55 protein-coding genes and 1 pseudogene (2 of these 56 cut by a window edge) are annotated in these 55,582 nt (G+C 63.4%); 21 read left to right on the top strand and 35 right to left on the bottom strand.

What is annotated here, in order from left to right:
* Both ppk1 and hemB read right to left on the bottom strand, forming a co-directional pair.
* Window positions 1–1,049, bottom strand: partial view of a polyphosphate kinase 1 gene (gene ppk1 / locus BM382_RS18080; RefSeq protein WP_072443497.1) — the 5' end (the start) only. Its footprint begins 1,171 nt before the window's first position; only the first 1,049 of its 2,220 coding nucleotides appear in the window; it begins with the start codon at window positions 1,047–1,049; its stop codon lies beyond the left edge, outside the window.
* An 18-nt stretch (window positions 1,050–1,067) separates the two neighbouring features.
* Window positions 1,068–2,081 (bottom strand): porphobilinogen synthase, encoded by a 1,014-nt coding sequence (hemB, locus tag BM382_RS18075; protein ID WP_011064159.1) that lies wholly within the window; start codon window positions 2,079–2,081, stop codon window positions 1,068–1,070.
* A 207-nt stretch (window positions 2,082–2,288) separates the two neighbouring features.
* On the opposite strand from hemB, the gene BM382_RS18070 reads away from it, so the two are divergent.
* On the top strand, window positions 2,289–2,903 hold the full coding sequence (locus BM382_RS18070; RefSeq protein WP_011064160.1) for a DedA family protein: 615 nt from the start codon (window positions 2,289–2,291) through the stop codon (window positions 2,901–2,903).
* On the opposite strand, the gene BM382_RS18065 is transcribed toward BM382_RS18070, so the two are convergent.
* Entirely contained in the window at window positions 2,884–4,119 is a 1,236-nt protein-coding gene (locus BM382_RS18065; protein WP_019095411.1) for a sterol desaturase family protein, read from the bottom strand. The genes BM382_RS18070 and BM382_RS18065 overlap by 20 nt on opposite strands.
* Before the next feature lie 113 nt (window positions 4,120–4,232).
* Between BM382_RS18065 and elbB the strand changes: the two genes are divergently transcribed.
* Window positions 4,233–4,901 (top strand): isoprenoid biosynthesis glyoxalase ElbB, encoded by a 669-nt coding sequence (gene elbB / locus BM382_RS18060; RefSeq protein WP_011064161.1) that lies wholly within the window; start codon window positions 4,233–4,235, stop codon window positions 4,899–4,901.
* A gap of 18 nt (window positions 4,902–4,919) precedes the next feature.
* On the opposite strand, the gene BM382_RS18055 is transcribed toward elbB, so the two are convergent.
* Both BM382_RS18055 and BM382_RS18050 read right to left on the bottom strand, forming a co-directional pair.
* On the bottom strand, window positions 4,920–5,375 hold the full coding sequence (locus BM382_RS18055) for a YaiI/YqxD family protein (RefSeq protein ID WP_015637443.1): 456 nt from the start codon (window positions 5,373–5,375) through the stop codon (window positions 4,920–4,922).
* Between the two features lie 79 nt (window positions 5,376–5,454).
* Complete coding sequence (locus tag BM382_RS18050) at window positions 5,455–7,353, bottom strand: cytochrome c/FTR1 family iron permease (protein ID WP_011064163.1); 1,899 nt, start codon at window positions 7,351–7,353, stop codon at window positions 5,455–5,457.
* A gap of 137 nt (window positions 7,354–7,490) precedes the next feature.
* Between BM382_RS18050 and BM382_RS32020 the strand changes: the two are divergent.
* A pseudogene (locus tag BM382_RS32020) lies at window positions 7,491–7,622 on the top strand (penicillin-binding protein activator LpoB); the annotation flags it as partial.
* Between the two features lie 57 nt (window positions 7,623–7,679).
* On the opposite strand, the gene BM382_RS18045 reads toward BM382_RS32020, so the two are convergent.
* The 3 genes from BM382_RS18045 to BM382_RS18035 form a co-directional block, all read right to left on the bottom strand.
* Window positions 7,680–8,312: a LysE family transporter gene (locus tag BM382_RS18045; RefSeq protein WP_011064164.1), complete on the bottom strand. Its 633-nt coding sequence runs from the start codon at window positions 8,310–8,312 to the stop codon at window positions 7,680–7,682.
* A gap of 108 nt (window positions 8,313–8,420) precedes the next feature.
* On the bottom strand, window positions 8,421–9,002 hold the full coding sequence (locus tag BM382_RS18040) for a mechanosensitive ion channel family protein (protein WP_011064165.1): 582 nt from the start codon (window positions 9,000–9,002) through the stop codon (window positions 8,421–8,423).
* The gene (locus BM382_RS18035) at window positions 9,002–10,912 is read right to left on the bottom strand and encodes an ATP-binding cassette domain-containing protein (RefSeq protein ID WP_011064166.1); all 1,911 of its coding nucleotides are present in this window, start codon (window positions 10,910–10,912) and stop codon (window positions 9,002–9,004) included. Before BM382_RS18035 ends, BM382_RS18040 begins: the two co-directional genes overlap by 1 nt.
* 50 nt (window positions 10,913–10,962) lie before the next feature.
* Between BM382_RS18035 and BM382_RS18030 the strand changes: the two genes are divergently transcribed.
* The gene (locus BM382_RS18030; RefSeq protein WP_011064167.1) at window positions 10,963–11,427 is read left to right on the top strand and encodes a TIGR02444 family protein; all 465 of its coding nucleotides are present in this window, start codon (window positions 10,963–10,965) and stop codon (window positions 11,425–11,427) included.
* Here the strand turns inward: BM382_RS18030 and BM382_RS18025 are convergent.
* Window positions 11,424–12,572 carry an AlgP family protein gene (locus BM382_RS18025; RefSeq protein ID WP_072443495.1) on the bottom strand — a complete coding sequence of 383 codons (1,149 nt, stop codon included), beginning with the start codon at window positions 12,570–12,572 and terminating at the stop codon, window positions 11,424–11,426. The genes BM382_RS18030 and BM382_RS18025 overlap by 4 nt on opposite strands.
* Before the next feature lie 193 nt (window positions 12,573–12,765).
* On the opposite strand from BM382_RS18025, the gene BM382_RS18020 reads away from it, so the two are divergent.
* A complete protein-coding gene (locus BM382_RS18020; protein ID WP_015637447.1) occupies window positions 12,766–13,431 on the top strand; it encodes an FKBP-type peptidyl-prolyl cis-trans isomerase in 666 nt (221 codons plus the stop codon).
* Between the two features lie 60 nt (window positions 13,432–13,491).
* On the opposite strand, the gene BM382_RS18015 is transcribed toward BM382_RS18020, so the two are convergent.
* The 7 genes from BM382_RS18015 to BM382_RS17985 all read right to left on the bottom strand — a co-directional run bounded on the left by BM382_RS18015 (window position 13,492) and on the right by BM382_RS17985 (window position 19,803).
* Entirely contained in the window at window positions 13,492–13,950 is a 459-nt protein-coding gene (locus BM382_RS18015) for an Rsd/AlgQ family anti-sigma factor (RefSeq protein WP_011064170.1), read from the bottom strand.
* A 207-nt stretch (window positions 13,951–14,157) separates the two neighbouring features.
* Complete coding sequence (locus BM382_RS18010) at window positions 14,158–14,679, bottom strand: disulfide bond formation protein B (RefSeq protein WP_053160388.1); 522 nt, start codon at window positions 14,677–14,679, stop codon at window positions 14,158–14,160.
* A gap of 153 nt (window positions 14,680–14,832) precedes the next feature.
* Window positions 14,833–16,071, bottom strand: a complete 1,239-nt coding sequence (locus tag BM382_RS18005; protein WP_011064172.1) for a heme biosynthesis protein HemY — start codon at window positions 16,069–16,071, stop codon at window positions 14,833–14,835.
* Window positions 16,068–17,207: a uroporphyrinogen-III C-methyltransferase gene (locus BM382_RS18000; RefSeq protein WP_011064173.1), complete on the bottom strand. Its 1,140-nt coding sequence runs from the start codon at window positions 17,205–17,207 to the stop codon at window positions 16,068–16,070. The genes BM382_RS18005 and BM382_RS18000 overlap by 4 nt, the downstream gene beginning before the upstream one ends.
* 17 nt (window positions 17,208–17,224) lie before the next feature.
* Window positions 17,225–17,992 carry a uroporphyrinogen-III synthase gene (locus BM382_RS17995; protein WP_011064174.1) on the bottom strand — a complete coding sequence of 256 codons (768 nt, stop codon included), beginning with the start codon at window positions 17,990–17,992 and terminating at the stop codon, window positions 17,225–17,227.
* Window positions 17,989–18,930: a hydroxymethylbilane synthase gene (gene hemC, locus BM382_RS17990; protein ID WP_011064175.1), complete on the bottom strand. Its 942-nt coding sequence runs from the start codon at window positions 18,928–18,930 to the stop codon at window positions 17,989–17,991. The genes BM382_RS17995 and hemC overlap by 4 nt, the downstream gene beginning before the upstream one ends.
* 126 nt (window positions 18,931–19,056) lie before the next feature.
* Entirely contained in the window at window positions 19,057–19,803 is a 747-nt protein-coding gene (locus tag BM382_RS17985) for a LytR/AlgR family response regulator transcription factor (protein WP_011064176.1), read from the bottom strand.
* A 626-nt stretch (window positions 19,804–20,429) separates the two neighbouring features.
* Here BM382_RS17985 and argH point away from each other — a divergent pair.
* Window positions 20,430–21,824 carry an argininosuccinate lyase gene (gene argH / locus BM382_RS17980; RefSeq protein ID WP_072443493.1) on the top strand — a complete coding sequence of 465 codons (1,395 nt, stop codon included), beginning with the start codon at window positions 20,430–20,432 and terminating at the stop codon, window positions 21,822–21,824.
* A gap of 51 nt (window positions 21,825–21,875) precedes the next feature.
* On the opposite strand, the gene BM382_RS17975 is transcribed toward argH, so the two are convergent.
* Window positions 21,876–22,523, bottom strand: coding sequence for a glutathione S-transferase (locus BM382_RS17975; RefSeq protein ID WP_019095420.1), 648 nt, complete (start codon window positions 22,521–22,523; stop codon window positions 21,876–21,878).
* Between the two features lie 124 nt (window positions 22,524–22,647).
* Between BM382_RS17975 and BM382_RS17970 the strand changes: the two genes are divergently transcribed.
* The 3 genes from BM382_RS17970 to BM382_RS17960 all read left to right on the top strand — a co-directional run bounded on the left by BM382_RS17970 (window position 22,648) and on the right by BM382_RS17960 (window position 26,388).
* Window positions 22,648–22,932 (top strand): hypothetical protein, encoded by a 285-nt coding sequence (locus tag BM382_RS17970; protein WP_011064179.1) that lies wholly within the window; start codon window positions 22,648–22,650, stop codon window positions 22,930–22,932.
* Window positions 22,933–23,126: 194 nt separating this feature from the next.
* Window positions 23,127–23,372, top strand: a complete 246-nt coding sequence (locus tag BM382_RS17965; RefSeq protein WP_011064180.1) for a TIGR02647 family protein — start codon at window positions 23,127–23,129, stop codon at window positions 23,370–23,372.
* A 169-nt stretch (window positions 23,373–23,541) separates the two neighbouring features.
* Window positions 23,542–26,388, top strand: coding sequence for a class I adenylate cyclase (locus BM382_RS17960; RefSeq protein ID WP_072443491.1), 2,847 nt, complete (start codon window positions 23,542–23,544; stop codon window positions 26,386–26,388).
* Between the two features lie 7 nt (window positions 26,389–26,395).
* Here BM382_RS17960 and rnk read toward each other — a convergent pair whose 3' ends face one another.
* The 3 genes from rnk to cyaY form a co-directional block, all read right to left on the bottom strand.
* On the bottom strand, window positions 26,396–26,809 hold the full coding sequence (gene rnk / locus BM382_RS17955; RefSeq protein WP_011064182.1) for a nucleoside diphosphate kinase regulator: 414 nt from the start codon (window positions 26,807–26,809) through the stop codon (window positions 26,396–26,398).
* 142 nt (window positions 26,810–26,951) lie between these two features.
* A complete protein-coding gene (locus BM382_RS17950; RefSeq protein ID WP_015637452.1) occupies window positions 26,952–27,185 on the bottom strand; it encodes a DUF1289 domain-containing protein in 234 nt (77 codons plus the stop codon).
* Window positions 27,186–27,189: 4 nt separating this feature from the next.
* Window positions 27,190–27,522: an iron donor protein CyaY gene (gene cyaY / locus BM382_RS17945; protein WP_011064183.1), complete on the bottom strand. Its 333-nt coding sequence runs from the start codon at window positions 27,520–27,522 to the stop codon at window positions 27,190–27,192.
* A gap of 239 nt (window positions 27,523–27,761) precedes the next feature.
* On the opposite strand from cyaY, the gene BM382_RS17940 reads away from it, so the two are divergent.
* The 6 genes from BM382_RS17940 to BM382_RS17915 are packed head-to-tail and all read left to right on the top strand — an operon-like array spanning window position 27,762 to window position 32,354.
* Complete coding sequence (locus BM382_RS17940; protein ID WP_011064184.1) at window positions 27,762–27,920, top strand: LPS translocon maturation chaperone LptM; 159 nt, start codon at window positions 27,762–27,764, stop codon at window positions 27,918–27,920.
* Window positions 27,921–27,929: 9 nt separating this feature from the next.
* Window positions 27,930–29,177 (top strand): diaminopimelate decarboxylase, encoded by a 1,248-nt coding sequence (gene lysA / locus BM382_RS17935; protein WP_072443489.1) that lies wholly within the window; start codon window positions 27,930–27,932, stop codon window positions 29,175–29,177.
* A 4-nt stretch (window positions 29,178–29,181) separates the two neighbouring features.
* Window positions 29,182–30,012 carry a diaminopimelate epimerase gene (dapF, locus tag BM382_RS17930; protein ID WP_011064186.1) on the top strand — a complete coding sequence of 277 codons (831 nt, stop codon included), beginning with the start codon at window positions 29,182–29,184 and terminating at the stop codon, window positions 30,010–30,012.
* 13 nt (window positions 30,013–30,025) lie between these two features.
* Window positions 30,026–30,751 (top strand): DUF484 family protein, encoded by a 726-nt coding sequence (locus tag BM382_RS17925; protein ID WP_072443487.1) that lies wholly within the window; start codon window positions 30,026–30,028, stop codon window positions 30,749–30,751.
* A gap of 2 nt (window positions 30,752–30,753) precedes the next feature.
* Window positions 30,754–31,650 (top strand): tyrosine recombinase XerC, encoded by an 897-nt coding sequence (gene xerC, locus BM382_RS17920; RefSeq protein WP_011064188.1) that lies wholly within the window; start codon window positions 30,754–30,756, stop codon window positions 31,648–31,650.
* Entirely contained in the window at window positions 31,650–32,354 is a 705-nt protein-coding gene (locus tag BM382_RS17915) for an HAD family hydrolase (RefSeq protein ID WP_072443485.1), read from the top strand. The genes xerC and BM382_RS17915 overlap by 1 nt, the downstream gene beginning before the upstream one ends.
* Before the next feature lie 126 nt (window positions 32,355–32,480).
* Here BM382_RS17915 and sutA read toward each other — a convergent pair whose 3' ends face one another.
* From sutA to glnK, 4 genes are all read right to left on the bottom strand, one after another.
* Window positions 32,481–32,804, bottom strand: coding sequence for a transcriptional regulator SutA (gene sutA / locus BM382_RS17910; RefSeq protein ID WP_007926654.1), 324 nt, complete (start codon window positions 32,802–32,804; stop codon window positions 32,481–32,483).
* 102 nt (window positions 32,805–32,906) lie between these two features.
* Complete coding sequence (locus BM382_RS17905; RefSeq protein WP_011064190.1) at window positions 32,907–33,332, bottom strand: secondary thiamine-phosphate synthase enzyme YjbQ; 426 nt, start codon at window positions 33,330–33,332, stop codon at window positions 32,907–32,909.
* A gap of 210 nt (window positions 33,333–33,542) precedes the next feature.
* Window positions 33,543–34,880, bottom strand: coding sequence for an ammonium transporter (locus tag BM382_RS17900; protein WP_011064191.1), 1,338 nt, complete (start codon window positions 34,878–34,880; stop codon window positions 33,543–33,545).
* Between the two features lie 33 nt (window positions 34,881–34,913).
* A complete protein-coding gene (gene glnK, locus BM382_RS17895) occupies window positions 34,914–35,252 on the bottom strand; it encodes a P-II family nitrogen regulator (RefSeq protein ID WP_002555808.1) in 339 nt (112 codons plus the stop codon).
* A 416-nt stretch (window positions 35,253–35,668) separates the two neighbouring features.
* Here glnK and BM382_RS17890 point away from each other — a divergent pair, with 416 nt between their 5' ends.
* Complete coding sequence (locus tag BM382_RS17890; RefSeq protein WP_011064192.1) at window positions 35,669–35,929, top strand: accessory factor UbiK family protein; 261 nt, start codon at window positions 35,669–35,671, stop codon at window positions 35,927–35,929.
* Between the two features lie 186 nt (window positions 35,930–36,115).
* Entirely contained in the window at window positions 36,116–37,609 is a 1,494-nt protein-coding gene (locus BM382_RS17885) for a YifB family Mg chelatase-like AAA ATPase (RefSeq protein ID WP_011064193.1), read from the top strand.
* A 4-nt stretch (window positions 37,610–37,613) separates the two neighbouring features.
* Here BM382_RS17885 and BM382_RS17880 read toward each other — a convergent pair whose 3' ends face one another.
* On the bottom strand, window positions 37,614–38,828 hold the full coding sequence (locus tag BM382_RS17880) for an aldose 1-epimerase family protein (RefSeq protein WP_072443483.1): 1,215 nt from the start codon (window positions 38,826–38,828) through the stop codon (window positions 37,614–37,616).
* A 112-nt stretch (window positions 38,829–38,940) separates the two neighbouring features.
* Entirely contained in the window at window positions 38,941–39,519 is a 579-nt protein-coding gene (locus BM382_RS17875; RefSeq protein WP_011064195.1) for a TetR/AcrR family transcriptional regulator, read from the bottom strand.
* Between the two features lie 113 nt (window positions 39,520–39,632).
* On the opposite strand from BM382_RS17875, the gene BM382_RS17870 reads away from it, so the two are divergent.
* Window positions 39,633–40,559, top strand: coding sequence for an ABC transporter six-transmembrane domain-containing protein (locus tag BM382_RS17870; protein ID WP_170866332.1), 927 nt, complete (start codon window positions 39,633–39,635; stop codon window positions 40,557–40,559).
* Between the two features lie 3 nt (window positions 40,560–40,562).
* On the opposite strand, the gene BM382_RS17865 is transcribed toward BM382_RS17870, so the two are convergent.
* From BM382_RS17865 to BM382_RS17855, 3 genes are all read right to left on the bottom strand, one after another.
* Window positions 40,563–41,531, bottom strand: a complete 969-nt coding sequence (locus BM382_RS17865) for a Ca2+-dependent phosphoinositide-specific phospholipase C (RefSeq protein ID WP_019093094.1) — start codon at window positions 41,529–41,531, stop codon at window positions 40,563–40,565.
* Between the two features lie 119 nt (window positions 41,532–41,650).
* Window positions 41,651–43,627, bottom strand: coding sequence for a methyl-accepting chemotaxis protein (locus BM382_RS17860; RefSeq protein WP_072443471.1), 1,977 nt, complete (start codon window positions 43,625–43,627; stop codon window positions 41,651–41,653).
* A 192-nt stretch (window positions 43,628–43,819) separates the two neighbouring features.
* Window positions 43,820–44,740: a LysR substrate-binding domain-containing protein gene (locus tag BM382_RS17855; RefSeq protein ID WP_011064199.1), complete on the bottom strand. Its 921-nt coding sequence runs from the start codon at window positions 44,738–44,740 to the stop codon at window positions 43,820–43,822.
* A 150-nt stretch (window positions 44,741–44,890) separates the two neighbouring features.
* Here BM382_RS17855 and BM382_RS17850 point away from each other — a divergent pair, with 150 nt between their 5' ends.
* Window positions 44,891–46,297 carry a NorM family multidrug efflux MATE transporter gene (locus BM382_RS17850; protein ID WP_053154533.1) on the top strand — a complete coding sequence of 469 codons (1,407 nt, stop codon included), beginning with the start codon at window positions 44,891–44,893 and terminating at the stop codon, window positions 46,295–46,297.
* An 18-nt stretch (window positions 46,298–46,315) separates the two neighbouring features.
* On the opposite strand, the gene BM382_RS17845 is transcribed toward BM382_RS17850, so the two are convergent.
* Complete coding sequence (locus tag BM382_RS17845) at window positions 46,316–47,989, bottom strand: putative bifunctional diguanylate cyclase/phosphodiesterase (protein WP_011064201.1); 1,674 nt, start codon at window positions 47,987–47,989, stop codon at window positions 46,316–46,318.
* Window positions 47,990–48,257: 268 nt separating this feature from the next.
* Here BM382_RS17845 and rep point away from each other — a divergent pair, with 268 nt between their 5' ends.
* Window positions 48,258–50,267, top strand: coding sequence for a DNA helicase Rep (rep, locus tag BM382_RS17840; protein ID WP_011064202.1), 2,010 nt, complete (start codon window positions 48,258–48,260; stop codon window positions 50,265–50,267).
* Between the two features lie 56 nt (window positions 50,268–50,323).
* The gene (locus BM382_RS17835; protein WP_011064203.1) at window positions 50,324–50,896 is read left to right on the top strand and encodes a xanthine phosphoribosyltransferase; all 573 of its coding nucleotides are present in this window, start codon (window positions 50,324–50,326) and stop codon (window positions 50,894–50,896) included.
* 105 nt (window positions 50,897–51,001) lie between these two features.
* Here BM382_RS17835 and BM382_RS17830 read toward each other — a convergent pair whose 3' ends face one another.
* The 5 genes from BM382_RS17830 to BM382_RS17810 all read right to left on the bottom strand — a co-directional run.
* Window positions 51,002–52,933, bottom strand: coding sequence for an acetyl-CoA hydrolase/transferase C-terminal domain-containing protein (locus BM382_RS17830; protein ID WP_072443469.1), 1,932 nt, complete (start codon window positions 52,931–52,933; stop codon window positions 51,002–51,004).
* Between the two features lie 136 nt (window positions 52,934–53,069).
* Window positions 53,070–53,486, bottom strand: coding sequence for a c-type cytochrome (locus BM382_RS17825; RefSeq protein ID WP_011064205.1), 417 nt, complete (start codon window positions 53,484–53,486; stop codon window positions 53,070–53,072).
* A gap of 182 nt (window positions 53,487–53,668) precedes the next feature.
* Complete coding sequence (locus BM382_RS17820) at window positions 53,669–54,217, bottom strand: cupin domain-containing protein (RefSeq protein ID WP_015637462.1); 549 nt, start codon at window positions 54,215–54,217, stop codon at window positions 53,669–53,671.
* 131 nt (window positions 54,218–54,348) lie between these two features.
* Entirely contained in the window at window positions 54,349–55,422 is a 1,074-nt protein-coding gene (gene alr / locus BM382_RS17815; RefSeq protein WP_019093097.1) for an alanine racemase, read from the bottom strand.
* A gap of 91 nt (window positions 55,423–55,513) precedes the next feature.
* Window positions 55,514–55,582: the 3' end of a RidA family protein gene (locus BM382_RS17810; RefSeq protein ID WP_011064208.1), read on the bottom strand. 285 nt of this gene lie beyond the right edge of the window; the window shows 69 of its 354 coding nt (coding positions 286–354); its start codon lies beyond the right edge, outside the window; the stop codon is at window positions 55,514–55,516.

The following is a 55,582-nucleotide window of genomic DNA, read 5'->3' as shown; positions in this document are numbered from 1 at the left end:
AGCCGCGTCAGGTTCACCGGGCCGTTGACCTGGTACAGCTCGGTCTCGTGCAGGTTGAACTGCTTGAGCAGGTAGTCCGACAGGTGCTTGGGGCAGGTGTCGGCCACTTCCAGGCGCACCGCGTCACCGTAGCGACGGGAGAACAGCTCGCCGCGCAGCGCACGGGCCAGGTCTTCGACGTCCTCGGTGTCCACTGCCAGGTCGGCGTTTCGGGTCAGGCGGAACTGATAGCAGCCTTTTACCTTCATGCCCTGGAACAGGTCATCGGCGTGGGCGTGGATCATCGACGAGAGGAACACATAGTTGTCGCCAGGGCCGCCGACTTCTTCGGGCACCTTGATGATCCGCGGCAGCAGGCGCGGCGCGGGGATGATCGCCAGACCCGAATCGCGCCCGAAGGCGTCGATGCCCTCCAGCTCGACGATGAAGTTCAGGCTCTTGTTCACCAGCAATGGGAAAGGGTGCGTCGGGTCCAGGCCGATGGGGGTGATGATCGGCGCGATCTCGTCGCGGAAATAGCGGCGAACCCAGGTCTTGAGCTTGGTGGTCCAGTAGCGGCGACGGATGAAGCGGATCTGATGTTTTTCCAGTTCCGGCAACAGGATGTCGTTGAGGATCGCGTACTGGCGGTCGACATGCCCGTGCACCAGTTCGCTGATGCGCGCCAGCGCCTGGTGCGGCTGCAGACCGTCGGCACCGGCCTGTTCGCGAGCGAAGGTGATCTGCTTCTTCAGGCCCGCCACGCGGATCTCGAAGAACTCGTCCAGGTTGCTGGAGAAGATCAGCAGGAACTTCAGGCGCTCCAGCAACGGATAGGACTCATCCAGTGCCTGCTCCAGCACGCGGATGTTGAATTGCAGCTGCGACAGCTCGCGGTGGATGTACAGGCTGCTGTCATCCAGGTTGGGAATGACGATGGCCGGTGCCGGTTGCGTCTCGGCCACCGCGACCGGGGCCACTGGCTCCAGTTCCGGCGGGGTCTCCACCACTTGCTCGACCACCGGCTGAGCTTCTTTTACGGCAACTTCTGAGAGTCCTTCAGTATTCATCGCGTGTTCCTGGGAGGGCTATTTTTGCTCTCGTAACAATTGAGCAGCACGAACGGCAAAGTAAGTCAGGATGCCATCGGCACCTGCACGTTTAAAAGCGGTCAGGGATTCAAGAATAACCCCCTCACCCAACCAACCATTCTGGATTGCTGCCATGTGCATGGCGTATTCGCCGCTGACCTGATAGACAAAGGTCGGCACCTTGAATTCATCTTTGACCCGCCAGAGGATGTCCAGGTACGGCATGCCCGGCTTGACCATGACCATGTCCGCGCCTTCGGCGAGGTCCGCCGCCACTTCATGCAGGGCTTCCTGGCCGTTGGCCGGGTCCATCTGGTACGAGGCCTTGTCGGCCTTGCCCAGGTTCAACGCCGAGCCCACCGCATCGCGGAAGGGGCCGTAGTAGGCGCTGGCGTACTTGGCCGAGTAAGCCATGATGCGCACGTTGGCATGCCCAGCCAGTTCCAGGGCCTCGCGGATCGCCTGGACCCGCCCGTCCATCATGTCCGACGGTGCCACCACCTGGGCGCCGGCCTCGGCATGGGACAGGGCCTGGCGCACCAGGGCGTCGACGGTGATGTCGTTCTGCACATAACCCTGTTCGTCGAGGATGCCGTCCTGGCCATGGGTAGTGAACGGATCAAGGGCAACGTCGGTGATCACCCCCAGAGCCGGAAAGCGTTCGCGCAGGGCGCGGGTGGCACGCTGGGCGATGCCGTCGGGGTTCCAGGCCTCGGCCGCATCCAGGGACTTGAGCGCCCCGGGCGTCACCGGAAACAGTGCCAGTGCCGGAATTCCCAGTTCGACCCAGTTCGCCGCCTCTTCCAGCAGCAGGTCGATGGTCAGGCGCTCGACCCCGGGCATCGAAGCCACCGCCTCGCGGCGATTCTCACCCTCGAGCACGAACACCGGCAGGATCAGGTCATCCACGCTCAGGCGGTTTTCCCGCACCAGACGGCGGGAAAAGTCATCGCGACGGTTGCGCCGCAGACGAGTGGCTGGAAACAGGCGGTTGGCGGGGGTAAAGCTCACGGCGGACTCCAGGGCTCGCGCTGGCGGACGAGCGGGACAGTTATAAGCGGGCATTATGACGAACAGATGACAGTTGTGCTCAAGCTGTTGACCGGCAGCAACACTCATTGTCATTGGCCGGATTGTTCACGTCGAGACACATTTCGATACTTTCCCGAACGTCGTCGAAGGGGTAGGCTGCGCGTTCATTTCGCCAGCATCCAGACAATGCTCCAACAATTTCTTCAGGATTTCGGCTACTTCGCCCTCTTTCTCGGCACGTTTTTCGAAGGCGAAACCATTCTGGTTCTTGCCGGATTTCTCGCGTTCCGCGGATACATGGATATCAACCTGGTGATGGTGGTTGCCTTCTTCGGCAGCTACGCCGGTGACCAGCTGTGGTACTTCCTGGGGCGCAAGCATGGCCGCAAGCTGCTGGCGCGCAAACCGCGCTGGCAAATGATGGGTGACCGGGCGCTGGAGCATATCCGCAAGCACCCGGATATCTGGGTACTGAGCTTTCGCTTCGTCTACGGGCTGCGCACCGTGATGCCGGTGGCCATCGGCCTGTCCGGCTATCCGCCGGGCCGCTACCTGCTGCTCAACGGTATCGGCGCAGCGATCTGGGCCATAGCCCTGGCCCAGGCGGCCTACCATTTCGGCGCAGTCATGGAAGGCATGCTCGGCAGCATCAAGAAGTACGAGCTGTGGGTGCTGGGCGCCCTGCTGGTCCTGGGCTTCGGCCTGTGGCTGCGCCGGCGCTTCAAGAACGCACGCCTGGCCAAGCAGATCTACGAAGCCGAACAGGCCTCCGCCCGGGAACCTAAGACGCCAGCCGAGTAACACGCGAGCCGCAGCCATACAGCCCGCAGACACTCAGCAGGCTGTAGCTGCCCAGCGCCACCCAGGCCAGGGGGCTGGCCGGCCACAGACCGACCAGCGGCGCCAGCCATACCAGGGGCAGATTCAGCAGCAGCCGCGCCCCTTCCAGTTTCAGGCTCCAGGGCCGATCCTCCAGAGCCGCGCCCAGTACGAACAGACCCAAGGCCATCGCGCCCCAGCCCAGCAAAAGTGCCTGGACCGACAGGCTGCTCTGGGCATTCATCAGGTAACTGCCCAGGGCTACATACACCGCGAACTGCAGCACCACGTACACCTGACGCCGCACATCCAGGGCCACCTCGAATTTGCGAAACTGGCTCAGCTCCGTCTTGGCCAGGGGATAACGGGCCTGCACATCCGCCGGGCGCCAGCCGGTGCGCATGAACCAGATCCGCAGCTTGTCCCGCACATGCTCGGTGCGCCGGGCATCATTCCAGAGCTGGGCATAGAACTGCAGATTGGCCCACAGCGGGTTCCAACTGGCCAGCGGGGTCGTCACGCCGAACACCACGGGCTCGTTGTCGTCCTCTTCCTGGTAGGTGCCGAACAGCCGGTCCCAGAGAATGAACACCCCGCCGTAGTTGCGATCCATATAAAGAGCGTTCTGCGCGTGATGGGCCCGGTGATTGGAGGGGGTCACGAAGAACCATTCATACCAGCCCAGCTTGCCGATGTGCCGGGTATGCACCCAGAACTGATACAGCAGATTGAGGGCTGCCACCGTGACGAACACCACCAGCGGCACCCCGAGTACCGCCAGGGGCAGGTAGAAGATCCAGCTCAACAGGAAGCCGGTGCTGGTCTGGCGCAGAGCCGTGGAGAGGTTGTAGTCCTCGCTCTGGTGGTGCACCGAGTGAGCGGCCCAGAGGATATTGCGTTCATGACCGCAGCGATGCAGCCAGTAGTAGCAGAAGTCGTACAGGACAAAGGCCCCGATCCATACCCAGAGGCTGTGCGCCGGCAGCTCGAACAGCCCCCAGTGCTGGAGGGCGAAGGTATAAGTGACCAGGCCCAGCCCCTTGGTCAGCAGGCCCGTGGTGGTGGACAACACGCCGGTGCTGATGCTATTGACCGCATCGGCAACCCGGTAGTTATTCACTCCCCGCCAGCGATCGGCCAACAATTCAGCAACAATCAACACAAAGAAAAACGGCACCGCATAGAGGATGAGGTTCATGGCGCGACCCGATCGATATCGATAACCAAGATTAGGTCCGACGACTCCATCCCCCTATGGCCAGGTGTGACAAACAGGCGGACATTTAGCGCCATGAATCTGGAGAAAAACCCATGAGCAAAAAAGTTGCAGTGATCCTTTCCGGTTGCGGCGTGTTCGACGGCGCCGAAATCCACGAAAGCGTGATCACCCTGCTGCGCCTCGACCAACGCGGCGCCCAGGTGCAGTGCTTCGCCCCGAACATCCCCCAGATGCATGTGCTCAACCACCTGACCGGCGAAACCATGGCCGAGAGCCGCAACGTGCTGGTGGAATCGGCGCGCATCGCCCGGGGTGAGGTCAAGGACCTGCGCGAAGCCCGCGTCGAAGACTTCGATGCGCTGATCATTCCCGGTGGCTTCGGGGCGGCCAAGAACCTCTCCAGCTTCGCCACCGAAGGCGCTGCCTGCACAGTCCAGGCCGACGTCCTGGCCCTGGCCGAAGCCTTTGCCGAAGCCGGCAAGCCGGTGGGCCTGATGTGCATCGCCCCGGCCATGGCCGCGAAGATCTACGGCCCCGGCGTGACCTGCACCATCGGCAACGATGCCGACACCGCAGCCGCCCTGGGCAAGATGGGCGCCACCCACGCCGAATGCGCAGTGGGCGAGATCATCGAAGACAAGGCGCGCAAACTGGTGAGCACCCCCGCCTACATGCTGGCGAAATCCATCAGCGAAGCGGCCTCGGGCATCAACAAACTGGTGGACCGGGTGCTGGAGCTGACCCACGAAGGCGACAAGTGAGCCTCTAGCGAGCGCCCCTCAGGCCTGGCGCGCCAAGCGCGTCAGGATGCGGTCCAGGGCGTTGGCGAAGGCCTGTTTTTCCCGGTCGCCATAGGGCGCTTGCCCACCACTGACCTGCCCCTGTTCACGCAGGTCGGTAAACAGGTTGCGCACCGCCAGGCGCTCGCCCATGTTCTGTGCGTCGAACTCCTTGCCCCGCGGGTCCAGGGCCGCCACGCCCTTTTTCACCAGGCGGTCGGCCAGCGGCACGTCACTGCAGATCACCAGTTCACCGGGCACTGCGTGCTCCACCAGGTAATCGTCGGCGGCATCCGGGCCGCTGGGCACCACGATCAGCCTGACGCAGGCGAAGGCCGGCTTGATCTGCGCCTGTCCGGCCACCAGCACCACTTCGAACTGGCGCTTCAGGGCGAAGCGCACTACTTGATCCTTGGCCGCCTTGGGGCAGGCATCGGCATCGATCCAGACACGCATTGAATGTTCTCCCTCCAGAATGCAGAACGGGCAAGCCGCCCCTTCAGGAGCGGGCTTGCCCGCAATCAACTACGCCGGCTCAGGAAGCCTGCACGCGGCGCTTCTCACTCATGCGGCTGCGGCTGTAGAGCACCACGATCGCCAGGATCGCCACCGCCTGGGCACCCAGCGAGTAGGCGTCGGCATGAATACCCAGCCAGTCGAAGTCGAAGAACGGCACTGGCCGCGTACCGAAGATACCCGCTTCCTGCAACGCCTTGACGCCGTGCCCGGCGAACACCACCGACAAGGCGCAGAGCAGTGCCGCGTTGATGCCGAAGAACAGCGCCAGGGGCAACTTGGCCGAGCCCCGCAGGATCACCCAGGCCAGCCCCACCAGCAGCACCAGGGCGGTGGCGCCACCGGCCAGTACCGCGTTGTGCCCGGCAGGGCCGGCCTGCAGCCACAGGGTTTCGTAGAACAGAATCACTTCGAACAGCTCGCGATAGACCGAGAAGAACGCCAGCACCGCAAAGCCGAAACGCCCGCCGCCGCCCACCAGGCTGCTCTTGATGTAGTCCTGCCAGGCCGCCGCATGCCGGCGGTCATGCATCCACACCCCGAGCCACAGCACCATGACACTGGCGAACAGCGCGGTGGCGCCTTCGAGCAGTTCACGCTGGGAACCGCTGACATCGATCACGTAGGCCGCCAAGGCCCAGGTACCCAGGCCGGCCAGCAAGGCCAGGCCCCAGCCGACGTTGACACTGCGCACCGCCGATTGCTGGCCGGTGTTACGCAGGAAGGCGAGGATGGCCGCCAGCACCAGGATCGCTTCCAGGCCTTCGCGCAGCAGGATCAGCAGGCCGGAAATAAAGCTCAGAGACCAGCTCAGGCTGTCGCCGCCCAGAAGCTCGGCGGACTCCTTGAGTTTGGCCTTGGCCGCGTCCAGACGCTGTTCGGCCTGGGCCACCGGCAAACCGTCCTGCAACGACTGCCGGTAGGCCATCAGGGCCTTTTCGGTGTCTTTGCGGACGTTGGCATCGACGTTGTCCAGGGAGCTTTCTACCAGCTCGAAACCTTCCAGGTACGCCGCTACCGACAGATCGTAGGCCTGTTCGTGATCACCGCTGCGATAGGCCGCCAGGCTCTTGTCCAGGGTCGATGCGGTGTAGTCCAGCAACTGCGCCGGCCCCCGCTTGACCTGAGGCGGCTGGGCACGCTGGGCACGGAAAGTCGCGGCTGCCTGCGGGCCCTGGGCGGCCAGTACTTCACCCGGTGTCTGCCGGGCCAGGTCGGCCAGATTGAAGCTCTGCTCGCCCTTGGCGGCCGCAGGGTCGGCGCTGAAACTGGCGATGTAGGTGGCCAGGTCCCAACGCTGGCGATCATCCAGTTGATCAGCGAAGGACGGCATGTCGGTGCCTTCCACGCCCAACCCCAGGGTGTTGTAGATGGCATACAGGCTCAGGCGGTCGAGACGTTCGACATCCCGCAGGTTGGCCGGTGGTGGGGTCATGCCCACGCCCGCCGGACCATCGCCGGCGCCCTGCTCGCCATGGCACACCGAGCAGTGCTGGGCGTACAACGGCGCGCCACGGGTCGGATCCGGGGTGATGATCGGCGCCTGGCTAACCTCATAGGCTACCGCCAGCCGAGCCCCCATCTGCCGCGCCTGGCGAGCTACCTGATTGCCATCGACGCGGTCATCCACCGCTTTGCGCAGGCTGACAACGCCTTGCTCCAGTTCAGCCTTTTCCGGTTTGGCCGGCAGATCGGCGATCAACCCCTGCAGGACGCCGAGAAACTCCACCTGCTCACGGTACTCGGACTCGTCAATGACCTTGCCCCCCTCGACCGTGGCGGGATAGTCCGCGCCAATGTAATCCAGCAGATGCAGGGCCTTGGGCGCGCCGTCGACGGTATCGGCCAGCAGGTTGAAGCTGAAAAGCGCCAGCACCGGCAACACTAGCAACGCCAGTAAACGGGAAGGGGCAATCATGAATAAATCTCAAAGGGAAATAAGAAGTAACATATTGTTCCCTCCCAACGAGTTTCACTCAAGGCTTATCAGCCCCGCTGAAACATCTTCGCTCACAGGCCACCAGCCTCACGCCCAGCTAGCACCCGCTCCCCTGCGTGCGCAAAGTGTCCAAGCCCCTGGGCGAAGACGTCACCCGGCAGTTGGGTCGTGACAGCTGCGAGCAACCGCGCCAAGCGCCGATGCGCAACAACCAGCCGCCGGACACGGCGCCAGTGACCCTGCGCTAAACCGCACGCAAACGAAAAAGGCGACCCGGTGGGTCGCCTTTTCTTGTTCCTGCAAACCTAGGCCGCCGCTTTGCGGATAGTTGCCAGAAAACCCGCAGCGCCGAGGAACAGGCCGGCGAAGGTGCGGTTCATCCGCCGCTGCTGGACCGGGGTGCGCAACAGGCGCAGGACCTTGGACGCCAGCCCCGTATAGCCGGCCATGACGATCAGGTCGACCACGATCATGGTGGCGCCGAGAATCAGGTACTGCTTGACCAGGGGGGCATGGGGATCGATGAACTGCGGCAACACCGCCAGCATGAACACCAGCGCCTTGGGGTTGCTGATGTTTACCAGGAAACCGCGAAACACCAGGGCCAGGGGCTTGCCGATGGGGCGAATGGCGGCGTCATCACTGAGGTCGCTGGGCAGCGCGCGCCACTGCTTGACCGCCAGGTACACCAGGTAGGCGACACCGAACCACTTGATGGCATAGAAGGCCGTGGCAGAGGCCGCGAGAATGGCCCCGACACCGGCCGCGACAATGGCAATCTGCATGGCCAGGCCCAGTTGCAGCCCCAGGGCGTTCCAGTAGCCGCGCCAGAAACCGTATTGCAGGCCGCAGGACATCGACGCAATGGCGCCGGCGCCCGGGGAAAGACTGATTACCCAACTGGCGGCAAAGAACGCCAGCCATGTCTCAAGCACCATCGCACACCTCGGATCGAATTGGTCGTGACTGCCTAAGCTAATCCTCCGCTTGGCGGCTGACCATATTTTTTTCGCCCAAAGGTGATGCAACGGCTACAGAGGAAGGGGTTACTTTTCGCCGCTGCCCACGGGCAGCACATCAGTGCCACGCCAGCGGCGCACCGAGCGCTGGAAGAACAGGCTGTTGGGCACCTGGACCATGGCGCTGCCGGTGCCGGCTTCCTCGGCTTCGATCAGGGTGGTGTACAGCAGGTTGATCGCCACGACCCGGCCCTTGACCCCAGGCTTGTCGACGGTGTCCACCAGCTCCACCACGTCACCCAGGCGGAACGGGCCAACCGTGAAGATCAGGATCGCGCAGAGCAGGTTGGAGAGCACGCTCCACATGGCGAAGAAGGCCACCGCCGCCACGGCGACGAAGCCTGAAAGGGCGGTCCACAGCACCGTGGCGGAAACCCCCAGGCGCTCCAGCACGAAGATCACCGCGCTGCCCATGATCAGCCAGCGCAGGCCGCCCCGCAGGGGCATCAGCAACTGCGGCGGGAACGGGTAGCGCTCGCCCAGGCGGGTCAGGCCACGAGCCACGAAGCGCTGGGCCAGGTAGCCCGCCAGGAGGATCAGCAGGATCTGCACGCCAATCCACAACGGGCCGATCCACTGGGCCGGCAACGGTAATTGCAGCGCCTCCATCAGGACAGCGCCTCCAGCTCGGCCTGCATGCTTTCCAGCAGTTCCAGGGCCTCCATCCAGGCTTCTTCCAGCTCGGACTCACGGGTCTTGAGCTTGGCCTGCTCGGCCAGCAGATCCCGCAACTCATCCTTGCGCGCAGCCTCGTACAAACCGCTGTCGCCCAGGCTGGCCTCGATCTTGGCCAGGCGCTCATGCACCTTGCCCAACTCGGCTTCCAGCTTGTCGGCCTCGCGCTTGTGCGGTGCCAGTTGCTGACGCAACGCCGCGGCGGCCTGGCGCTGGGCCTTCTTGTCGGTCTTGTCCGGGTTCACCGGCGTGTTGCTGACCGGGGCATTGCGCTGGCGGTAATCCACCAGCCAACGGGTGTAGTCGTCCAGGTCGCCGTCGAACTCTTCGACCTTGCCATCGGCCACCAGGAAGAAGTTGTCGGTGGTGCTCTTGAGCAGATGGCGATCGTGGGAGACCACCAGCACCGCACCACTGAACTCTTGCAGGGCCATGGTCAGGGCCAGGCGCATCTCCAGGTCCAGGTGGTTGGTGGGTTCGTCGAGCAGCAGCAGGTTGGGCCGCTCCCAGGCGATCAGCGCCAGGGCCAAACGGGCTTTTTCACCGCCGGAGAAGTTCAGCACCGGCTCGTCGATCCGTGCGCCGCGGAAGTCGAAGCCGCCGAGGAAGTCGCGCAGGGTCTGCTCGCGCTCGGTGGGCGCCAGGCGCTGCAGATGCAGCAAGGGGCTGGCCTTGGAGTCCAGGGAATCGAGCTGATGCTGGGCGAAGTAACCGACAACGGTGTTCTCGCCCCGGGTCAGGCGCCCGGACAGCGGCTGGAGTTCGCCGGAGAGGTTCTTGATCAGGGTCGACTTGCCGGCGCCGTTGGGCCCCAGCAGGCCGATCCGCGCGCCCGGAGTCAGCTGCAGCTTGACCTTCTCCAGGACCGCACGCTCGCCATAGCCCAGGCGGGCATCGGAGAGGTCGATCAGCGGGCTGGAGATCTTCGTCGACTCACGGAAGGTGAAATCGAAGGGCGAATCGACGTGTGCCGCCGACAGCTCCTCCATGCGCTCCAGGGCCTTGATCCGGCTCTGTGCCTGCCGGGCCTTGGTGGCCTGGGCCTTGAAGCGGGCGATGTAGCTTTCCATGTGCGCGCGCTGCGCCTGCTGCTTCTCGTAGGCTTGCTGCTGCTGGGCCAGACGCTCGGCACGGGCGCGTTCGAAGGCGCTGTAGCCACCGCGATAGAGGGTGATCTTGCGCTGGTCGACGTGGGCCACGTGATCGACCACGGCATCGAGGAAGTCCCGGTCGTGAGAGATCAGGAGCAAGGTGCCGGGGTAACCCTTGAGCCACTCTTCGAGCCAGATGATGGCGTCGAGATCCAAGTGGTTGGTAGGTTCGTCGAGCAGCAGCAGGTCCGAGGGACACATCAGCGCCTGCGCCAGGTTCAGGCGCATCCGCCAGCCCCCGGAGAAGTCGCCGACCTGACGGTCCATCTGCTCGTTGGTGAAACCCAGGCCAGCCAGCAGCTTGCGCGCCCGCGCGTCGGCGGTGTAACCGTCGGCGCTGTCCAGCTCGGCATGCAAGCGCGCTTGCGCGGCGCCGTCCTGGGCCGCTTCTGCAGCGGCCAGGTCACGCTGCACCTGGCGCAGGCGCAAGTCGCCGTCGAGCACATAGTCCACCGCCAGGCGCTCGAGGGTATCGACCTCCTGGCGCATGTGGGCGATGCGCCAGTCGGCCGGCAGGAAGCAGTCACCCGAGTCCGGGTGCAGCTCACCGCGCAGCAAGGCAAAGAGGCTGGATTTGCCGGCGCCGTTGGCACCGATCAGGCCGGCTTTCTGGCCGGCGTGCAGGGTTAGCTCGGCGTCTTCTAGCAGACGTTGCGGGCCACGCTGTAAAGTCAGGTTCTGAAGTCGAATCATAATGGCGGCGGAGTCTACCAGCTTCGTTAGCAACTGGCGCGAGTAGCAATATGTCCCCTGACCTGTGGAGCTTTGCCCTGAAGACTTACGCCCTGCCCGGTGTGCAGGAGGCCTGCCTGCAGCTGCAGGATGGCGGGGCCAATGTCTGTCTGCTGCTCTGTGGCGCCTGGCTTGGCCAAAGGGGGGTCGACTGCGATAAGCAGCGCCTGCAAGCGCTCGAAGAGTTGGCTGCGCCCTGGTATCAGGAGGTGGTCGAACCCCTGCGCAAACTGCGGATTGAGTGGCGAGCCGCCGCGGCCAGCGACGTGCAACTGAGCACCTTGCGCGAACAACTCAAGGCCCTGGAACTGGATGCCGAACGGCAGTTGCTGCTGCGTCTGCAGGAAGGGGCACGAAAGTGGCCCGAAGCTCAGGCCCGGAGCCTGAATGACTGGCTGGAAGGACTGGCGGCCGAAGCCGCCGTCCGGAACCGCAATGCGCTGCAGGTACTGCGCATCGCGGTGGCCGGCGCTTAGGAAGCGCTGGAAGGGTTGCTGGCTGGAGCCGACGCAGGAACAGCGGGTGCACTTGCAGCTGGTGCCGGCGAGGCAGCCGGAGCAGGAGTTGCAGGCTTGGCCGCTGCGGGCGCGGGAGCTGCAGGTTTGGCAACTGGAGCAGTTGGCTTGGCTACAGCAGGCTTGGCGGCTGCGGGCTTGGCAGCAGGCTTTTTCGCGGCCGGCTTGGCAGCGGGTTTTGCTGCGGGTTTGGCGGCGGCAGGCTTGGCGGCAGGCTTTGCCGCCGATGCCGCGGCTGGCTTGGCAGCTGCAGGTTTGCTCGCGGGTTTGGCCGGAGCTTTTGTAGCGGCGGGTTTCGCTGCTGGTTTAGCGGCCGGTTTGGCGGCAGCCGGTTTAGCCGCAGCGGTCTTGGTGGCAGCAGGTTTCGCTGCTGGCTTGGCGGCTACGGGCTTGGCGGCAGGTTTAGCAGCTGGCTTGGCCGCAGCGGCTTTGGTCGCAGGCTTCGCAGCGGGCTTGGCGGCTGGCTTGGCAGCTACCGGTTTGGCAGCCGCCGCTTTGCCGGCAACAGGCTTGGCCGCTGGTTTGGCAGCAGGCTTGGCGGCTGCGGTTTTGGCCGCGGCGGGCTTGGCTGCACTGGCAGCAACAGGTTTTTTCGCCGCCGGCTTGGCAACAGGTTTGGCCGGTGCCTTGGCAGCAGGCTTGGCCGGTGCCTTGGCAGCAGGCTTGGCCGCTGGTTTTTTAGCTGCTACCGCTGCCGGCTTGGCATCACGAGAGCTCAATGCCTTGCCTACCGCTTCCTTCACACGACCCACGCCTTGAGCCAGTTTCAGGCTCTCCTGGGCATCGCGCTTGAGTTGCAGAATGTAGCTGCGGGTTTGTGCCTGACGCTCTTTCAGGGCGTCCAGCAAATCTTCGAGTTCCTTGACCGCGGTCTTCGCCTTGGCTTGTGCCTTGGCCTTGCCGGCCGCCGCAGCGTCCTGCAGTTTGGTGCGCGATTTGTGCAGTTTTTCCTGCGCCTTGCCCCGTTGTTTTTCCAGCTTGGCGAGCAGTTTTTCAGCATCAGCCAAGGCTTGGGAACAAGCGTTTTCCAAATGTTCGAGCAAGCTGCCCGACAGCTGTTGGAGCAAATGCAACGGAGTATTTACAGGCTTCTTATTGGCCGACATGGTTTACCTCCTGGCTGACGTGAGTTGCGGCTCATACTAGACCTCTGCTGCTACCGCCGCTAGGGCATGTTGACAGTATCGAAAGCCTGGCGTTGCAGCCGAACGAAAATGTTCTTCGCCCCCATCGAAGTTGCTCACCAACGAGCGCTTTGTCGCTGGCATAATCCACCGCAACTCAGGCCGGAGAGTGCCCATGTCGCGTTACCTGTTTTTATCCTTGAGCCTGTTCTTGCCACTGGCTCAGGCGGCTGCCGAAGCACCATCCAACAACGCTCACGATCTTGCCTACAGCCTGGGGGCAAGCCTCGGTGAACGCCTGCGCGATGAGGTGCCCGACCTGCAGATCCAGGCCCTGGTCGAAGGCTTGAGGGCCGCCTATCAAGGCAAGCCTCTGGCGCTGAAAAGCGAACGCATCGAACAGATCCTTGCCGAGCACGACGCACAGATCAGCGAACAGTCGGCCAAGTCTCAGACAGAGATCGCGCTGAAAAACGAACAGCGCTTTCTCGATGAAGAAAAGGCCAAGCCCGGGGTCCGCCAACTGGCAGACGGCATCCTGCTGACCGAGTTGAGCCCTGGCAGCGGCAACAAGGCCAGCCCCAACGGCTCGGTCCAGGTGCGCTACACCGGGCGCCTGCCAGACGGCACCGTGTTCGATCAGACCCAGCAGCCGCAATGGTTCCGCCTCGACAGCGTGATCGCCGGCTGGCGTAGCGCACTGTCGCAGATGCCCACCGGAGCCCGGTGGCGCCTGGTAATCCCGTCGAACCAGGCCTATGGCACCGAAGGCGCCGGGGACCTGATCGCGCCCTACACCCCACTGGTGTTCGACATCGAATTGCTCGGTGTCGCTGGCTGAAGCGCCACAACGAAAAACGGCACGCCGAGGCGTGCCGTTTTTCCTGGTAGGTTCCTGTTCTCAGGCCTGAGCCACAGCTTCCTGCTTGTGGGCGTTGTGCAGCACTTCGATCAGGCAGTCTTCCAGCTCGAAGCGTTCGTGCAGCAGGCCACCGAGTTCCTTGAACTTCTGCGCCACGCACTGGCCGGCGTCGCACAGGTCATTGAACGCCAGGAGCTTTTCGGTGATCACGTCGATGCGTGGGTAGAGGGTGTCGGCCAACTCCAGCCCGCGCTTGTCGCCAAACGCCTTGGCTTCGCTGGTCAGCTGTTCGTAGATTTCAAAATGGCCGGCGGAGACGTAGTCCACCAGGATCCCGCAGAATTCCTGCAGCGGCTTCTTGCTCTCACTCAGTGCCTCGGGCTCCGCGCCCAGCGCATCATAGGCTCGAACCAGTTCGTGACGCTCCTGCAACCAGCGGTCGATCAGCAGATGCACTCCACCCCAGCGTTCCTGAGCATTCTGACAACTTTCGAGCATGGTGATCTCTCTTCCCTTATGGGTCATGCCGCTTGCCCGCCGCTCCTTTCTGGAGACTCTGGATCCGGTCAGGCACAACAGCATCGAGCAACATAATTCCAGTGACAGGTGCGGGCCAGATTATGCCCGCTCGACTACAGCATCAAGGTACGCAGGAGATAAAGTTCATACAAGCGTTTAATCCCCGCCCTCCTGCCAAACACTGACTCAGGGCAACGCCACGGCCTTGCGCGCGCCCCGTAGCTGACGCCACAGGCGGTAGCCGCTAAAGATCAGCATGATCACGAAAAACAGCAGGCTCCACTCCGGCAAGCTCATGTCCAGCAGGGTCCAGGTGACCTCAGCGCAATCGGAGGTGCCCATGAAAGTCAGCTTCAACGCCTGCCACCAGGACAACTGGCGGAGCATGAAGGACATGTCCGGCAGGCAGGCCAGCAACTGTTCGGAAGGAATGTTCTGCAACAGCACATGGCGTCCCGCAGTGACCACCCCCAGCAGGCCCAACAGCAGGTTGAGCCCCCAGTAGACCGCCCGCCCCACGCGCCCTGGCCCCTGGATCACGGCCAACAGATTGACCCCACCCAATGCCAGCAACAGCAGGCGCTGCACGCCCCACAGCGAACAGGACTCGAGGCCGCCACCCGTTTGCAGGTTGAACGCCGCCCACGAGGCCAAGGCCCCCACCAGGAACACCAGGGAGAACAGCAAGCGGGAGCCGGCCAGCGACATGAGATATCCGTAACGGGAGAAACAGGCAGCCACGGTAGAGAAAGCGCTCGCTGCTTTCAAGAAGCGCTATGTCGCAACCGATCGACAACAGCGCCGCAGGTACAGCAGCAAAAGGGCCGGTTGCCTGAAACAGGCAACCGGCCCCGGGACACCTCAGGCCCGCACCGGGACCGGCAGCGGTGAGGCCAGTAGGCGCTCATCAAGCATGCCCAGACCTTCCTGGAACAGTTGGTTACTGCGCTCGGTATCCCCCAGCTGTGCCAGCAGGCGCGCCAGTTCCGCACAGGCTTCGGGATTGCGTTGCAAGCGCAGGCTGCTTTCCAGATAGTCCCGGGCCTTGCCCCACAAGCTGTTCTGCAGGCACAGGCGGCCCAGGGTCAGCAGCAGGCTCGGATCGTCCGCATGCTCTTTCAGCCAGTGCTCGGCGGTCTGCAACTGGCGCGACGGATCGCTGCCACGCACCAGGCCATAGAGCCGTGCCAGGTGGCTTTCGTACTTGCGCTTGATTGCCGTGCGCAGGGCCTCTTCCGCCTCGGCCCCCGCGCCCAGTTGACGCAGTTGTTCGGCATAGGCCAGCACCAACTGCGGTTCCTGGCGCTGTGCCGAGGTCAACTGTTGCCAGGCACGATTGAGAGATTGCAGGCCGGCCACCTCATCCTCTTCACGACGCGCGGCCAGGGACAGGTTTTCACCCCAGGCCCGACGCTCCAGTTCCTGCAGTTCGCTGGCCGGCAGCGCCTTGTCCTTGCGCAACTCGGGCAACAGACGGATCAGGGCCGACCAGTCGCCACGCTGCTGATGCAGGCGCTGCAACTGGCGCAGCACCTGGACACTATGGGGATGGCGCTCATGCATGGCCTGCAGGGTGCTCAGGGCTCCCTCGGTATCGCCGCGATCCGTCTGCAGTTGGGCGTGGCTCAGGGCCACGGCCAGCTCTGCCTGGGGCTGGCGGGTCAGCGCCCGCTCCAGCAATCGGTCGCATTCTTCATAGTGGCCCTGCTCGTTGGCCGCCCGGGCAGCGCCGAGGTAGTAGAGCAGCGGCTGGCGCTCGGCCTCGGCGGCACGCTGCAGGTGCTTCTGCGCGCTGGCCCAGCGCCCTTCGGCGAGGTCCATCTGACCCTGCTCGATGGCGATCTGCACCCGGCGGCTGCGATTGCGCCGTGACCAGGGATTGACCACACCACCGGACACCATCACCAGCTCGATCAGCAGCTTGATGCCCCATACCACCAGCCAGACCAGCGCCACCAGGGCCAGGGTTGCCCACAGGCTCGATTCGTAACGGAAGTTGCTGTAGGCGATCAGTACGTACCCGGGATGCTCGGCAATGGCCAGACCCAGCAGGCCGATGGCCGCAATGACCAGCAGGACGATCACATAGGTACGCTTCATGGGCTCGTCTCCTGGGCGTTGTTCGCCGCAGGTTTGGCCAGAGGCTTGACCGACTCCTCGACATTCAGGTTACGCCGCTCCAGGTAGGCCTGGACCGTACTCAAGGTCTTGGCCAGGTCCGGGGTGACGACCGTCACCGGCTGCTTGCTCAGCTCGGCCAGGCGCTCGAGCATGATCTTGCTTTGCGGGTTGTCCTGATTGAAGTTGCCGGTGAGCACGTCGCGGGCTTCGGTCAACGCCTGGGTATAGACCGCGGCCTGGCCGTTCAGGGCAGCCCACTGCGCCTGCTCCAGCGCCAGGCTCAGGGCCAGGCGCACTTGGGTCAGGCCCTGACCGGCCAGCAAGGGGCGGATGTTCTTGTCGGCGTTGAAGTCAATGCGGAAATAGCGCGAGATCTGATCCCACCACTGGGCCCAGCGGCTGGCGCCGTCACCATCGGCTGTCAGGCCGAGCAGCGATTCACCGCGGTCCTTGTACTCCGGAGCCACGGCGCTCAGTTCCAGCACCTGGTCACGCAAAGCCCCCAGTTGCAGGAACAGCCCGGTGCGGTCCGGCTGCTCGGTGCTGCGCAGGGCCGCCAGGCTCTTGGCCAACTGCTCGCGGGCTGCGAAGGCTCCCGGATCGTTTTGTTCCCGCAGGATATCGTCGGCGCCCTGGACCAGGGCCCTAGCGCTGCTGATGTCCTGCAGCGCCGAAAGACGCAGGCTGGCCAGGCGCAACAGGTGCTCGGCTTCCGCCAGGCGCCAGTCCTTGCGGCTGGCGCCCAGTACGGTTTCCAGGCGCTGGTTCAGGCGCTGCTGGTCACCCTGCAACTGGGCCACCAGACGCCGCCGGTCTTCCAGCTCATCGGCCGCGGGCAGTTGTTCCAGGCGTTCGCTCAAGCGCTGTTCGCTGAGCTTGAGACTCTGGGCCTGATCCCCCAGGGCCTGCAACTGACTGAACTGCTGCTGGTTATTGGCTTGCAGGTGGCGCACCTGCCAGATCCCCCAGCCACCAACGGCGACGCCCGCCGCCCCCAGCAGCAGGGCCAGAATTGCCAACCCGTTGCCACGACGCTCAACGGTTGGTTTCGTGGGTTCAGCAGGTGTCTCGGGCACCGGCTGGGCTTCATCTTTAGGCAAGGCTGTTTCGCTCACGTATCCATCCTTTGCGTTTAGAGAACGGGCACGGGTTGCTCCCGTAACGCCGTTAGCAAAGCCGCGGCACTGGCGCCGCGACAATCCACAACTTTTTCCGCCCCTGCGGCGTGCGCCATGTCGGCGACCCGGGGGCTTGGAACAAACAACGGCATCTTCGCCAGTTGCGGCCAGGCGGGCCCCGCCAGCTGCCGCAAGTGGCTGAAACCTTGTCCACTGCTGACCACCAGCCCGTTCAAGCGTTCCACTTCAATCCGCTGGAGCAACGCGCCTTCGGCGTAGTGCGGCAGGCAGCGGCGGTAGAGTTCCAGATAATCGACACTAGCACCTAGGGCGCGCAAGCGCTCAGAGAGCAGCTCGCGCCCACCCTCCCCGCGCACGATCAACACCCGTGGATCAGGCCGGCGGATAGCCTCGCGCAATTGGGGAAGTTCAAGCAAGGCTTCACTGTCATCGCCCTGCTGGGGATAGGCCACTGGCAAGCCGGCATCCGCAAGGATCTGCGCGGTAGCGGCGCCTACGGTGAACCAGGCCTGGTCTGGTGGTTGCGGCCAATACTGGCGCAACAGCTCCAGGCCAAGATGCGCCGCCGGCTTGCTGACCACAATCACCGCACAGTACTGGTCGAATGCCAGCAGGGTAGCCCGCTGCGAGTCACTGACCGGCAACGCCTGGATTTCCAGCAATGGCAGGCTGCTGCTCAAGATCTCGGACTGCGCCAGGATCGCCGCCAGCGCGGCGCAGTCCTCGGCCGGCCGGGTCAGCAGCAGGCGCCAGCCAGTCACTCCTCGCCCGCCTCGCCGTAGACCGCGCGCAGAATGTCATCGGCACCCTGGGCCAGCAGGGCATCCGCCACTTGCACACCCAGCTCGGCGGCCGATGCGCGAGGGCCACGAGCTTCGGCGCTGAGCAGCAGGCCGCCGCTAGGCTCGCCCACCAGGCCACGCAGCCAGATCTGCTCGCCTTCCAGCACCGCATAGCAGGCAATCGGCACCTGGCAACCACCGTTGAGGTGCTTGTTCAGTGCGCGCTCGGCGGTTACCCGGCTGGCCGTGTCGGCGTGATGCAGGGGGGCCAGCAAGGCGTGGATTTCAATGTCGGCACTGCGGCACTCGATGCCGACGGCGCCCTGGCCACCGGCGGGCAGGCTGTCGTCGACACTGATGGAGGAGCTGATGCGATCCTCGAATCCGAGGCGGATCAAGCCAGCGGCCGCGAGGATGATGGCGTCGTATTCGCCAGCGTCCAGCTTGGCCAGACGGGTATTGACGTTGCCCCGCAGAAAACGGATCTGCAGGTCGGGGCGACGGGTCAGTAACTGAGCCTGACGGCGCAGGCTGGAGGTGCCCACCACGCTTCCTTCAGGCAACTCGTCGAGGCTGGCGTAGGTGTTGGAAACAAAGGCATCACGCGGATCTTCGCGCTCGCAGATGCAGAACAGACCCAGGCCTTCCGGGAAGTCCATGGGCACATCTTTCATCGAGTGCACGGCGATATCGGCCTGGTTTTCCAGCAGCGCGGTTTCCAGTTCCTTGACGAACAGACCCTTGCCACCGATTTTCGACAAGGGCGAGTCCAATAGTTTGTCGCCGCGGCTGACCATGGGCACCAGGGTCACGACAAGACCCGGATGGGCCTCTTGCAGACGGGCTTTGACGTATTCGGCCTGCCACAAGGCCAGAGCACTTTTGCGGGTAGCGATGCGGATTTCGCGAGAGGACATGGATCAATCCGTACTGAATAGATACGGCAGATAATAACAGCTCAACCAAATCAGCTTTGACTTGTATCAGAAACCTAGCCTCCTCCCGACGCCAGGCTTCACCCATTGCAGGGGTCAAACCCTGGCCTAGAGCTGTTGCATCATCTTGCGCACGCCCGCCACATGCCGCCGGCTGACAATCAGCGCATCGCCATTGAGGCCCTTGAGATACAACTGGAAGTGCCCCAACGGTGTGCGCTGCAGACGCTCGATACGCTCGCGGGCCACCAGCGCATTGCGGTGGATACGCACAAAGCGGTCGCCGAATTCATCTTCCAGAGCCTTCAGGGGCTCATCCAGAAGCACCTCGCCGCCCTCGTGGCGCAGGGTCACGTATTTATGGTCGGCGATGAAATACACCACCTGGGCCAGGGGGATGAGCTCGATGCCTTTGCGCGTACGGGCGCTGATATGGCTGCGCGGGCCGTTACCGCTTTCGGCCGCGGGCCGGGTCAGTGCCGCCAGTTGTACACGGTTGGGCTTCTCGGCCTTTTTCAAGGCCTCCAGCAACAGCTCGGAGCGCACTGGCTTGACCAGGTGGACGACGCCGCTGGCATCGAAGGCCTCCAGGGCGAATTCGTCCGGCGCAGCGCAGAACACCAGCGCCGGAGGCGTCTCGCGCTCGCACAGCTTGCCGGCGACCTGCAGACCGTCCAGCCCTGGCATGCGGACGTCGAGCAAGACGATATCCGGCTTCAGGCTGTCGATCAGGCTCAACGCCTCTTCGCCATTGGTGGCGCTAGGCTCCAGGACACTGTATCCCTCGAGCTCACTGACCATCCGGCTCAGGCGCTCGCGGGCTAGGGGTTCGTCATCAACGATCAGGACATTCATATTGCGCTGGATTCCTGCGTGAGTCTCGCACAAGGATAGCGTAGACAGGTGGAGTGACGTCCGTCACCGCGATCCACGCTAAGACTAGTGCGAAGGCCAAAAAGTGCCGCAAGTCGGGCACCAATATTTGCCCGTGCCTGCCCGATACCGCTCAAGGTCGGCTGATGCGCGACGACGTCGCAGGGAATGCTGGTATTCAACACAAAGCCCCCCTCGTGATTGTGGTCGCCGCCCACCCTGCCCGCACCCGTCTCGTTTGGTGGACGGATTGCCTGGCCCTGCGCGGTGTGAACTTGCTGGAGGGGGCCACTGCGAACACGCGAGGGGTGTTACGCAATTGTGCCGGTCCTCCTGTCCAACTGTAGACGGTTGCCAAGACGATATTGCTCAATCGATAAATATCGTTTGACCGATATCACCTTCCGCACTCAAGGCGCTCACCTCGCAGGAAGCACCTTCGACTGCGCCGACCTCAGTCTCTGCGCCCCCGAGGCCGGCGACAAGCCGCCCAGGTGTCCGGCGCAGAAAAAAGCTGCCGACCAGCGCCAGCGACAGCCCGGGCAACCCTGTTATTATCGGCGCCTGTTTTTCACGCCATCTTCCTTCAGCAGATCACGAGCGAATTCATGAGCACTGACAAGACCAATCAGTCCTGGGGCGGCCGCTTCAGTGAACCCGTCGACGCCTTCGTCGCCCGCTTCACCGCCTCTGTCACTTTCGACCAGCGCCTGTATCGCCATGACATCATGGGCTCGATCGCCCACGCCACGATGCTGGCCAAGGTCGGCGTGCTCACCGACGCCGAGCGTGACAGCATCATCGACGGCCTGAAGACCATCCAGGGCGAGATCGAGGCCGGCAGTTTCGACTGGCGCGTGGACCTCGAAGACGTGCACATGAACATCGAAGCGCGCCTGACCGACCGCATCGGCATCACCGGCAAGAAACTGCACACCGGCCGCAGCCGCAACGACCAGGTGGCCACCGACATCCGCCTGTGGCTGCGGGACGAGATCGACCTGATCCTCGGTGAAATCACCCGCCTGCAAAAAGGCCTGCTGGAGCTGGCCGAGCGTGAAGCCGAGAGCATCATGCCGGGCTTCACCCACTTGCAGACCGCCCAACCGGTGACCTTCGGCCACCACATGCTGGCCTGGTTCGAGATGCTCAGCCGTGACTACGAGCGCCTGGTGGACTGCCGCAAGCGCACCAACCGCATGCCCCTGGGCAGCGCCGCGCTGGCCGGCACCACCTACCCGATCGACCGCGAGCTGACCTGCCAGTTGCTGGGCTTCGAAGCCGTGGGCGGCAACTCCCTGGACAGCGTTTCGGACCGGGACTTCGCCATTGAATTCTGCGCCGCCGCCAGCGTGGCGATGATGCACCTGTCGCGGTTTTCCGAAGAGCTGGTGCTGTGGACCAGCGCGCAATTCCAGTTTATCGACCTGCCGGACCGCTTCTGCACCGGCAGCTCGATCATGCCGCAAAAGAAAAACCCCGACGTGCCGGAACTGGTACGGGGCAAGAGCGGCCGGGTATTCGGCGCGCTGATGGGCCTATTGACCCTGATGAAAGGCCAGCCCCTGGCCTACAACAAGGACAACCAGGAAGACAAGGAACCACTGTTCGACGCCGCCGATACCCTGCGCGATTCGCTGCGGGCCTTCGCCGACATGATCCCGGCCATCAAGCCCAAGCACGCCATCATGCGCGAGGCGGCCCTGCGCGGTTTTTCCACCGCCACCGATCTGGCGGACTACCTGGTGCGCCGTGGCCTGCCGTTCCGCGACTGTCACGAAATCGTCGGCCATGCGGTGAAGTACGGCGTGGAAACCGGCAAGGACCTGGCGGAAATGAGCCTGGAAGAGCTGCGCAAGTTCAGCGACCAGATCGAACAGGACGTGTTCGCCGTGCTGACCCTGGAAGGCTCGGTGAATGCCCGTAACCACATCGGCGGCACCGCACCGGCCCAGGTCCGGGCGGCAGTGGTCCGCGGCCAGGCCCTGCTGGCCAGCCGCTAAGCCCTTGCGAGCCTGCCCGCGCCGGCATCCTCTGCCGGTGCGAGCAGGCTCCTAGCGCCCTGACCTTCTGGCGGCCATCAGTGCCGCCTTGTCAGCGGCGATGCGCCGAGCGGCGGGGGTCTGCTCCAGGCGCTCGAGCAAGGCCCGGGCCTCGGGCATCTCGGCCAAAAAATCGATTCCGAACAACTTGTCCCCGACTATCAGGGCAAGGTTCACGCTGTACTGAAAATACAGGTCCGCCACACTCAGGCTGGCGCCCGCTACATAGGGGGCGAACCGGGCATGCCGGCGCAATGCGGCAAAGCCTTGTAGCAATTCGATCCCGGCCTTCTCCTTGATCGCCTCGGGCAGGGTCGCGCCGAAGAACGCTTCGGGGAAACAGGCCCGGGCCGGCAGCTCTATGTACAGTTCGATCTCCTTGGCCAGTGCCAGCACCTGGGCACGTTCGAACGCGTCCTTCGGCAGCAGCGCCGGCGCCGGCCGCACCTGCTCCAGGTAATCGAGAATCGCACTGGTTTCGCTGATGAAGCCCTGCTCCACCTCCAGCACCGGAACCTTGCCCCGAGGGCTGATAGCCAGCGCCTCGGGGCTCTGGCCGGCGTAGAACAGCACCTCTTCGAAAGGCAGCCCCTTCTCCAGCAAGGCCAGCTTGACCATGTTGTAGTAGTTGCTGATGGCGAACCCATAGAGCTTGAACATCCCGTAGCCTCCAGGCCGTGCAGGGGTTGGCAGGGTTTTTTATAGAAGGTTAATCCCACTCTGGCCAGCAGCATCGAGCCGCTGAATACGAGTAAACTGGCGACCTTTCCTTGAGGAGCCTGCCATGAGCGAGCCAACCGATATCGACACCGACGAAGAAGAGTTCGCCGAAAATACCCTGATCGAAGCGATCGAGAACCAGATCGAAAGCGACAACCCACCAGCGGCCAAGGCCACGTTCAACAAGCTCACCCTGGTGGGCTACGAGCGCGAGGAAATCCTCAATCTGATGGCCCATGTACTGGCGATCGAGATCGACGCCATCCTCGAACAGGACCGCGCCTTCGACACCCAATGGTACGAAGCCGCCCTTCGCGCCCTGCCGGAACTGCCTCCCGAAAAGCAGTGACACCGCGCTGCCGGAGCGCAGGCTCCGGCACTCTTTCCCGCCCGTGCCTCGCGCCCCGACTACACTGCCACCACCCTGCGGCCAAATACCGCTGCACCCGGGGATAAAACTCCTCAGCGAACGCTGGACACGCCGCCTTTCTGCGTTCACCTTAAGAACGCTGACCTCTAATTCCTAGAAAGTCTGGAGTCCTTATGTCGTATACCCCTGAGTTGGTTGCCGAACTGGAAATCCTTGCACTCTTCAACCTGGACAACTCCCAGGAAGGCCTGAAAATCCATCAGACCGCCGCCCCTTCTGCCATCGCCGCCGCCCAACGCCTGTTTGACAAGGAACTGATCACCCAACCCGATGGAGGCTATCTGACCAGCCTCGGGCGGGACGCCGCTGAACATGCCCAGGGCCTGCTGACCATCCTGAACGTCAAAGAAGTCGCCTGAACAACCTGCATCGGCCTGCGGGGTTCCCGTCTGTCGGATTCCGTAGGCGCCTCCTTCTGAATACGCTAGAAATCTGGCGTCAAAAAATAAAATCAGTTTAAGGCTGAGCCCTGTCTGACGGTAAACTGCTCGCCGTCTTCAATACCGCCACGTTCGAGCTCCGCTTGAAATGCCCCATACCCATGAAATCCGTCCCGATCTGGATGAAGGAATCGATCGCAAGGTTCTCAGCCAACTGCGTGCGCGTTTCCTGAAGCTCAATGAAGGGCGCATGGCCCGGGCAATGGAAGGACTGTCGACACGCCAGCAGTTGGTCCTCAACCTGTTGCCGCTGTTCTTTCACGTCAATCACCCGTTGTTGCCCGGTTATGTATCCGGAGCCACCCCGGCGGGGCTTTCCTGCTACGAACCCGACCCCCAGGCCCTGGCCGAAGCCCAGCGCCTGACCCGATCGTTTTCCTACAAGCCGCGCCACGGCAACCCGCCACGGCCGATTCATGGCCTGTTTCTCATGGGCAGCCTGGGGACCCTGGCCCAGGCAGACCAGAGCGACATGGACGTGTGGGTGTGCCATGCGCCGGATCTGGGCGAAAACGAGCTGGCCGAGTTGCAGAAGAAGTGCCAATTGCTGGAGACCTGGGCGGCCGGCCAGGGTGCTGAAGCTCATTTTTTCCTGATCGACCCCAACCGCTTTGTCCGCGGGGAGCGGGACACTCAGCTGAGTTCGGACGACTGCGGCACCACCCAGCACTACCTGCTGCTGGACGAGTTCTACCGCACCGCGATCTGGCTGGCCGGGCGCACGCCGTTGTGGTGGCTGGTACCGGTGTACGAAGAACGCCGTTACGAACAGTACATCGACACCCTGCTGTCCAAGCGCTTTGTCCCCGCCGAGGAAAACCTCGACCTGGGCCACATGGCACGCATTCCGCCCGGCGAGTTCATCGGCGCCGGGCTGTGGCAACTGTTCAAGGGCATCGAGTCGCCCTACAAGTCCGTACTCAAGCTGCTGCTGATCGAGGTCTATGCCAGCGAGCATCCCAAGGTCCAGTGCCTGAGCCTGCGCTTCAAGCAGGCGGTGTTTGCCAACCGCCTGGACCTGGATGAGCTGGACCCCTACATCGTGGTCTACCGGCGCATCGAGGAATACCTCAAGGCTCGCGGCGAGCCGGAGCGCCTGGAGCTGGTACGACGCAGCCTGTACCTCAAGGTCAACCGCAAGCTTACCGTCGGCAACGCCACCCGCAGCCCGAACTGGCAGCGCGCTCTACTGGAGCGCCTGGCCAGTGAATGGGGCTGGGACCAACGCCAACTGGCCTTGCTGGACAGCCGCAGCCAGTGGAAGGTGCGCCAGGTCAGCAGCGAGCGCCGGGCCCTGGTCAACGAGCTCAACTACAGCTATCGCTTCCTGACCCAGTTCGCCCGCACCGAGCAGGCCGCCAGCCTGATCAACAAGCGTGACCTGAATGTCCTGGGCCGGCGCCTGTACGCGGCCTTCGAGCGCAAGGCCGGGAAGATCGAGTTCATCAACCCCGGCATCGCCCCGGACCTGGCTGAAGACACCCTGACCCTGGTGCAGTCACCGAACAAGAAGGAACCCGGACAGAACCATTGGGGGCTGTACAACGGCAGCCTGACCGCCCTGGAGTGGGAGCATTTCGCCCCGATCAAGCGCAGTCGCGAGCTGCTGGAGCTGCTTACCTGGTGCCATCGCAACGGCGTGATCGACAGCAGTACCCGCCTGGCCCTGCACCCGGGCAGCAGCGACCTGAGCGAATTCGAACTGTTCAACCTGCTGGGCAGCCTGCAGCAGACCGTGCCACTGCCTTTGACGACGGTCAGCGAGGAACAGTTGCTGCACGCCGCCGTGCCCGGCGAAGTGCTGATCCTGGTGAACGTCGGGGTCGACCCCCTCAAGCACCACCGCGACCTGAACATTCTGATGACCACCGAGCGCACCGACTCCCTGAGCTATGCCGGGGTACGCGAGAATCTGGTGTTGACCCTGGATCAGGTCACCCTCAATAGCTGGAACGAGGTAATGGTCGGCCGCTACGACGCCGAGCATGCGCTGCTCGACTGCCTGCGGGACTACCTGAACAATCTGCCGGGCGGCACGCAGCCGCGGCTGCGGGTACGCTGCTTCTGTCACAACCGCGCGCAATTCATTGCCCGCCGGGTGGAAGAACTGTTCGAAACCGCGCACAACCTGTTGCTCAGCCAGCTCAACTACCGCTACCTGATCCAGGTGCAGCAGCACTACCACGTGCTTGAACTGGTGCCCGGGCAGGTTCGGCACCGGGCCATGGCAACCCCTGCCGCATTGCTGGAGTACCTGGGGCAGGAGCAGAGCCGCTACAGCCCACTGCACCTTGACCCGATGGCCCTGGAAGACCACGACCTGGCGCTGATCCTGCCCATGGGCCAACCGGACTGCATCCAGGTGTTCTATCGGATCATCGACGAGTACGCGGAGATTTACGTGCTCGATGAGTACAACGCGCTGTGGCAGCAGACCCTGCCCTATCACGACGAACACAGCCTGCTGGTGCCCCTGCAGCGCTTCCTGCAGTCGATTCTCTACCGCCGCGAGGCGCTGCTGCCGATGGACAGCAACCAGCCCGAGAAACCTTTGGACACACTCTACTTGCAGATTCTGCCCTCAGGCACGGGCCGCGCACGTCGGGTAGAGCCGCGGCCAGCCCCACCGACGCCGGTGGACAAAGCCTTCTATGACGTACAGGCGATCATCGGCAAGGCCGCACCGGGCCAGGTGCAGGTCTCGCTGTACTGCAATCAACGGGAGTTTTCCGATCTGGAATATGGCGATCAACTGTTCGCCGCGGTGGCCCAGGAAATCGTCGGGCAGCGCCATGAAACAGAGCGCTATCGCTGCTACATCACTGACCTGGATCTTTCAGGGCTGCTCGGTGACGTGCAAAGCCCGAGCATCCTGTATCTGCGCTACAAGGCCAGCCTGGAGCGCGCACTGAACGACGCGCTCGAGCAGGTCTAGCCAAGGATCAGAGGTGGTAGTCGCCTGCGGCTTCCGGCTGGTATTCAACTTCCAGCAGGGTCAGCTTCAAGGTCTTGCCACCCGGAGCCGGCCAGTCGATGTACTGGCCTACCTGCAGGCCCAGCAGAGCGCTGCCCACCGGTGCCAGGATGGAAATCTTGCCTTCGTCGGCGTTGGCGTCCTGTGGATACACCAGGGTCAGGTGGTAGTCCTTGCCGCTGCTTTCTTCACGGCAGTGCACACGCGAATTCATGGTTACGACACCGGCCGGTACTTCATCGTGACCCACCAGCGTTTCGGCACGATCCAACTCGGTTTGCAGTGCAATGACACCTGGCAGCGAGTCGTCCAGACTGTCGATCAGGCGCTCCAGACGTTGCACGTCAAGGCGGGTAAGGATGATGGATGGTGCAGTACTCATGATCCTGGCTGACTCCTATTTTTTCTGCACAAAAAAGCAAAACCCCGCCAAATAAGACGGGGTTCTCACCGGCCTCGATGTAGCGAGGCGAGGCTGGACACTATCACAGCACACTGAATAAACAAACCGTACGAGTACGAAGCTAAATCTCGCCTGCCGCCGCACTCTGTTTGCGCTGCAGCGCCTGGGCGCAGATCACTCGCCGGCGCTGATCATCGGCCGAACGCCATTCACGGATGTCCTCCACATGGCGAAAACAGCCGCGACAGACCTTCTCCTCATCGAGGCGACAAAGGCTGATGCACGGTGAACTCACCGCCGGGCTGACGTTGCTGTAGAGCGGTTTGGGCGGTCGGGCCGGGGCGGGCTGGGTCACGGTATCAGAGCCCTTCGAACTCAAGCTTGATGTCGGCCTGCTCCAGGACAATGCGTTCCAGCATTTCCCCCAACTGCTCTTCGCTCTTGTCGCACATCCAGCGCTCGCTTTCCTCGTCGTAGTCGAAGTGGAAACCACCCGAACGCGCGGCCAGCCAGAGTTGGCGCAAAGGCTCCTGGCGACTGAAGATCACCTGGCTGCCGTTGTCGAACTTGACGGTGAGCACCCCGGCCGAGCTTTCCAGGTCGATGTCCAGGTCGCTCTCATCGAAAATATCCTCCAGCGTCTGCTGGGTGGCATCCACCAGGTCGTGAAAACGGGCTTCGGTCAAACTCATTGCGGGAACCTCGAAAAGTGTCTACTCACGCTCAAGCGCCGCAAGATACGGGCGCTCCCCGGCGAATGCAAAGGATACCGAACGAGGAAATAAATGCGACGCCCATTGCACGACCGCCCGACCAAAGCCACCGGCCGGGCCTTGGCAAAGGCCCGCTGGACGGGAGTTACGCTGCATAGGCAAGCTGCCGGGTGGCCGGTATACTCGGGCGCAATTTACGCATTCTCAAGGATTTCGCCATGAAGCGCCTGATCTCTTCCCTTGCTGCGCTCGTCGCGGTTGCTTGCCTCGTTACCGCCTGCGGCCAGAAAGGCCCGCTGTACCTGCCTGATGACAGCAAATCCCCTGAAGAGCAGGCGAAGTCGCAATCGCAGTCGCACAAGCACGACACCTACTAAGGGCAAACCATGGACGCTTTTAACTACCGCGACGGGGAGCTGTTCGCGGAAGGCGTAGCCCTGTCCGCCATTGCCGAACGTTTCGGTACGCCCACCTACGTCTATTCCCGTGCGCACATCGAAGCCCAGTACCAGGCCTATGCCCAGGCCCTGGCCGGCATGCCGCACCTGGTCTGCTTCGCGGTAAAAGCCAACTCCAACCTGGGCGTACTGAATGTCCTGGCGCGCCTGGGCGCCGGTTTCGATATCGTCTCCCGGGGCGAGCTGGAGCGGGTCCTGGCTGCGGGCGGGCAAGCCGACAAGATTGTCTTCTCCGGTGTTGGCAAGACCCGTGACGACATGCGTCGTGCCCTGGAAGTCGGCGTCCACTGCTTCAACGTCGAGTCCGCCGAAGAGCTGGAGCGCCTGCAGCTGGTAGCGACCGAGCTGGGCGTTCGTGCACCGGTCTCGCTGCGGGTCAATCCGGACGTGGATGCCGGTACCCACCCCTATATCTCCACCGGGCTCAAGGAAAACAAGTTCGGTATCGACATTGCCACCGCCGAGGACGTGTACATCCGCGCCGCGCAGCTGCCGAACCTGGAAATCGTCGGTGTCGACTGCCATATCGGCTCGCAACTGACCACCCTGGAACCCTTCATCGACGCCCTCGACCGCCTGCTGGACCTGGTGGACCGCCTCGGTGAATGCGGCATCTACCTGCGCCACATCGATCTGGGTGGCGGCCTGGGCGTGCGCTATCGCGACGAAGAGCCACCGCTGGCCGCCGACTACGTCAAGGCCATGCGCGAGCGCCTGGACGGTCGCGACCTGGCCCTGGTATTCGAACCGGGCCGCTTCATCGTGGCCAACGCCGGCGTCCTGCTGACCCGGGTCGAATACCTCAAGCACACCGAACACAAGGATTTCGCCATCGTCGACGGCGCCATGAACGACCTGATCCGCCCGGCGCTGTACCAGGCCTGGATGGATGTCAGCGCCGTGCGCCCGCGAGATACCGAACCCCGTACCTACGACATCGTCGGCCCGATCTGTGAAACTGGCGACTTCCTCGCCAAGGAACGCACCCTGGCCCTGGCCGAGGGTGACCTGCTGGCGGTGCATTCCGCTGGTGCCTATGGTTTCGTCATGAGCTCGAACTACAACACCCGCGGCCGTGCCGCAGAAGTACTGGTCGATGGTGACCAGGCTGTTGAAGTACGTCGCCGCGAGACGGTAGCCGAGTTATTCGCTGGCGAAAGCCTGCTGCCGGAGTAAGACCATGCTGCTGCGTTTTACCAAGATGCACGGCCTGGGCAATGACTTCATGGTTCTCGACCTGGTCAGCCAGCACGCGCATATTCTGCCCAAGCACGCCAAACAATGGGGTGATCGCAATACCGGGATCGGCTTCGATCAGTTGCTGATCGTCGAGGCCCCGAGCAACCCGGATGTGGATTTCCGCTACCGGATCTTCAACTCCGACGGCTCCGAAGTGGAACAGTGCGGCAATGGTGCACGCTGCTTTGCCCGCTTCGTGCTGGACAAGCGCCTGACCACCAAGCGCCAGATCCGCGTCGAGACCAAGAGCGGCGTGATCGAGCTGGATATCCGCAACGACGGCCAGATCAGCGTCAACATGGGCGCGCCGCGCCTGGTACCGGCGGACATTCCGTTCCAGGCGCCGGCCCAGGCCGACAGCTACACCCTGGACGTCGATGGCCGCCAGGTGCAGTTGGCCGCGGTGTCCATGGGCAACCCCCACGCCGTGTTGCGGGTGGATGACATCAACAGCGCGCCGGTGCACGAGCTGGGTCCGAAGATCGAACACCACCCGCGCTTCCCGGCGCGGGTCAACGTCGGTTTTCTCCAGGTCCTGGACCGCCAGCGCGCGCAACTGCGGGTCTGGGAACGCGGCGCCGGGGAAACCCAGGCCTGCGGCACCGGCGCCTGCGCTGCTGCTGTGGCCGCGATCAGCCAGGGGTGGATGGATTCGCCCCTATTGATCGACCTGCCGGGCGGGCGCCTGTCCATTGAATGGGCAGGCCCTGGCCAACCGGTGATGATGACCGGCCCGGCAGTGCGCGTATACGAAGGACAGGTGCGTCTTTAAGTGAGCGAAATCCATGACTGATCAGCCGCAGGTTCCTGCCGAAACGCCCGACCAATCACTGTCCGAAAACTTGGAGGCGGCAGCCGTCGCCGCCTACCTGGAGGCCCATCCGGACTTCTTCGTCGACCACGATGAACTGCTCCCGGCCTTGCGCATTCCCCATCAGCGCGGCGACACCGTATCGCTGGTGGAGCGGCAGATGAAGATCCTGCGCGAGCGCAACATCGAGATGCGCCATCGCCTGTCGCAGCTGATGGACGTGGCCCGGGACAACGACCGGCTGTTCGACAAGACCCGCCGCCTGATCCTCGCGCTGATGGACGCCACCAGCCTGGAAGAAGTGGTGATGAGCGTCGAAGACAGCCTGCGCCAGGATTTCCAGGTGCCCTTCGTCAGCCTGATCCTGTTCAGCGACAGCGCCATGCCGGTGGGTCGCTGGGTCTCCGCCGCCGAAGCCCAGGGCGCCATTGGCGGCCTGTTATCCGAAGGCAAGAGCGTCAGCGGCAGCCTGCGCGAACACGAGCTGGATTTCCTTTTCGGCGAAGAGCAGCGCAAGCAGATCGGTTCTGCCGCTGTGGTGGCCCTGGCACATCAGGGCATGCATGGCGTACTCGCGATAGCCAGCCGTGATCCGCAGCACTACAAGAGCTCGGTGGGCACCCTGTTCCTCAACTACATCGCCGAAGTCACCGGCCGCGTTCTGCCGCGCTTCACCCACTCGCTGCGCTCGGTACGCTGACCATGCAACAACAGCTGGACGCCTACTGCGCGCATCTGCGCAGTGAGCGCCAGGTGTCGCCCCACACCCTGCAAGCCTACCGGCGCGACCTCGAGAAGGTGCTGGGGTTCTGCGAGAAAATGCAGGTGCGCAGCTGGACCGACCTGGACATCCAGGGCCTGCGCAGCCTGATTGCCCGCCTGCACCAGCAGGGCCAGTCGTCCCGCAGCCTGGCGCGCCTGCTGTCAGCGGTACGCGGGCTCTACCACTACCTGAACCGCGAAGGCTTGTGCACTCACGACCCGGCCAACGGCCTGGCGCCGCCCAAGGGCGAACGACGCCTGCCCAAGACCCTGGACACCGACCGCACCCTGCAGTTGCTCGATGGCGCCGTTGAAGACGACTTCCTGGCCCACCGCGACCAGGCGATTCTCGAACTTTTCTACTCCTGCGGCCTGCGCCTTTCCGAACTGACCAGCCTCAACCTCGATCAGCTGGACCTGGCGGACGGCCTGGTGCAGGTCCATGGCAAGGGCAGCAAGACCCGGGTCCTGCCGGTGGGCAAGAAGGCTCGGTCAGCCCTCGAGCAATGGCTCCCCCTGCGCGCCCTGAGCAACCCGCCTGATGGTGCCCTGTTCGTCAGCCAGAAGGGCCGGCGCCTGGGGCCGCGGGCCATCCAGCTGCGGGTCAAGGCCGCCGGCGAGCGCGAACTGGGGCAGAACCTGCACCCGCACATGCTGCGCCATTCCTTTGCCAGCCATTTGCTGGAATCCTCCCAGGACCTGCGCGCCGTGCAGGAGCTGCTGGGGCATTCGGACATCAAGACCACGCAGATCTACACCCACCTGGACTTCCAGCACCTGGCGGCGGTCTACGACAGCGCCCACCCACGGGCCAAACGCAACAAAGGCGGTGAGTAATGACCATCAAGCTGATCACCTTCGACCTCGACGACACCCTGTGGGATACCGCCCCGGTCATCGTCAGTGCCGAAGCCACCCTGCGCCAGTGGCTGACCGAACACGCACCGAATCTCGGAGGCGTGCCGGTGGAGCATCTGTGGGCCATTCGCGAGCGGGTGCTGCTCGCCCAGCCGAACCTCAAGCACAGGATCAGCGCCCTGCGCCGCCAGGTGCTGTTTCATGCCCTGGAACAAGCCGGGTATGACCATGCCCAGGCCAACCAGTTGGCCGACCAGAGTTTTGAAGTTTTCCTGCATGCCCGGCATCAGCTGGAGATCTTTCCAGAAGTCCAGCCGACCCTGGAAGCCCTGGCCAATCACTTCGCCCTTGGCGTGGTCACCAACGGCAACGCCGACGTGCGCCGCCTGGGCCTGGCGGACTATTTCAAGTTCGCGCTGTGCGCCGAGGACATCGGCATCGCCAAGCCCGACGCCCGGCTGTTCCACGAAGCCTTGCAGCGTGGCGAAGCGACTGCCGACACCGCCGTGCATATCGGCGACCACCCGGGGGATGACATTGCCGGCGCACAGCAGGCAGGGCTGCGTGCGATCTGGTTCAATCCCAACGGCAAGACCTGGGAAGCCGAACACGCGCCAGACGCCGAGATCCGCAGCCTGATTGAACTACCCGGGCTGCTTGCCCGCTGGCATCGCGGCGCCTGAACCGGCGCTTTCGCGAGCAAGCTCGCTCCTACAGCAAGCGCCGGCGCTCGGGGCCGTTTCCAAGAAGGGTGCCCATGAAAAAGCCCGCAGCGACGGCGGGCTTTTTCAGCAAGCAAGGTGCAAGGCTCAGATAGGCCGGCTGCCGTACTTGTTATCAGGCTTCTTGGGCGGATCGGCGACCACGTTGGCCTCGACTTCCTGCACTTTGCCGCCACGGGCCAGGAACTCTTCCATGGCACGCGCCAGTGCATCACGCTCCTTGTTCTTGGCTTCTACACTCGGCAGCTCGTCTACCGAGACGGCAGCCTTGGCCTTGCCTTTGGCGGTTGGAGCAGGAACATCACTGCCATCGTCTTCCGCCACATCGTCGGCAGCCGCTTCAAGACCTTCTTCGGTTTCGTCTTCGTCACCTACTTCGAGGTCGTCGTTTTCCAGATCATCGTCGCTCATGTTCTACCTCATGACTTGCGAAAAGCAGATTAGTTATAGCCCAGCTGTGCCGACTGTCGAAGGCCGCTGGAAAAAAATCAACGTCCACTGATACTCAGCGGCTTATGCCTTATCACCGTGCAAGGTGGCAAGGACTTTGCGAGCACCGCCATGATCGCGATGCTCGCCCAGATAAACGCCTTGCCAGATGCCCAACGCCAGACGCCCCGCCGCTACCGGCAAAGTCAGCTGACAGCCTAGCAAACTGGCCTTGAAGTGCGCCGGCAGGTCATCCGCGCCTTCGTCGTTATGTTCGTACCCGGCCATGCCTTGAGGCACCAGGGTGTTGAAGTAACGCTCGAAGTCACGCCGTACCGCCGGATCGGCGTTCTCGTTGATGGTCAACGAGGCCGAAGTATGTTGCAGCCACAGATGCAGCAGACCAACCCGACATGCCTTCAACTCAGGCAGGCCGGCGAGCAACTCGTCCGTCACCAGATGAAAGCCCCGGGGCCTGGCCCGCAGGGTAATCAGGGTCTGTTGCCACATACCGATCTCCACGCTTCGGCGCGCATTCTAGCGCGCTCAGGGAAAAAACAAAGCGCCGAATAATCCTGCTTTAGTGTAAGCATTTGCCCTGCCGGAAATCGTCACGGCAAACACGCCAATGCTTGTCAGAAAATCCTTTCAGCCTTTCTCAATGACAAACATCAGGCAAAAAAATGCCCGGCCGGAGCCGGGCTTTTTTTTCTTGCGCGATTACAGGTTGTAACCACGCTCGTTGTGTTGTGCCAGATCGAGGCCGACCGCCTCTTCTTCCTCGCTCACCCGCAGCCCCATGACCGCGTCCAGAACCTTGAGGATGATGAAGGTGACGATCGCGGTGTAAATCACCGTGAAACCCACGCCCTTGGCCTGGATCCAGACCTGAGCGGCAACATCGGTCACGGTGCCGAAGCCACCCAGGGACGGAGCAGCGAACACACCGGTGAGGATCGCACCGAGAATACCGCCGATGCCGTGCACGCCAAAGGCGTCCAGGGAATCGTCATATCCCAGCTTGCGCTTGAGGCTGGTGGCGCAGAAGAAGCACACCACACCGGCCGCCAGACCGATGATCAGGGCGCCCATCGGGCCAACGGTACCGGCAGCCGGAGTGATTGCCACCAGGCCTGCGACCACACCCGAAGCGATGCCCAGCGCGCTAGGCTTGCCGTGGGTGATCCACTCGGCAAACATCCAGCCCAGGGCGGCGGCGGCCGTCGCGATCTGCGTGACCAGCATGGCCATGCCGGCGGTGCCGTTGGCGGCAGCGGCGGAACCGGCGTTGAAGCCGAACCAGCCGATCCACAGCATGGCTGCGCCCATCAGGGTGTAACCCAGGTTGTGTGGCGCCATCGGCGTGGTCGGGAAACCCTTGCGCTTGCCCAGCACCAGGCAGGCCACCAGGCCCGCGATACCGGCGTTGATGTGCACTACGGTGCCGCCGGCGAAGTCCAGCACGCCCCAGTCGCCCAGCAGCGAGCCCGGACCGCTCCAGACCATATGGGCGATCGGCGCATACACCAGGGTGAACCACACGCCCATGAAGATCAGCATGGCGGAGAATTTCATCCGCTCGGCGAAGGCACCGACGATCAGCGCTGGAGTGATGATGGCGAAGGTCATCTGGAAGGTGACGAACACCGCTTCAGGGAACAGCGCAGCCGGGCCGGTCAGGCTGGCCGGGGTGATGCCCGCCAGGAAGGCCTTGGAGAAACCGCCCACGAAGGAATTGAGGTTGACCACGCCGGCTTCCATCCCGGTGGTGTCGAACGCCATGCTGTAGCCGTAGATGAACCACAGGACAGTGATCAGGCCGGTAATGGCGAAGCACTGCATCATTACCGAAAGAATGTTTTTCGACCGCACCATGCCGCCGTAGAACAGCGCCAGGCCAGGAATGGTCATGAACAGCACCAGGGCTGTGGAGGTCAGCATCCAGGCGGTATCGCCGGAGTTGAGGACTGGAGCCGCCGCTTCGTCTGCCGCCATGGCCAGGCCTGGCATTACGAGGGACAAAAGGGCTCCTAGCCCTGCGAATTTACGCAGAGTCATATTGTTTTCTCCTGGGGCGTTGGGTTTGGCGGCTTAGATTGCGTCGGTATCGGTTTCGCCGGTACGGATGCGAATAGCCTGTTCCAGATTGACCACGAAGATCTTGCCGTCACCGATCTTGCCGGTGTTGGCGGCCTTGGTTATCGCCTCGATAACCCGGTCAAGATCCTTGTCGTCAATGGCGACATCGATCTTCACCTTGGGCAGGAAATCCACCACGTACTCCGCACCGCGATACAGCTCGGTGTGACCCTTCTGCCGGCCGAAGCCTTTGACTTCAGTGACGGTAATGCCCTGCACGCCGATCTCGGACAGCGACTCGCGCACGTCGTCCAACTTGAACGGCTTGATGATGGCAGTGACTAGCTTCATGAAACTCTCTCCCGAATTGGTGGACTTGCCCCAGGAAAACAAACCCGACTCAAGTCTAAGCGCAGTGCCTGGCTTTGTAACGCACCGTCGGCCTTCCTCAGCCCGACCGACGCCAGCTAACCGCTGTCTGACGAAACACTCCCCGCTCCGCCTGCCGCACTGCATTCGTCACAGCGACTGCATCAGTGCATGGGTCACCAGGGTCTAAGCAGAAAGCTTGCCAGCTCGGGAAAAATCAGTGATTTCAGTCCCTTGCCCCGAGCCGGCAGGGAATGCGGGAAAACGGCACCCGGGATACGCACAAAAACGGTGCGCTGGCGCCCGGCCAGATGCGCGAAAAACGTGCAACCCGGGGCCACCTGGAGCGTCGTTGCTGCGTGATACACTGCGGGCCGACTGCAATTCAGGACTCTCCCATGCTCGCGCCCAAAGACCTTCTCGACGCCCTGAGCGGCCACGCCTCGCGGTTGCTCAGCGGTGAAACACCCCTGCCCCGCAATGAAATCGAAAGCCAGCTCAAGGCCCTGCTACAAAGCGGCTTCAGCAAGCTGGACCTGGTCAGCCGGGAAGAATTCGACAGCCAGATGGTGGTCCTGGCCCGCACTCGCGCGCGCCTGGAAAGCCTCGAAGCCAAGGTGGCGGAGCTGGAAGCCCGGCTGAACCCGGCAGCGCAATGATCTGAATCCGGGTTCGCCGGCAGGCCGGCTCCTACAGACCTGTCCTGTAGGAACTGGCTTGCCGGCGAAGGCTCGTGCACCGACGACATATCCTGTGCCCATTCGGGCGCTCCTCTGGCCTGCCCCCTCATCTATCCTTGCAGCACCGCAGGACGCGGTTCCCGCTGTCGCAAGGAAGCTCTCCCCATGTCCCTGGCAATCATCCACAGCCGTGCCCAGGTCGGCGTCCAGGCTCCGGCTGTCAGTGTTGAAGTGCACCTGGCCAACGGCTTGCCGAGCCTGACCCTGGTGGGCCTGCCGGAAGCCGCGGTCAAGGAAAGCAAGGACCGGGTGCGCAGTGCAATCCTCAATGCCGGGTTCAACTTTCCGGCCCGGCGCATCACCCTCAACCTGGCGCCGGCGGACCTGCCCAAGGACGGCGGACGCTTCGATCTGGCCATCGCCCTGGGCATCCTTGCCGCCAGCGTGCAGGTACCGGCCCTGGCCCTGGACAACATCGAATGCCTGGGGGAGCTGGCACTCTCCGGCGCGGTGCGCCCGGTACGCGGCGTACTGCCCGCCGCACTGGCGGCACGCGACGCCGGGCATACCCTGCTGGTGCCCCGGGCCAATGCCGAAGAAGCCTGCCTGGCCAGCGGCCTAAAGGTGATCGCGGTGGATCATCTGCTGGAGGCCGTTGCCCATTTCAACGGCCACGCGCCGATTGCGCCCTATGTCAGCGACGGCCTGGTGCAGAGCCACTTCCCCTACCCCGATCTCAGCGAAGTGCAAGGCCAGCTCGCCGCCAAGCGCGCCCTGCTGATCGCCGCGGCGGGCGCCCACAACCTGTTGTTCAGCGGCCCGCCAGGCACCGGCAAGACCCTGTTGGCCAGCCGCTTGCCCGGCCTGCTGCCACCGTTGCAGGAAGATGAAGCCCTGGAAGTCGCGGCGATCCAGTCGGTGGCCAGCCACAAGCCCCTGCGCTACTGGCCACAGCGGCCGTTTCGCCAGCCCCACCATTCGGCTTCGGGTGCGGCACTGGTCGGAGGCGGCTCGAAACCCCAGCCCGGGGAAATCACCCTGGCCCATCACGGCGTGCTGTTTCTCGATGAACTGCCGGAGTTCGACCGCAAGGTCCTGGAAGTGCTGCGCGAGCCCATGGAGTCCGGGCAGATCGTCATTGCCCGAGCCCGGGACCGGGTGCAGTTCCCGGCACGCTTCCAATTGGTGGCAGCGATGAACCCCTGCCCCTGTGGATATCTTGGCGAGCCCAGCGGACGCTGCCGTTGCACACCCGAGCAGATCCAGCGCTATCGCAACAAGTTATCCGGGCCGCTGCTGGATCGCATCGACCTGCACCTGACCGTGGCCCGCGAAGCCACCGCCCTCAACCCCGAGCCGCAACCGGGCAATGACAGCGCCGCAGCCGCCACCAGGGTTGCCGGGGCTCGCGAGCTGCAACGCGAGCGCCAGGGCTGCGCCAACGCCTTTCTCGACCTGCCCGGCCTGCGTCGCCACTGCAAATTATCCACCACCGACGAGCGCTGGCTGGAAGCGGCCTGCGAACGCCTGGGCCTGTCGTTGCGGGCCGCTCACCGTTTGCTCAAGGTGGCGCGTACCCTGGCGGACCTGGAACAGGCCGCGCGAATCAGCCGCGAGCACCTGGCCGAAGCCCTGCATTACCGGCCCAGCGCCGATTGAAGGTTCATTCCCGGGACAGGTCTACCAAGGGTGTTGACCGCACTTCGGTCTGACGCCCATCCTGGATCTGGCTGACACGGCTCAGGGCTTTATCCACCGCGGCTTTATCGGCCAACAGGCTGTAGCGAATCTGGAATTGCCGCTGCTCCTTGGCGCCAATGCTCGGCACTAGATGCAACGGGCGCTGGTAACGGCGGTTGTAGGAAAAGCTGGTGCCCGGTTCCAAACCCGTCACATAACCCTGGCCCTGGGTGTCGGTGTTTTTCCACAGGGAAAACACCGGCAGTTGTCGAGTGTTGAAGCCCAGGGAAACACCCAGGCTCCCGGCCTTGTTATGCAACACCGCCAGGGTCTCGCCCTGAGCGTCGGCGTAGGGCACGAGGTTGTACACGGTTTCGTCGTAGTCGCGGGTCGGGCCGCGATAGGTCTGCCAGTCCGCCAGGTCGGCCCGGGCCTTGTCATTGAACGGCGAAACCTGCTTCACCGGCGCGGCGAACTTCGCCCCCTGCTCCAGGAACGGCGTACTGAAGTTACTGTGGTAGAGCGCCTGGTATTCCTTGGGGTAGTCGCCGTTGTTGGTCAGGGTGTCGTTGAGCGCAAACCGGGTGCTGCCGGGTTCGGTCACCAGTTCGGTGGCGACGCTGAAATCCACTTTCTTGAACGCCTGCTCCTTGAGCTCGCCCCGCAGGTGAATGGCATGCGGCGGTTGCTCGTCGATATGCAGCGTGACCTTGCTCGCCGGGATGTTGGCCGCGCGGCCGTGCAGGGTCAGCAGCTCGCCATTATCCAGGCCCGGGTGCCCGACCCACTCATAGCCACAGCGGGCCACCAGTTCGTTGAAGCCCTCCAGCCAGCCCAGGCCGCCGCGGCCGTTAAGCTCGATGAAGGCCGGGTTGACCACCTCCTTGACCGGCGAATCCCAGCCCAGGCGCACATCGCCCACCGAAGCCTGCAACACGTTCATGCCCCGGGTCGGCACCACCGAGAGCTGCATCACGCCGTTGTCGATGTCGACGATGCTCACCCCCTCCTGGCGTCCGCCATGCAGGGTGCGCAGGGTCACGGAAAACGGCCGCTCGGTCTTGACCCCCAACTGTTCACTGGTCAGGTGCAGGTTGCGGGGAGCCTTGTCGGTATCGAGCAATACATAGTCCCAGGCCATGGCGTGGGAGGTGGCGGCCAGCGCGCCAAGGGTGACCAGCAGTTTCAGCGGAGTCATGCAGGAGTGCCTTTTTTGGAGTTGTGCGGTTTTTATAGCCCTGAAGAATCGTTTCAGCAAGGCCAAAAACCCCAACTAGCCGGACAAACTCCACTCCGCTGGCCGTTTCCTGTCAGCCCTCGAATCCCAGCAGCAGGCCAGCCACTTCCATGACTTCCTGCAACGCCGACTGGGCAGCTTCGGGGGAAGCCCGCAGCAACAGGTCATCGGCGTAACCCATGGTCTGGGCGAACAGTTGCCTTGCCGCGCGCTCGGGGCTGGCGCAGCGGAACACCCCCGTGCGGACCCCATCGGCAATGATCGCCGCCAGCATGTCCCGCCACTGGCCGTTGATCCTCAGGTAGGCCTGCGCCAGCTCGGCGTCATGCATGGCTTCGTCCCAGGCATCGAGCCACAGCGCCCAGCCGGCTTCGGCGGAATCGGGCAGGCAGTCACGGAGAAACCCCAGCAAGGCGTCCATGGGCGCGGCACCGCGCAGGGGCTGGCCCACCGCCTCCAGCTGGTCATCGGCAAACCGCACGAAGGCTTCGCGGCGCAGCCCCTTCCAGTCACTGAAGTAGTGATAGACGTGGCTGCGAGACAGCCCCGCATGCTCGGCCAGGTCACGGGTGGAAACCTCGGCGAAACCCTTGCTGCGGAATAATTCCAGGGCCGCCTGGATGATCTGGTCTTTACGGTCGTTACGCGACATGTGCAATCAGGCCTCTTGGCGCCAGGATGGACGGCGCTTGCATTTTGAGCGTTCGCTCAAAGATAATTGAGCAGTCGCTCAATATTAACCGTTATCACTCTTGTGGTGCACTCATGTCCGCCGTCACCCCACTCATCGTCGTGGATCCAACCCAGAAAATCGGCCAGCAGACCGCCAGCCAGACCCTCAAGGCCATTGCCCGGGCCTATCCGGGCAAGCTGTTCGTCACCTTGTCCCTGGTGGCCCTGGAAAACGCCCTGCTGCTGGCCTACCCGCTGTTCGCCGGCTTCGCCGTGGATTCGATCCTGCGGGGCGACGCTGCCCATGCGCTGATCTATGCCCTGGTGGTGCTGGGCTTCTGGGTAGTGGGCGCGGCGCGGCGCGCGGTGGACACCCGTACCTTCACCCGCATCTACGCGGACCTGGCGGTGCCGGTAATTCTCAACCAGCGCCTGCAACAGCAGGACACCTCCACCGCCGCGGCGCGGGTGGTGCTGGCCCGGGAGTTCGTCGACTTCTTCGAAAAGCACGTGCCGACCATCGCCACGGCCCTGGTGTCGATCGTCGGGGCGGCAGTGATGCTGCTGGTGATCGAACCCTGGATCGGCCTCGCCTGCCTCACGGCGCTGTTGCTGTGCATGACCCTGCTGCCACGTTTTGCCCGGCGCAACCAGCAACTGCACGAACGCCTGAATAACCGGCTGGAAAAGGAAATCGGCCTGGTGGCCAGGGTCGGCGCGGTCTCGCTGCAGCGTCACTATCGCCTGCTGTCGCGGCTGCGCATCGGGCTCTCGGATCGGGAAGCCGCGGCCTATCTGTTCCTTGGCGCTGTGGCAGCGGTGCTGTTCGTCATTGCCATCAGCCAGTTGGCGCTGTCGCCCGAGATCAAGGCCGGCCATGTGTATGCGGTGATGACCTACCTGTGGACCTTTGTCAGCAGCGTCGATGAAGCACCGACCATGGTCGATCAACTGGCGCGCCTGCGGGACATCGGCAAGCGCGTGGACCCGGGGCTCGGTGAACCGACCGAACCCCGGTGAAGCTCAGAACGGCCGGATGCGATAGCCGCCGGAGTTCTGCTCGGCGAACTTGTAGTAGGCCGAGAGGTTGACCTTCTCGCTGATGTGCTGGGCGAACGACACCCCGTCATCGCCCCAGACCCGGCCCACATGGCTGTAGGCAAAGGCCTGGGCCGCCCACTTCTTGTCGCCCTTGGACATGTTGTTCATGGCCACGTAGCCGGACGACTGGCCGGACATGCCACTGACCTTGCCGCTGACATCGTTCTGGCCATTGGTCACCGGCGAGATGAACACCTTGGCGCTGGAAGTCCGGGCCTCGGCGTACTGCGAGAGCTTCTGGTTTTCCGAGTGGTTGAGCACCAGCAGGACCTTGCCCTGAAGCTGGCTGGCGGTGGGCCAGGACTTGCCCTTGAGGTTGCCCTGCAAGGCGCCCGCGCTGCTGCCGATGTGCGTGGCCAGGTCCTGGGGGGTATAGAGCTTGCCCTGGAAGACCCGGCTCACCAGCTCATCGAAATCCTTGGGCGTGCGCCCCGAGCTTTCCTTCGACCAGCCCTGCTTCTTGTCGAGGATCACCGTGATGGGAAAGTGCCCGGGGTGGTTGTCGCTCCAGTTCTTGACGTCGTTGAGGCAGGCTTCGAGATCGTTCTTGCCGGTGCCATCGCCCGTGCAATTGTTGTCGTTGCCGGACTGGAACAGGGTGCCGGGGTTGTGCCGCACGAACCAGTGCCGGGGCGAGCCGCCGGTCACCGCATCGCGCTGGTCCCAGAAGTCCAGTTCCAGGGTGCGCACACTGTCGAGCACGCTGCTGAAGGTGCTTGCGTATTGCTTCTCGTAGCAGTTGTGACAGGCCACCTGGGCGATGCCGTTGAACGGGGTATTCCAGGTAGCCGGGGCGATGAACGCCGGGCTTTCCTGGCTGAACGCCGCCGGGCTGAGCAAGAGTGCCGACAGCGCCAGGGCGCGGGGGACGAAACGGGAAAGATGAGTCATGCCAGCTCCTGCTGAAAGGGAGGTCCTTGGGGCAAACCACTGCTCATCTGTTTTAGTCGAATCAAGCCTCATTGCAACTTTCGCCCCCCAACCAGGATTGAGGGGCGAGGCGCCAGCCGTCAGCGGAAGCGATCGACTTCCTGGCGCAGGTCCGCGGCCAGGGTTTCCAGCTCACGGGCAGTGACCGCCAGGTTGGACACCACTTCACGCTGCTCGCTGTTGGCCTGGGCAATGCTCTGCAGATTGCTGCTGAGTACCGTGGCGGTGCTGCTCTGCTCCTGGGTCGCGGTGGTGATGGCGGCAAACTGCTCGCCGGCGCTGCGGCTCTGCTCGTCGATCAGGGCCAGGGCCGAGGCCACGTCGGCGTTGCGCGACAGGCCTTCCTGCATCAGGCGGTTGCCCTGCTCCATGGTCTGGATGGCGTGGCCGGTTTCCTGCTGGATGCTGTTGATCATCTGGGAGATTTCATCCGTGGCTTCACGGGTACGCGAGGCCAGGTTGCGTACCTCATCCGCCACCACGGCAAAACCGCGGCCCTGCTCACCGGCCCGGGCGGCCTCGATAGCGGCATTCAGGGCCAGCAGGTTGGTCTGGTCGGCAATCGCGGTGATCACTCCGACAATTCCGCCGATCTCCTGGGAGCGCTGGCCCAGGGTGTTGATCACCGTGGCCGTGCTGTTGAGGGCTCCGGCGATCTGTTCCAGGGAAGACGAGGCCTCTTGCATGGAGGTGCGGCCAATATGGGTCTGCTGGGCGTTTTCCTGGGCCAGGCGCTGGGTACTGCCCATGTTGTCGGCGATGTTCAGCGAGGTGGCGCTGAACTCCTCCACCGCCCCGGCCATGCTGGTGATCTCGCCGGACTGCTGCTCCATGCCTTCATATGCACCGCTGGACAAGCCGGACAGCACCTGTGCCCGGCCGTTGACCTCGGCGGCAGAGCGGCGGATGTGCTCGACCATGGTCGACAGGGCTTCGCCCATCTGGTTGAAGCTGCGGGCCAACTGGCCGATTTCGTCATGGCTGGCAACGTTCAGCCGTGCGCTCAGGTCACCGCCGCCCAGGGCCTGGGCCTGGCGCACCAGGTCGCTCAGCGGTGCCAGCTTGCTGCGCAGCAGCCAGACCGTAGCGCCCACCGCCAGCAGCATGGCCAGCAGGCTGCCGATCACCAGCCGAATACCAACGCTCCAGGTCACCGCGCGGATCTCTGCCTTGGGCATGCTCGCCACCACCGACCAGGGGCCACCCTCGAACGGCACTGCCAGGCTGTAGAAGTCTTCGCCCTGATCACTCCAGAAACGCCCCTTGCCCGGCTCCTTGGCCGCTTGCGCCATGACCTGCGCCGCCTGCTCCGGCGCCTGCACGCCGGCCGGTGGCACCAGCCACTTGTTCTGCTCGTCGAGCAGGGCCAGGGAGCCGCTCTGGCCGATGCGGAAGCGCTTGAGGTTGGCGAACTGGGCATTTTGCGCATCGGTGTAATCGAAGCCGACAAACAGCACCGCGATGACCTTGCCGCTGCGGTCCAGCACCGGGGTGTACTGGGTCATGTAGAAGCGTTCGAAGAGCAAGGCCCGGCCCACATAACCCTGACCCGCCATGAGTTTCTGATAGGCCGGGTGGGCATGGTCGAGCAAGGTGCCGATGGCACGGCTGCCATCCTGCTTGCTCAGGGAGGTACTGACCCGCACGAAGTCATCGCCACTGCGCACGAACAAGGTCGCCACACCGGCGGTCATCTGCTTGAACTGGTCGACTTCGGCGAAGTTGTTGTTCAGCACCACATCCCCCAGGTGCAATCCCGGGGTCTGCACCCCGGCCACGCTCACCGGTTGTTCCGGATGCAGGCTCAGGCCGCTGCTGAAGCGGTTTTCGAACAGGCCGCTGAGGCGCTGGGTGCTCTCGCGCAGGCTACCGTGGAACGTGTTGAGCTGATCGGCCAGCAGGCGGGCTTCACTGGCCAGGTGTTCCTCTCGGGTGTCGAGGTTCGCCGAGTCCAGCGAACGCAAGGCGAACAGGGTGCTGCCGCTGATCACCAGGGCGAGTATCAAGGCAAGGGCGAGCCCTAGCTGAGAGGCTATGCGGGCACGGGGTTGGGACATGATGGCTCCTTGCCGAGAAGGCGGATCATCCTGATCGGTCAGCACCCTCGGCAGTCATAATTCTAAGATTTTTAATCAGTTAGGACCTTCCTGAACGCTGGTTCCATAACCCATGGATTCGGCGGCACGAGCCAATACTTGAGCGCTTTGCAGGGATATTTGCACGCCCCGCCAGCCGGGTACTGCAACGTTTCAGCCCAGGCGCTCTACGGCGGGCAGTTGCATGGCCTGGACCTCGCCCTGAAGGAAGTCGCTGAGGCGCCGCAAACGCTCGCCTCCGGGCCGGGTCCTGGGCCACACCAGATAGTAGTTCAGGCCACTGGCCACCGCTGTCGGCCAGGGCAGGCTCAAGCGACCCTGGGCCACATCCTCGGCAACCATCAGCAAGTCCCCCATGGACACGCCATAACCCCGCGCAGCGGCAATCATCCCCAGCTCCAGGGTGTCGAACACCTGCCCGCCCTTGAGGGACACCTGGTCGGTCAGGCCCATGTGCTCCAGCCAACTGCGCCAGTCGCGGCGGTCCGGGGTCGGGTGCAACAGCTCGGTGGCGGCCAGGCGCGCCACGTCCCAAGGCTGATCATTGAGCAGGTTCGGCGCGCCCACCGGAATCAGCAGTTCGGGAAACAGGTAGCTGGCCTCCCAGTCCGGGGGGAAGTGGCCATTGCTCAGCAGCACCGCGCAGTCGAAGGGCTCCTGGTTGAAGTCCACCGAGTCCACGTCCATCCAGGCACTGGTGAGCTGCACCTCATTGCCCGGCTGCAAATGGCGGAAGCGGCTGAGTCGCGCCAACAGCCAGCGCATGGTCAGGGTCGAGGGCGCCTTCATGCGCAGGATGTCATCTTCGGCACGCAGGGTATTGCAGGCCCGTTCCAGGGCACCGAAGCCCTCGCGTATCCCCGGCAGCAGCAAGCGCGCCGCCTCGGTCAGTTGCAAGTTGCGCCCGCTGCGCTGGAACAGCCGGCAAGCGAAGTGATCCTCCAGGGTCCGGATATGCCGGCTGACCGCGCTCTGGGTGATCGACAGCTCTTCGGCTGCCCGGGTGAACGAGCTGTGCCGGGCCGCTGCCTCGAAGGCGCGCAGGGCATACAGCGGAGGAAGACGACGGGACATGCAGGCACTCCAGAAGGTGACAGGGCCACGCTACCAGAAAGTGCTTCGCATGAGTTTTAATCATGCCAGCAATCGTTTTTATCCCTTTGTGCTATGGGCCAAGAGCGCCGAGAATCAGCGCTCTCCCGGACTTTCCCCTGATCGAGCCTGATGACCATGCAGCATCCAGCACGTACCGAACTCTGGGCCATCCTGCGGCTGGCGGGGCCGCTGATCGCCTCGCAGCTGGCGCACATGCTGATGGTCCTCACCGACACCCTGATGATGGCCCGCCTGAGCCCCGAGGCCCTGGCCGGCGGCGGCCTGGGTGCGGCCAGCTACTCCTTCGTATCAATCTTCTGCATCGGCGTGATTGCCGCGGTGGGCACGCTGGTAGCGATCCGCCAGGGCGCTGGCGACATCGAGGGCGCCGCGCGTCTGACCCAGGCCGGGCTCTGGCTGGCCTGGCTGATGGCCCTGGTGGCCGGCCTGCTGCTGTGGAACCTCAAGCCGCTGCTGTTGCTGTTCGGCCAGACCGAAAGCAACGTCCACGCCGCCGGCCAGTTCCTGCTGATCCTGCCGTTCGCCCTGCCCGGCTACCTGAGTTTCATGGCCCTGCGCGGCTTCACCAGCGCCATCGGCCGGGCCACGCCGGTGATGGTCATCAGCCTGGGCGGCACCGTGGCCAACTTCCTCCTCAACTACGCGCTGATCACCGGCATGTTCGGCCTGCCGAAGCTCGGCCTGGTGGGCATTGGCCTGGTGACCGCCATCGTCGCCAACTGCATGGCCGTGGCCCTGGCCTGGCACATCAAGCGCCACCCGGCCTACGCCTCCTACCCTCTGCGCCAGGGCCTGTCCCGGCTGAACACCCATTACCTGCGGGAACTGTGGCGCCTGGGCCTGCCCATCGGCGGCACCTACGCGGTGGAAGTCGGGCTGTTTGCCTTCGCCGCCCTGTGCATGGGCACCATGGGCAGCACGCAACTGGCAGCGCACCAGATCGCCCTGCAGATCGTCTCGGTGGCGTTCATGGTGCCGGCGGGGATTTCCTACGCCATCACCATGCGCATCGGCCAGCATTACGGCGCCGGGCAATTGCTCGATGCACGATTGGCCGGGCGCGTGGGCATCGCCTTTGGCGCGGTGGCGATGCTGGGGTTCGCCATGATCTTCTGGCTGCTGCCCAACCAACTGATCGGGCTGTTCCTCGACCACAACGACCCGGCCTTCGCCGAGGTGATCCGGCTGGCCGTGAGCCTGCTGGCGGTGGCCGCCTGGTTCGAGCTGTTCGACGGCACCCAGACCATTGCCATGGGCGCGATCCGGGGCCTCAAGGATGCCAAGACTACCTTCCTGGTGGGTCTGGGCTGCTACTGGCTGATTGGCGCACCTTCGGCCTGGCTGATGGCCTTCACCCTGGGCTGGGGGCCGACCGGTGTCTGGTGGGGCCTGGCCCTGGGGCTGGCGTGTGCGGCCATCAGCCTGACCCTGGCATTCGAGTGGCGAATGCGCCGCATGATCCGGCGTGAGCCGCCCGTGCCGGCCATGACTCTCCAGGCCGGCCAGGCGGATTGAGCCCGAACCGACGCCGGTTTAAACCGTCCCTTCCTGCAGCGCCTGCTGGCTGCTGCCGAAGGTCAGATAGTCCATCAGTTCCGCCAGGGGCAGCGGCTTGCTGATCAGATAGCCCTGGGCCTGGTCGCAACCAAAGCCCCGCAGCAAGGCCAGCTGTTCCGCCGTCTCCACGCCTTCGGCCACCACATTCAGGTTCAGGTTATGGGCCAGGTTGATCATGGCGTGGACCAGCTTGCGGTTCTCTTCGCGCTGCTCCATGCCGCCGACAAAGCTCTTGTCCACCTTGAGCAGGGTAATGGGCAGGCTGTTGAGGTGGACGAAGGAAGAGAAGCCGGTACCGAAATCGTCCAGGGAGAAACGCACTCCCAGGCGACCCAGGGCATCCATGGTCTGCTTCACCAGGTCACTGCGGCGCATCACTGCGGTCTCGGTCAATTCGAATTCCAGCCACTGGGCCTCGACTCCGCGTTCGGCAATCAGGCGGCTCAGGGTCGAAAGCAGTTGGCTGTCCTGGAACTGGCGGAACGACAGGTTCACCGCCATGTGCAACGGCGGCAGGCCGCGTTCGCGCAGGGCCTGCATGTCCCGCAGGGCTCGGGAAATCACCCAGTAGCCCAGGGGCACGATCAGCCCGCTCTGCTCGGCCAGGGGCACGAACTCGCTGGGCGGCAACAGGCCGCGCTCGCCATGGCGCCAGCGCACCAGGGCTTCAAGGCCCACGATCTTGCCGTCATGCAGGTTCAGCCGGGGCTGGTAGTGCAGCTCCAGTTCGTCGCGGCGCAGGGCCCGGCGCAGTTCGCTTTCCAGGTCGGCCAGGCTGCGAGCGTTGCGATTGATCCGCTCGTTGAAGATATGAAAGGTACAGCCCTGGGTGCTCTTGGCCTGTTGCATGGCGATGTGTGCATGCCACATCAGCGGGTCGGCGCCGGCATTGGCCCGGGCATGGGCAATCCCCAGGCTGCAGCCGATCAGCAGGCTTTCGCCATCGACCCAATAGGGCTCGGCCATGGCTTCGGTGATGCGCTCGGCCATCCACTCGGCCCGCTGTGGGGCGCGGCGGGTATCGATGAGCAAGGCAAACTCATCACTGCCCAGGCGGGCCAGTTGATCGCCGGCCTCAAGCTGGCTTTTCAGGCGCGAGACCACCTGCAGGATCAGCCGGTCGCCGGCCTGGTGGCCCAGGGCGTCGTTGGCGTGGCGGAAATTGTCCAGGTCGAGATGGCCCAGGGCCAGGCCACGGCCTTCGTTTTCCGCCAGGCGCGCGGCCAGCAAGGTCTGGAACCCCTGGCGGTTGGCGATGCCGGTCAGGGGGTCCTGCTCTGCCAGGCGCTGCAGGGTGTTTTCCAGCAGGCCGCGCTCACGTACATGGCGCAGGCAACGGCGCAGGGCATCGGTACTCAGGCAGGAACTCACCAACCAGTCGCTGACGCCTACAGGGGCTACGGGCGGTTCCTGGTCCAGCAGCAACACGGTGGGCAGGCTGCAACGCCCGGGGCCGGGCTGCAAATGAGGAAGGGTCAACAGGACCGCGTTGCGGTCGTCTTCAAACAAACGGCTGACAGACTCCCAGCTGGGAGCACTGATCAATACCACCGAGTCTCCCAACGGAGCGACACACTCGCGCAACAACGCTGTCCACACCGGCTCTTCAGCCAGTAGCAGCAAACGCAAGGGTTCGACAGGCTTAGACAAGCTAGCTCCCTAGACTCTGCAAATTAAGTTGGCGGCGGGCATTATGGCGCGCAAATAAACAATAACAATTGATATTGATTATCATACGCAATTTCTTGTGCCGCTCTAACTCGAACATTAGACGCATATTCAGCGCGCATCCTGAGGGAAAGTATCAAAACCGGCAAATTTAGATCGCGTTGTGCGTCACAAGTCGGACAGAGGCAGCAGAATCCGTCCAGCCTGTTAAAATGCCCGCCCTTTTCGTAACCGATCCCTTTTTACCGTCATGTCCCGACTCAATCCCCGGCAGCAAGAAGCCGTGAACTATGTCGGCGGCCCTCTTTTGGTGCTCGCCGGCGCAGGCTCCGGCAAGACCAGCGTGATCACCCGCAAGATCGCGCACCTGATCCAGAATTGCGGCATCCGCGCCCAGTACATTGTCGCCATGACCTTTACCAACAAGGCCGCGCGGGAAATGAAGGAGCGGGTCGGCACCCTGCTGCGCAGTGGCGAAGGCCGTGGCCTGACGGTCTCGACCTTCCACAACCTGGGCCTGAACATCATCCGCAAGGAACATGTGCGGCTGGGCTACAAGCCGGGCTTCTCGATCTTTGACGAGACCGACGTCAAGGCCCTGATGACCGACATCATGCAGAAGGAGTATTCCGGGGACGACGGCGTCGACGAGATCAAGAACATGATCGGCTCGTGGAAGAACGACCTGATCCTGCCCGCCGAGGCCCTGGAAAACGCCCGCAACCCCAAGGAACAGACCGCCGCCATCGTCTACACCCACTACCAGCGCACGCTCAAGGCGTTCAACGCAGTGGACTTCGACGACCTGATCCTGCTGCCGGTGAAGCTGTTCGAAGAGCACGCCGACATCCTGGAGAAATGGCAGAACAAGGTGCGCTACCTGCTGGTGGACGAATACCAGGACACCAACGCCAGCCAGTACCTGCTGGTGAAGATGCTGATCGGCAAGCGCAACCAGTTCACCGTGGTGGGCGACGATGACCAGTCGATCTACGCCTGGCGCGGCGCACGCCCGGAAAACCTGATGCTGCTCAAGGACGACTACCCGTCCCTGAAAGTGGTGATGCTGGAGCAGAACTACCGCTCCACCAGCCGTATCCTGCGCTGCGCCAACGTGCTGATCTCCAACAACCCCCACGAATTCGAAAAGCAGCTGTGGAGCGAGATGGGCCACGGCGACGAGATCCGCGTGATCCGCTGCCGCAACGAAGATGCCGAGGCCGAACGGGTGGCCATGGAGATCCTTAGCCTGCACCTGCGCACCGACCGCCCCTACAGCGACTTCGCCATTCTTTACCGGGGTAACTACCAGGCCAAGCTGATCGAACTGAAGCTGCAGCACCACCAGGTGCCCTATCGCCTGTCCGGCGGTAACAGCTTCTTCGGACGCCAGGAAGTAAAGGATCTGATGGCCTACTTCCGCCTGATCGTGAACCCGGATGACGACAACGCCTTCCTCCGGGTGATCAACGTGCCGCGCCGGGAAATCGGCTCCACGACCCTGGAAAAACTCGGCAACTACGCCACCGAACGCAAGATCTCGATGTACGCCGCCACCGACGAGATCGGCCTGGGCGAACATCTGGACAGCCGTTTCACCGACCGCCTGGCGCGCTTCAAGCGCTTCATGGACCGGGTCCGCGAACAGTGCGCCGGCGAAGACCCGATTTCCGCCCTGCGCAGCATGGTCATGGACATCGACTACGAGAACTGGCTGCGCACCAACAGCTCCAGCGACAAGGCGGCGGACTACCGGATGGGCAACGTCTGGTTCCTGATCGAGGCCTTGAAGAACACCCTGGAAAAAGACGAAGACGGCGAGATGACCGTCGAAGACGCCATCGGCAAGCTGGTCCTGCGCGACATGCTGGAACGTCAGCAGGAAGAGGAAGACGGCGCCGAGGGCGTGCAGATGATGACCTTGCATGCCTCCAAGGGTCTGGAATTTCCCTACGTGTTCATCATGGGCATGGAAGAGGAAATCCTCCCGCACCGCTCCAGTATCGAAGCCGATACCATCGAGGAAGAACGGCGCCTGGCCTATGTGGGCATTACCCGCGCGCGTCAGACCCTGGCCTTTACCTTTGCGGCCAAGCGCAAGCAGTACGGTGAAATCATCGACTGCGCGCCAAGCCGCTTCCTCGATGAGCTGCCCCCGGACGATCTGGCCTGGGAAGGCAACGACGACACCCCGACCGAAGTGAAGGCCGTTCGCGGCAATAGCGCCTTGGCGGATATACGCGCGATGTTAAAGCGTTAAAATCGACTATTTTTTAACAGACCTTTGGCCCAGACGTGGCCAGTAGAGGAAGCTCCGTGGAAGCACTGCACAAGAAAATTCGCGAAGAAGGCATCGTGCTTTCCGATCAAGTACTGAAGGTCGACGCCTTTCTGAACCATCAGATCGACCCGCAGTTGATGAAGTTGATCGGCGACGAATTCGCCACGCTGTTCAAGGATTCGGGCATCACCAAGATCGTCACCATCGAAGCCTCAGGGATAGCCCCGGCGATCATGACCGGTCTGAACCTGGGCGTGCCGGTGATCTTCGCCCGCAAGCACCAGTCCCTGACCCTGACCGAGAACCTGCTGTCGGCCACCGTGTACTCCTTCACCAAGCAGGTGGAAAGCACCGTCGCCATTTCCCCGCGGCACCTGACCAGCAGCGACCGCGTGCTGATCATCGACGACTTCCTGGCCAACGGTAAGGCGTCCCAGGCACTGATCTCGATCATCAAGCAGGCCGGCGCCACCGTGGCCGGCCTGGGCATCGTCATCGAGAAGTCGTTCCAGGGCGGCCGTGCCGAACTGGACTCCCAGGGCTACCGCGTGGAATCCCTGGCCCGGGTCAAATCCCTGGCCGGCGGCGTGGTCACCTTCATCGAGTAACCCCGCCCGCCAGAGCAACAGACTTGTGTAGGAACTGGCTTGCCAGCGAAGACGCCCTTGAGAGCAGCGCAAGACTTGAAGGCCCATTCGCCGGCAAGCCGTCTCCTACGACAAGTTGGGGGCCGTGGCCTGCAGACCCGCCAGCAGGAACCGCTGGTACAGGTCTTCACGCAGGCCTTCGGGTTTCTCCAGCCCCATGCGTTCCAAGTGCTCGGCAAACGCCGCGGGCTCCGGTGCGTCGAGTGCCGCCTTGCCCAGCTCGAGGATCTCGCTGAGCTTGAACTTGCTCTTGAGCCAGTTCAGCGCCCGCAGCAGATCGCGCTCCTGGGCGCTGAAATCACTGCCCAGCGGATACTCCGGGAACAGGTGGCGATGACGCGCCTGAATGTTCTGCAAACGCTGTGGGCTGTTGTCGGCAAAACGCGGCTCCAGACGAAAGTCCTTCGCCAGCTTGCCGGCTTTCTGTGCCTGCTCGATCAATCCGGCCTGGAAGCGTGAATCGCTGATATTGAGCAACGCCTCGATCACCTTGGCGTCCGTCTTGCCCCGCAGATCGGCGATGCCGTACTCGGTGATCACGATGTCCCGCAGGTGCCGGGGGATGGTGCAGTGGCCGTATTCCCAGACAATGTTGGAACTCACCTCCCCCGCCGACTCACGCCAGCTGCGCAGGATCAGCACCGAGCGGGCATCCGCCAGGGCATGGCCCTGCGCGACGAAGTTGTATTGCCCGCCCACCCCGCTCAGCACGCGCCCGCCCTGCAACTGGTCGGACACCGCCGCCCCCATCAGGGTCATGGTGAAGGCGCTGTTGATAAAGCGCGCATCCCGGCGTTGCAGACGCTTGAGCTCCTCATGGCCATACAGCTCGTTGATGTAGCTGATGGCGGTCATGTTGAACTGCGCCAGCCTGCTCTTGGGCAGCTCCCGCAGGCGCTGATAGAAGCTGCGCGGGCCAAGGAAGAAACCGCCATGGATCGAGACCCCGCCGACAGCCGAATCCGGATCCAGGGTGCCGGCATTGGCTTGCTCTTGCAGCGCCACGGTCGGGTACACCTTGCGCCGCACGATGCCCGCGTCGGCCAGGGCCAGCAGGCCGTTGACGAACATTTCGCTGCAGCCGTAGAGCCCTTGGGCAAAGGGCTCGACACCCCCTTCGCGATCGATCAGCGGCTGCCAGTAATCCACCTGCAGGTCTGCCAGCAGTGCGCGGTAGCCCTCGTTGTCCGCCTGCCGTGCGAGCAAGGCCGCGGTCAGCGCATCGCCCATGGAGCCAATGCCGATCTGCAGGGTGCCGCCGTCGCGCACCAAGGTGCTGGCGTGCAGGCCTATGCAATGGTCCTGGATGCCCACGGGCATGTTCGGCGTGGAGAACAACGTACTGCGTTCCTCTTCGTCGATCAGCAGGTCGAGGTCCGCGGCATCGATTTCCGAGTCACCCGGCATATAGGGCAGGTCGCTGTGGACCTGGCCGAGGATCAGGATGGTTTCCCCCTGCGCCCGGCGCTTGGCAATCATCGGCAACATGTCGAGGGTGATGTCCGGGTTGCAGCTCAGGCTCAGGCGTCCCGGGTCTTGCGGGTCCCTGGCCAGCAGTTGCGCCACCAGGTTCAGACCGGCTGCGTTGATGTCCCGGGCGGCATGGCTGTAGTTGCTGCTGACGTAGTCCTGCTGCGCCGGGGCACTGTGCAGGAGGCTGCCGGGCTGCATGAAGAACTGCTCGACGCGAATGTTCGCCGGCAGGCTGTCGCGATGCAGGTCAGCGAGAAAATCCAGCTCCGGGTAGTCACCGAATACCCGTTCGACGAAGGGTTCGAGAAAGCGCTTCTGCAAACCGTCGCCCAGGGCCGGCCGGCCCAGGCTCAAAGCGGTGTAGATGGTCAGCTGGCGTTCCGGCATCCCGGCGATGCGCCGGTACAGGGCATTGGCGAAACGATTGGGTTTACCCAGCCCCAGGGGCATGCCCATGTGAATGTGTTGCGGCAAACGCGCGAGCACTTCATCCACCGCATGCTCGATAGAACAGGATTGCAGCATCTGACCCTCCGGGGACCGTCCATGAGTTGAGGTTGGACCGAGCTTGCCGGGAGTTTGCTGCATTGACCAGTACACAGGGCAAATTACGCCCACAAAAAAGCCGCTCGTAAGCGGCTTTTTCGCTGAAGATGGCGGCTTATTTCAGGCCGGACATCTTCTGGATTGCACCTTTGAGCTCGTCATCGGAGCAATCGGCGCAAGTGCCTTTAGGCGGCATTGCGTTGATCCCGGTGATGGCCTTGGCCAGGATGCCGTCGAGGCCGCCCTGGTGATCGGCGCGCTCTTTCCAGGCTGCGGTGTCACCGATTTTCGGTGCGCCCAACAGGCCGGTGCCGTGGCAAGCGTTGCAGTGCTTGGCGATCACGTCATCCGGGGATTTCGCGCCACCGCCACCGCCCGCAGAGGCGGCCACTTCCATACCCTTGCATTCCTGCCCCTGGACGCAGACCTGGCCGACAGGCTCAAGACGCTTGGCAATATCATCATTAGTCGCAGCTTGAGCGCTGACTGCCCAAAGGGCCAATACGGTTGCTGGTGCGGCCAGCATTTTCATAATTAGGTTCACGCGTACACCCTCAATGGTGGCTAGTCACGCCTGCGGCCACGGTTTCGCAGGCGGGCGAAAGTATAACGGTTAGCCCGCCACACTGAAACAACCCCAAAGTCGAAGGGGTCTTATTCGCGGCAAAATGTCGCTGGGGGCCTCTCTGCAAGCCTTGCAGGACGCCTCTTGATCTAGAAGTTCGCCGGAGTGGCTGCGCTGATTAGTCGCGCCGGAACATCGAACGGATTACGGAAACGGTGCGGCTTCGTACTCTCAAAGTAGTAGCTATCGCCGGCTTCGAGGACAAATGTTTCAAGCCCTACCACCAGTTCCAGGCGCCCCTCGAGGAGAATCCCGGTTTCCTCGCCGTCGTGGGTGAGCATCTCTTCACCGGTATCGGCACCCGGCGGGTAGATCTCGTTGAGGAAGGCAATGGCGCGGCTCGGATGAGCCCGACCCACCAGCTTCATGGTCACCGCACCATCGGAGATGTCGATCAGTTCGTGGGCCTTGTAGACGATCTGAGAAGGCGTTTCCTGGAGGATTTCCTCGGAAAAGAACTCCACCATGGACATGGGAATGCCGCCCAGCACCTTGCGCAGCGAGCTGATCGAGGGGCTGACGCTGTTCTTTTCGATCATTGAAATGGTGCTATTGGTGACGCCCGCACGCTTGGCGAGTTCACGCTGGGAAAGACCTTTCAGTTTACGGATGGATTGTAGTCGTTCACCGACGTCCAATGCGGCAGCCTCCTAGGCGGGAATCAGGCGTTGTTGTAATTGAGCGTTATCATGGCGACAGCGTTCAGTATTTACAACACTTGCTCCCGATTCCCCCCGGGAAGGCGACTTTCGGTACAGCCCACGGAATCTCAGCCTTCGCAGTACACCAACGGTACCCGGCGCAGGTTGCAGAACAGCTGATAAGGGATGGTATCGGCGGCCTGCGCAACATCGCTGGCGAGGATGTTCTTGCCCCACAACTCCACGGTCGAACCAAGACCGGCCTGGGGCACGTCCGTCAGGTCGACACACAGCATGTCCATGGACACCCGGCCCAGCAGGCGGCTGCGCTGGCCGGCCACCAGTACCGGCGTACCAGTAGGCGCATGGCGCGGATAACCGTCGGCATACCCCATGGCCACCACGCCGATGCGCATTGGCCTGTCGGTGATGAACCTGGCGCCGTAGCCCACCGGCTCGCCGGCCGGCAGTTCACGCACGCAGATCACCTTGGACTCCAGGGTCATTACCGGCTGCAAGCGCGCGGCCACCGAGTTGTTTTCTTCGAACGGCGTCGAACCGTAGAGCATGATGCCCGGGCGCACCCAATCGCTGGGTACGCTGGGCCAGCCCATGACCGCCGGCGAATTGCGCAGGCTGATTTCCGCTCCGAGGCCCTGGCGAGCCGCTTCGAATACCGCCACCTGCTCGCTGCTACGCGGGCAGTCCAGTTCATCGGCGCGGGCAAAGTGGCTCATCAGCACGATCTTCTCGACCTTGCCGCTGGCCTGCAGGCGCTGATACGCCGCCTGGTAATCCTTGGGATGCAGGCCGACCCGATGCATGCCCGAGTCCAGCTTGAGCCAGACCGTCAGTGGCTTGGCCACGGCCGCCTGCTCGATGGCTTCGAGTTGCCACAGCGAATGCACCACGCACCAGAAATCATGCTCGACGATCAGCGCCAGCTCGGATGCTTCGAAAAAACCTTCCAGCAGCAGCACCGGCGCACGAATGCCCGCGGCGCGCAGCTCCAGGGCTTCTTCGATGCAGGCCACGGCGAAACCGTCGGCCTCGCCTTCCAGTGCCTGGGCGCAGCGCACCGCGCCATGGCCGTAGGCATCGGCCTTGATCACCGCGAGAGCACGAACTCCCGAAATTTCACGGGCCAGTTGGTAGTTGTGACGCAGGGCTTGGAGATCGATCAGGGCACGGGCAGGGCGCATGGCGGCAGACTTCTAGGCGGTCATGGGGAATAAAAAACCGGTGCTGGATAACGGCGAGCCGCCACCGGCACCGGGAGAGGGATCTTGTCGCTTAAGGCAGAGCGGCCACTACGGACAGCTCGACCAGGATTTCCGGTTCGCACAGCTTGGCTTCGACCGT

The organism is Pseudomonas sp. NFPP25 (genome assembly GCF_900116505.1).
In the GTDB taxonomy this organism is placed as follows: Bacteria; Pseudomonadota; Gammaproteobacteria; order Pseudomonadales; family Pseudomonadaceae; genus Aquipseudomonas; species Aquipseudomonas protegens.
The sequence above is the reverse complement of the archived record's forward strand: the minus strand, read 5'-3'. Positions and strand labels throughout refer to the sequence as shown.

Bases quoted from the DNA above. Each gene is read 5' to 3' on its own strand.
- BM382_RS18070 (WP_011064160.1), top strand. From the start codon at position 2,289: ATGCTCCAACAATTTCTTCAGGATTTCGGCTACTTCGCCCTCTTTCTC.
- BM382_RS18065 (WP_019095411.1), bottom strand. From the start codon at position 4,119: ATGAACCTCATCCTCTATGCGGTGCCGTTTTTCTTTGTGTTGATTGTT.
- elbB (WP_011064161.1), top strand. From the start codon at position 4,233: ATGAGCAAAAAAGTTGCAGTGATCCTTTCCGGTTGCGGCGTGTTCGAC.
- BM382_RS18055 (WP_015637443.1), bottom strand. From the start codon at position 5,375: ATGCGTGTCTGGATCGATGCCGATGCCTGCCCCAAGGCGGCCAAGGAT.
- BM382_RS18050 (WP_011064163.1), bottom strand. From the start codon at position 7,353: ATGATTGCCCCTTCCCGTTTACTGGCGTTGCTAGTGTTGCCGGTGCTG.
- BM382_RS18045 (WP_011064164.1), bottom strand. From the start codon at position 8,312: ATGGTGCTTGAGACATGGCTGGCGTTCTTTGCCGCCAGTTGGGTAATC.
- BM382_RS18040 (WP_011064165.1), bottom strand. From the start codon at position 9,002: ATGGAGGCGCTGCAATTACCGTTGCCGGCCCAGTGGATCGGCCCGTTG.
- BM382_RS18035 (WP_011064166.1), bottom strand. From the start codon at position 10,912: ATGATTCGACTTCAGAACCTGACTTTACAGCGTGGCCCGCAACGTCTG.
- BM382_RS18030 (WP_011064167.1), top strand. From the start codon at position 10,963: ATGTCCCCTGACCTGTGGAGCTTTGCCCTGAAGACTTACGCCCTGCCC.
- BM382_RS18025 (WP_072443495.1), bottom strand. From the start codon at position 12,572: ATGTCGGCCAATAAGAAGCCTGTAAATACTCCGTTGCATTTGCTCCAA.
- BM382_RS18020 (WP_015637447.1), top strand. From the start codon at position 12,766: ATGTCGCGTTACCTGTTTTTATCCTTGAGCCTGTTCTTGCCACTGGCT.
- BM382_RS18015 (WP_011064170.1), bottom strand. From the start codon at position 13,950: ATGCTCGAAAGTTGTCAGAATGCTCAGGAACGCTGGGGTGGAGTGCAT.
- BM382_RS18010 (WP_053160388.1), bottom strand. From the start codon at position 14,679: ATGTCGCTGGCCGGCTCCCGCTTGCTGTTCTCCCTGGTGTTCCTGGTG.
- BM382_RS18005 (WP_011064172.1), bottom strand. From the start codon at position 16,071: ATGAAGCGTACCTATGTGATCGTCCTGCTGGTCATTGCGGCCATCGGC.
- hemC (WP_011064175.1), bottom strand. From the start codon at position 18,930: ATGTCCTCTCGCGAAATCCGCATCGCTACCCGCAAAAGTGCTCTGGCC.
- BM382_RS17985 (WP_011064176.1), bottom strand. From the start codon at position 19,803: ATGAATGTCCTGATCGTTGATGACGAACCCCTAGCCCGCGAGCGCCTG.
- argH (WP_072443493.1), top strand. From the start codon at position 20,430: ATGAGCACTGACAAGACCAATCAGTCCTGGGGCGGCCGCTTCAGTGAA.
- BM382_RS17975 (WP_019095420.1), bottom strand. From the start codon at position 22,523: ATGTTCAAGCTCTATGGGTTCGCCATCAGCAACTACTACAACATGGTC.
- BM382_RS17970 (WP_011064179.1), top strand. From the start codon at position 22,648: ATGAGCGAGCCAACCGATATCGACACCGACGAAGAAGAGTTCGCCGAA.
- BM382_RS17965 (WP_011064180.1), top strand. From the start codon at position 23,127: ATGTCGTATACCCCTGAGTTGGTTGCCGAACTGGAAATCCTTGCACTC.
- BM382_RS17960 (WP_072443491.1), top strand. From the start codon at position 23,542: ATGCCCCATACCCATGAAATCCGTCCCGATCTGGATGAAGGAATCGAT.
- rnk (WP_011064182.1), bottom strand. From the start codon at position 26,809: ATGAGTACTGCACCATCCATCATCCTTACCCGCCTTGACGTGCAACGT.
- cyaY (WP_011064183.1), bottom strand. From the start codon at position 27,522: ATGAGTTTGACCGAAGCCCGTTTTCACGACCTGGTGGATGCCACCCAG.
- BM382_RS17940 (WP_011064184.1), top strand. From the start codon at position 27,762: ATGAAGCGCCTGATCTCTTCCCTTGCTGCGCTCGTCGCGGTTGCTTGC.
- lysA (WP_072443489.1), top strand. From the start codon at position 27,930: ATGGACGCTTTTAACTACCGCGACGGGGAGCTGTTCGCGGAAGGCGTA.
- dapF (WP_011064186.1), top strand. From the start codon at position 29,182: ATGCTGCTGCGTTTTACCAAGATGCACGGCCTGGGCAATGACTTCATG.
- BM382_RS17925 (WP_072443487.1), top strand. From the start codon at position 30,026: ATGACTGATCAGCCGCAGGTTCCTGCCGAAACGCCCGACCAATCACTG.
- xerC (WP_011064188.1), top strand. From the start codon at position 30,754: ATGCAACAACAGCTGGACGCCTACTGCGCGCATCTGCGCAGTGAGCGC.
- BM382_RS17915 (WP_072443485.1), top strand. From the start codon at position 31,650: ATGACCATCAAGCTGATCACCTTCGACCTCGACGACACCCTGTGGGAT.
- sutA (WP_007926654.1), bottom strand. From the start codon at position 32,804: ATGAGCGACGATGATCTGGAAAACGACGACCTCGAAGTAGGTGACGAA.
- BM382_RS17905 (WP_011064190.1), bottom strand. From the start codon at position 33,332: ATGTGGCAACAGACCCTGATTACCCTGCGGGCCAGGCCCCGGGGCTTT.
- BM382_RS17900 (WP_011064191.1), bottom strand. From the start codon at position 34,880: ATGACTCTGCGTAAATTCGCAGGGCTAGGAGCCCTTTTGTCCCTCGTA.
- glnK (WP_002555808.1), bottom strand. From the start codon at position 35,252: ATGAAGCTAGTCACTGCCATCATCAAGCCGTTCAAGTTGGACGACGTG.
- BM382_RS17890 (WP_011064192.1), top strand. From the start codon at position 35,669: ATGCTCGCGCCCAAAGACCTTCTCGACGCCCTGAGCGGCCACGCCTCG.
- BM382_RS17885 (WP_011064193.1), top strand. From the start codon at position 36,116: ATGTCCCTGGCAATCATCCACAGCCGTGCCCAGGTCGGCGTCCAGGCT.
- BM382_RS17880 (WP_072443483.1), bottom strand. From the start codon at position 38,828: ATGACTCCGCTGAAACTGCTGGTCACCCTTGGCGCGCTGGCCGCCACC.
- BM382_RS17875 (WP_011064195.1), bottom strand. From the start codon at position 39,519: ATGTCGCGTAACGACCGTAAAGACCAGATCATCCAGGCGGCCCTGGAA.
- BM382_RS17870 (WP_170866332.1), top strand. From the start codon at position 39,633: ATGTCCGCCGTCACCCCACTCATCGTCGTGGATCCAACCCAGAAAATC.
- BM382_RS17865 (WP_019093094.1), bottom strand. From the start codon at position 41,531: ATGACTCATCTTTCCCGTTTCGTCCCCCGCGCCCTGGCGCTGTCGGCA.
- BM382_RS17860 (WP_072443471.1), bottom strand. From the start codon at position 43,627: ATGTCCCAACCCCGTGCCCGCATAGCCTCTCAGCTAGGGCTCGCCCTT.
- BM382_RS17855 (WP_011064199.1), bottom strand. From the start codon at position 44,740: ATGTCCCGTCGTCTTCCTCCGCTGTATGCCCTGCGCGCCTTCGAGGCA.
- BM382_RS17850 (WP_053154533.1), top strand. From the start codon at position 44,891: ATGACCATGCAGCATCCAGCACGTACCGAACTCTGGGCCATCCTGCGG.
- rep (WP_011064202.1), top strand. From the start codon at position 48,258: ATGTCCCGACTCAATCCCCGGCAGCAAGAAGCCGTGAACTATGTCGGC.
- BM382_RS17830 (WP_072443469.1), bottom strand. From the start codon at position 52,933: ATGCTGCAATCCTGTTCTATCGAGCATGCGGTGGATGAAGTGCTCGCG.
- BM382_RS17825 (WP_011064205.1), bottom strand. From the start codon at position 53,486: ATGAAAATGCTGGCCGCACCAGCAACCGTATTGGCCCTTTGGGCAGTC.
- alr (WP_019093097.1), bottom strand. From the start codon at position 55,422: ATGCGCCCTGCCCGTGCCCTGATCGATCTCCAAGCCCTGCGTCACAAC.